Genomic DNA, 57671 nt, shown 5'->3' with positions numbered 1-57671 from the left:
TCATCCCCCTCCTCGTCGTCCTCGTCTTCGTCTTCGTCTTTGTCGGCGCCGTCGCGGGCTTCGGAGATGAAGTTCACGCGGCCGTCGCCGTTTTCCTCGGCGAGGGTCTGGGCCACGGCTTGGTAAGCGGCGGGAAGCTCGCCCTTTTCGAGGCCGCCGAGGCGCTGGGCCACCCACACGTCGAACGGAACGAAGCCGCTGACTTTGCCGCCGGCCTCCAAGGTGATGACCGGGTACTCGCCGCGATCGTCGGCGGCGCCGATGTACAGGAAGGAGTGCGCCTCACCATCGCTGGGAAGCGGGATGCAGTCCTCGCCGAGCATCTCGGCCGCCTCACCGAAAGCCGCCGCGGCCTCCTCGCCGAGTTCTTCCTCGACGAACTCCTCGAGCGACATGGGCTCGAACTCGGGCTCCTCGTCGTCGAAGGACCAGCCGATCCAGCTCGCGTCGAAGGTAAGAAGCTCCTTCATCGCCGGGGAGATCTTTTCGTCGTTCGGAAGACGCAGTTTCTTGAGGACCCCTGCCGGCACGGCCTCGGGGCTGTCGATCGCGCCGGACGCCTTCGCTGCCTCGATGGATTTTTTGATGAGCGCGGCGCCACGCGCCAAACCGTCGGACTTTTTGCTTGCCATGCGCGGCATGAGACGGCCGGCTGCGCCCGAAGGCAAGACGGAAACGGATCCATTCTGCGCAGAGCCCGCCCCCATGCCGGACGGCGCCTCAGAACGTCATTTTTTCACACAAGTGACTCTTGCCGCGGAGCGCAAAACAGGGCATGCGGCCGATTGCGCAATTCGACATCGGATTATCGAACTCGGATATGGCAGTATGCCGCCCATGAGCACCATGGATCGTAGGAAGTTCCTTACGGCGACGGCGGCTGCGCTTCCGCTGCTTCATTGCACCGCTAGTGGCGATTCTGCAGAAGAATTGGCAAAAACCGAACAAAACGAGCCAGAGGCCTCCGAGTTGAAATCATGGGGCTCTCGCGTCATTACCGGAGCGGATTGGCTGGCCGCCACGGACTGGCGTTCTTTGACCGGGAGGAAGGTGGGGGTCGTCACCAATCCAACCGGCGTCTTGTCCGATAAGCGCCATATCGTCGACGCGATGGTCGCCAGTGGACAGGTCAACGTGGTTGCCGTATTCGGACCCGAACACGGTTTTCGCGGCACGGCGCAAGCAGGAGGCTCGGAGGGAGAATACACCGACCCGCGCACCGGCCTTCGCGTGTACGACGCATATGGCATCAGCGCAGCCAAGCTCACCGAATTTTACCGCAAGGCCGGAGTCGACACCGTGGTGTTCGACATCGCCGACGTGGGCGCGCGTTTTTATACGTACATCTGGACGCTGTACACGGCGATGCATGCGGCCGTAGCCGCAGGCGCCTCGGTGGTGGTGCTCGACCGCCCGAATCCGGTGGGCGGACAGGCCTTTGGGCCGCAGCTCGATCCTCGGTTTTCTTCGGGTGTCGGTCGAAAGCCCATCGTGCAGCAACATGGAATGACGGCGGGTGAGTTGGCGCGATTGTACGATGCGGAGTTTCTCCCGGCCGACGCAGGGGGTCGCGTCTCCAACTTGGAAATCGTGCCCGTGCGCGGATGGCGCCGGCGTTCCACGTTCCACGACACAGGTTTGGACTGGGTTGCGCCGAGTCCCAACATGCCGACGGCCGATACCGCACTGGTGTACCCCGGAAATTGCCTCTTCGAAGGCACCGCGCTGTCGGAAGGCCGCGGGACCACGCGCCCCTTCGAAACGATTGGCGCTCCGGAAATCGATTGGCGCTGGGCAGAGCGGCTGAACGAATTGGGCCTTCGTGGAATCCAGTTTCGAGAAACCTATTTCGTGCCAACGTTTTCCAAGTTCCAAGGAACGCTCTGCGGTGGCGTGCAACTCCACGTAACCGATCGCGCCACGTTCGAGCCGATCAGGACGACCATGGCCATGCTGGTCAGCGTCAAACAGCTCTTTCCAAGCGTCTTTGCATGGCGATCCGACAAGTTCGTCGACAAGTTGTTCGGCTCCGATCGGCTGCGCACGATGGTCGATGCCGGCGCCAGCGCAAACGATGTGATTGACGCATGGCAGGCCGAGCTTTCCGCATTTCGTAAACAACGCGCGCCGTATTTGCTCTATGGATGATCCATGCGCTTAAACCACCTTCGCACCCTCGTCGGCCTGGCCGGCCTCCTCGCGATCAGCACCGTCAGCGGGCCTACGTCAGCAGACGGCTTCTTTGGTGCGAGTGGGCGGTTCGATCGGCCCCAGGGCGGATATGCATCGCCGTGGACCACCTTGCGCCGGGGCACTCCCGAGCAGGTGGGGCTGGATCCCGCGCCGATTCAAACGGCATTGCAGAAGGTGCACGCGTGGACGGAGGCGCAGGGCACGGCGCATCCCATGTTCGGCGGCGCGGTCACCATGCTCGTGCACGATGGGGTCGTGGTCACGCACGACGTCACCGGCCATGCGCTGCGCTACGCGGACAAGGCGGGAACTGAGCTGCCGCGTGAGCAGTGGGTGCCCATGCAGGCCGACACGCTCTTCGACATGGCCTCGGTGTCCAAGCTGTTCACCTCCATCTTGGTCATGCAACAGGTGGAGGCACGGCGGGTCGATCTGGATGCTCCGGTGAGCCGGTACGTGCCGGAGTTCGCGGCCAATGGCAAAGAGGCCATCAGCGTGCGGCGGCTTCTCACGCATACTTCGGGGCTGCCGTCGGGACTTCCGCTTTGGCGCGATTGGCCGGACAAGCCGTCGCGCATCAAGGCGGCGCTCGAGGCCAAGCTGCTGAACGAACCGGGCACCAAGTACCTCTATTCGGATCTGAACCTGATTGCGCTCGGCGTGCTCTGCGAGCGCGTGGCGGGGCGGCCGCTGGACGTGCTGGTGCGCGAGGGAATCACCGCACCGCTGGGCATGGTGGATACGGGGTACAACCCCTCCGCGCGCAATCGTGCCGCGGCCACGGAATACGAGAGCGTCCCCCCGCGGGGCATGGTGCGCGGCGAAGTGCACGACGAGAACACGTGGGCGCTCGGCGGTGTGGCCGGTCATGCGGGCATCTTCTCCACCGCGGCGGACATGGCCGTGTTGGGGCAAGCCTTGCTCAACGGCGGCACGTACCGAGGGCGCCGCATCTTGCGCGCGTCGACCATCGACCAGATGCTCACGGACAACAACGGCGCATTCCCTGGCAATGCGCACGGCCTGGGGTTCGAGCTCGATCAGATGTGGTACATGGATGGCCTGTCGAGCATGCGAACGGCGGGGCATACCGGATTTACCGGGACGTCGTTCGTGGTGGATTTCCAATCGCGATCCATCGCCATTCTGCTGACCAACCGCGTTCACCCCACGCGGGACTGGGGCTCGAACAATCCGTCACGGCGCGCGGTCGCGCAGGGGCTCGCGCAAGCGCTGGCCGTTCGACCGCTCCAAGGGCGCGATGCATGGTTCTCCGGCGTGGGCGAAGAGCGCACGGCCACCTTGGCCACCGCGGATCTTCGAACGCGCGGTAGCGGCCCGGCGCATGCGACCTTCCACGTCTTCGTGGACACCGAGCCGACGGACACGCTGCTCTTCGAATCCAGCGTCGATCACGGAGCGAGCTGGCAGGCCGTGTCGGCCCGCGCCTACGGCACCGGCGCCCCGGACAGCACGGTCACCGCCCTCTCGGGCGAAGGGCACCGCGCGTGGTGGTTCGTCGACGCCGCGCTTCCCGTGGCCGGTGCATCGCACGATGTCGCGCTCCGATGGCGCTACGTCACCGACAAGGTGTACTCCGGCCGCGGCGTCTACCTCGACGGCATCCGCGTTTGGGACGATGGCGGCATCCTCCTCGACGGCGAACGCGATCCGCAACGCTTCACCGCCGATGGCTGGCGCCCGGCGACGCGGTAGCTACTTGCATTTGGCACCCTCGTCTTCGATTTCGCACTTGCGGCTGCCTCCGGTCTTGCCGCAGGCTTTCTCGTTCGTCTCTCGGTCGCCGCAGTTCTTGCAGACGAAGTTCTGCTCGTTGAGGCGCAGGCAGACCATGTCGTCGCCGGGGCACTTCGACGGGTCGCCGGACGGGCTCTGTGGCACCGTGCTGCAGCTGCAGGCGGTGTACACGCCGTCGTAGCACTCCGTCTTGGAGTCTTCGCAGCTGGCGAAGGGCGCGCCGTCGTCGGGGCACTGGTAACAGAGCTTCTTCCCCGGGCCGCACGAGCCGCACCCTGAGACACACGCCTTGGTCGCCTCGCAAACGACCTTTTGCGCGCAATCCTTGTAACAATCGGGCACGCAAACCGCGCCGCAGCGGTACCACGTGCTGGGACACGCATCGCTGGAATCGGCGACCGTCGCGTCGGCGCCGGCATCGTCGCCAGCCCCGGCCTCTTCACCATCGCCCGGGCCAGAATCTCGATTATCCGAGTCGGGGGAGACCGCGCCGAAACCGCCACTCTCCAGTGCGCATGCGCCTACCGTTATGCCCATTGCAATCAGCATGGACAGCAGCGGCAAGGTTCCCGGATATCCAGAGATCCTCATACCCCAATGATGACACGATCATTCTATTTCGAAATACGATTTCGACGAATCAAGGCAGAATCCACCTTCGTCTCTTTGTTACCCATTCGGATGGTGTCGAAAGCAGTGGCAGTCGATCTCTTCGTTCAGCAACCCCAGTGCCAGTGTCCGCCTGGCCGCCAAAACCGCTAAAACATCGCAAATTCGTAAATACGGCGCATGATGATTCACGCGATCTGGATCGTGCGCGAGCCATCTGCCTCACACGATTGGGACACGATGGATCCAGGCGGTGCGTTGGGATCCAGCTGCCGCGAATACTCCATCCTCGTTACATTTACTGGATACGAAAAAGCATTTTCGTCAAATGGGACTTGAGGCAGAGTGTACCTCGACGGAGTATTCGGCATATGACCCAATTTGCGCAAAATGGACCGACGGCATTCGAAGATCGCACCGTGCATGTGCCGGGTGCGCCCGAAGAGCCGGCTCAAGACGCGCATGGGCGGGCGGCCCGTCCCAAATCGCCGCCCTCGTACGTCTTGCGCGTGATCAAAGGGCCCGATACGGGCAAGAGTCTGCTCCTCGATTGGAGCCGAACGCCCAAGGCGGTCGTGGGCCACGGACCTTCGTGCGAATTGAGAATCAACGATGCGCGCGTGGCTCGAAGGCACTTGTCGTTCAGCCCCGAGGGAAACGCTCTGCGCTTGGTCGATGGGCGCTCGAGCGAGGGGACTCGGGTGGGCGGCGTCCGCGTCGTCGAAGCCATCTTGGAAGGGGGCGAGACCATCGAGCTAGGCGGAACCGCGCTCCGTCTCATGCGCGCAGCCGAGCTGCAGCCGGGGGCGACGGAGGGCGATCGCTTCGGCCGTGTGCTCGGCCAGAGCAATGCCATGCGCAAGCTATTTTCGGCGTGCGAGGCGCTCAGCGCGTCGATGCTGCCGGTGATCCTCGAGGGCGAAACCGGCACGGGCAAAGATGCGCTGGCCGAGGCCATTCATGATGCCTCCACGCGTGCGTGGGGGCCGCTGGTCTTTTTCGACTGTGCCGCGCACGATGAGACCTCGGCGCTCGACGCGCTCTTTGGCAGCCCGCACGGCGCAGGCGCCCTCGAACGCGCGGTGGGCGGCACCCTGGTCATCGACGAAATTGGGCAACTCGGAAACGAGGCGCAGCGCCGGCTGACGGCAAGCCTCGAACGCGGGGAGCTCTGGCGCGCTGGGGAAAATGCCCCGGTGCGCGCCGACGTGCGCGTGATTGCGACCACGCGTTCCGATCTGGACCTCTTGGTGACGGCGCGCGCGTTCCGCGAGGAGCTTCTCTTTCGCCTGGCCGGTGCACGCATTCAGGTGCCGCCGCTGCGCCAGCGCCATGGCGATGTCGAGTTGCTCGCGCGTCACTTCTGGCGCACCCTCGGCGGGGAAGGCGAGTTGCCGAAGCACGTCCTCATCCGGTTGGCGCGCCACGATTGGCCGGGCAACGTGCACGAGCTGGAGCACGCCATCACGCGCGCCACGACGTTGGGCCATGACGACAACCTCGATCTTCACCTGGGCGAGCGCACGCGGCCCATCGATTTCATCGAGTACCTCATCACGCAAGGTTTACCCATGCGCCGCGCGCGGCAGCTTCTCATTCGCGAATTCGAAAAGCGCTTCGTCGACCGCGCGGTGCACGACCACGGCGGCAACGTGAGCCGGGCGGCCATGGCGTCGGGCATGACCCGGCGCTATTTTCATATGATCATGGCAAAGGATAAGCGCTAATGGCGACGCCATCGAGCACGCCGAGGCGCTCGGGGACTTTCTCCACCAGGAAATCGATGTAAGCACGCACCTTCGCGGCGCTGAACGGAGTCGGTGCATAGAGCGCATCGATGGCCACTTCGTGCGCCGCGTACTCTTCGAGCACGCCCACCAGCTCCCCTTTCGCCAGCTCCTCGATGAGCGCGAAGTGCGGGAGGTAGGCCAAGCCCAAGCCGCGGATCGCGGCCTCGCGAACGACCGTCACGTTGTTGCAAACGATGTTCGTCCCGGAATCGACCTCGAGCGAATGGCCGTCCACCCGAAAGGGCCACCGCGGGATGACGGTGTGCCGCAGAAGCGTGTGCCCTTCCAATTCCGCGGGCGTGCGCGGGGTGCCGCGGCGATCGAGGTACGCCGGGGCCGCGCAAACGACGGCGCGCTCGCGCGAGAGGCGCCGGCTCCGCAGGTTGGAGGCGCCCTCCCCTCCAATGCGAACGGCCACGTCGAAGCCTTCGGCGACCAGGTCGACGTATCGGTCCTCGAGAATGAGCTCCACCTTCAAGCCGGGATGCCGGTCGATGAACTCGGGCAGCAAGGGCCCGAGGTGCATGGCCCCAAAGGCCGTCGACGCACTGACGCGCAGGCTGCCGGCGGCCACGTTGTTCATCGTTTTGATGGATCGCTCGGCGTTCTCGACCGCCCGCAGAATCTCGCGCGCACGCTCGTAAAAGAGCCAGCCGGCCTCGGTGAGGGCAAAGTGTCGCGTCGTCCGATGAACGAGGTGCACCTCGAGGTGCTCCTCCAAACGCGACAATCGCCGGCTCACGGTGGCGGGGCTCGTGGCCAGCTCCTGCGCGGCGCGCGAAAACGAACCCGTCTCCACGAGACGCACGAAAACGAACAAGGATACCAACTCGGACGCGGCTGCAGGCCCGGAAATCCGAGACGATAGGGGGGAATCGTCCGACGTCATCAGGATGGCACGCCCTCTCGCGTTTCATGCTCGCTTTCGCTGCCCCGCCATGACAATAACCTGACGCGCCAAAAAAAAGAGGCCGTGGTACGCCAGTCCTATCGACCTGAAGGGGTACACGCCTCGAAGCGAACGCCCTACATGCCCCGGATCGGCATGAGCCCACGCCTCGACCCAGCCCGCTCCCAAGTGCACACGACGCAATCCTAAGGTGTGCCAGGTGCACTGGAGGGCATGTCGCCCGCAGCCTAGATTGAGGGTCCCCTTCCAACGAGCCACCCATGCGTTTCATCGATCGCACGTTCAAAATCGCGTTCATCGCCACCGTCACCGCACTTCCCGGCCTCCTCGGGGCATGCCAACCGGCGCAGCCCCCCTCGAGCGAGGTACGCACATCGGCGTCCTCGGCCGGCCGCCCGCAGGACCTCGTGGCCGAGGCCGAGCGCAATGGATTCCGTCGCACCGCGCGCTACGACGAGGTCGAGCGATTGTGCCCGGCCTTCGAGCGCGCGTATCCGCAGCGCGCGCGGTGCGTCACTTTCGGCACGACGCCGGAGGGCCGGCCCATGCTCGCCATCGTGGCCTCGTCCGACGGGGTGCTCACGGCGGAGCAGGCGCGCGCGAAGCATCGCCCCGTGATTCTGTTCCAGGGCGGTATTCACGCCGGGGAAATCGATGGGAAAGACGGCGGCTTCTGGGCGCTTCGCGAGCTGCTCGAGGACAAGCTGGTGCCAGGTGCACTGGCCAAGTCCACGGCGGTGTTCGTGCCCGTGCTCAACATCGATGGGCACGAGCGCTTCGCGCCGAATCAACGGCCCAACCAGCGCGGCCCCGAGGAGATGGGATTTCGCACGACGGCGCAGAATCTCAACTTGAACCGCGACTACCTCAAGGTGGAAGCGCCCGAGATGAAAGCGATTCTCGGGTTCTTCGAGACATGGGATCCCGTGGTGTACGTGGATTTGCACACGACGGATGGCGCCAAGTTCGAGCACGACGTGGCGGTGCTCGTGGAGCCGTCGGTTCCGGCCCCGGGCAATCTGCAGGAGCCTGCCACTGCGCTCTCGGATGCGATCCAAGCGCGGTTGACGGCGACGGGGCATCTTCCGGTGTCGTTCTATCCTGCGTTTCGTAAGTCGGAGGACCCGGCGTCCGGCTTTTCGAAAGCATCGGCCCCTCCCCGCTATTCGCAGTCGTATGCATCACTGCGAAATCGCATTGGCATTCTGGTGGAGACACATAGCTGGCGTCCCCATCCCCAACGTGTGCGCTCCGTTCATGATTTCCTATTGGGATTATTCGATCAGGCGCGCACGGATGCGGCCGGGTGGCGCAAGGCCGCAGATGCGGGGGATGCAGCGGGACAACGGCTTGGCGGCACGCGCGTGGCATTGACGTACAAGCCCAGTGAAGCGTCGCACACGATCGAGTTTCGCGGGTATGCGTACCAGAAGAGGGCGTCGGAGATTTCCGGCACCACCTGGGTATCGTACGACGAGTCGAAGCCGGAGATCTGGCGAGTCCCTCTGTTCGATACGGCGGAGCCGGCGTTGATGGTGGATGCACCGGCGGCGGGGTACGTGGTGCCGGCGGCGCACGCCGAATGGATTGGGGCCAAGCTTCGCACGCACGGCTTGCAGTACCAGGTGATGGGCGCGCCGCGGCCGCGGTTTTCCGTGGGCGCGTTTCGCGCAGACGAGGTGACGCCGGGCCACTCGTTCGAGGGGCGCACGCCAGTCACGGTGAAGGGCTCGTGGAAAACAGAGATGCGGGATCTGCCCAAGGGCTCCCTGTTCGTTCCCATTGCCCAGCCCCGCGCGCGCGTGCTGCTGCACTTGTTCGAGCCGCTCGCGCCGGATTCTCTCGTGGCGTGGGGCTTCTTCAACGGAGCCTTCGAGCGAAAAGAGTACATGGAAGACTACGTCGCCGAAGAAGAAGCGCGCAAAATGCTGGCGGCCAATCCCGCGTTGAAGTCCGAATTCGAGGCGCGGCTCAAAGATCCGAAGTTCGCCGCCGATTCCAAAGCGCGCCTGGACTTCTTCTACCAACGCCACCCCTCCTGGGACGAACGCGTCAACCTGATCCCCATTTACCGCGTGGCCACATCGCCGATGTAAACTCCGTGCACGAGCTGCACGCTAGGTGATTTTTACAGGGAGGTCGGGAGATCGGGAGATTTTTTAGTTCTCCCGATCTCTCGATCTCCCTGTTCATTTTTCTTCGGCGCCGAGTTGTCTCCGAGCTTCGGGCGGTCGCTCTGAACGATCGTCGCGACGTCGCGAGCATCATCGACCATGCCGTGCGCGTCGAATTCCGTGGAGAATTGACGGCGTCGGGGGAGCTGTGCGAGTTCACGGCCATCACGAGGGCTGAGACCAACTCGTACCTAGACCGCGTCCACCATTTCGTTCCAAAGCGCACTCTACGAAACGAAGGCAACGCATTCGAGGGGTGCGCAAACCAAGAGGCCATTCAAGCAATGAGACGAATCGTCCAATCCTTTGGATTCTTGCAGGGTTTGATGCTCGTAGTGGGTTCCGTAGCCGCCTGCTCTTCCGCCGATTCATCCACGGAGAACATTGCATCGAGCGAGCAAAGCATCATCAATGGTGCCATCCCGGCAGCCAGTGATGTGTTGGCGGCCCGTGTCGTGCTCGTGAATGGGGGTTGTTCGGGCACTCTGCTGAACAAGCACTGGGTGTTGACGGCCTCGCACTGCGTCGGAGCTACGGGGCCGGTGAGTTTTGGCGTATCCACGCGCACGGGAACCACGGCCACGGCCGATTGGGTGGAGCGTCACCCCGAGGCGCCTCCGTGCTGCCAAAGTCCCGTCGCATGGCACGCGATGGACGTGGCCATGGTCCATTTGAGGACCCCGCTCCAGGACTACACGACGGCGATCTCGGCGAACGAACCGACGGCGAATCAGCAGTTGAGTTGTTACGGCTACGGGAACAATGTTGCCTTTTATGACAACGACGGAGGCACGCACGGCGCAGGATTTGGCACGTTGAGGACGGCAAAACTCTCCGTCGAGTCGCCGAACGAGGTTGACCCCCGCCGCTACACGATAAAGCCGAACACCCAAGGTGACCAAGACCCCCGAAACGACCAGATCCAATGGACAGGCGATTCCGGAGGCCCGTGCTTCAACGCTGCAGGAGAGATAATCGGCGTGCATAGCGGTGCAGGTTTCACGGATTTCGACCCCCCCAACACCACGCTGACCGTGCTCAGAGGCATCCAAACGAAAGGCGCTCGCGTTCGCGACTGGGCAAACGAATTAATGAATCCACGGGTGTCACCCGTGAAAGGCATGTGCCGTACGGCGCCGACGCCTCCGCCGCCGCCTCCACCCGTGGGCCAGCCGCCGCCTCCTCCGGTGCGCAGCGATCTGGCATCGGCGTGGAACGACGTCGGCGTGGGCCAGGCAGCTCTCGCGGTCTATCCCTCGAACGGAGCGTCGTTCGACTACTGGTACCAAGGTCTTACCAGCGGAGGATGGGATGACCGTTCCAGGCACGTTGCAGGAGATTTCAACGGCGACGGACTCACCGACGTGGCCACGGTATGGCCGTATTATGGAATGAGCATGGTCGCAGTTCGGTTGTCCACGGGGAACAAGGTGACGGGAGGGGGATTCACGCTCGAAACCTGGGCCGATACCCATCGACTCTTCCGCGATGCCTACCAGTGGCTCCCGGGTGATTTCAACGGCGATGGGCGCGACGATTTGGCGCTGGCCTGGAACGATCGGGGATGGACCTCCGTGGGGGTCTTCTTATCGAACGGCTCTGGCTTCTCCCCGTACCAAGCTTGGGCGACGCAGGTCGGGGGATGGGGCGACGAGCACAAGTGGGTTGCGGGTGACTTCAACAAGGATGGGCGCACGGACCTTGCAACCGTCTGGCCCTGGAGGAGTCGGCCGGAGGACCCCCTGCAGAATGCCATCGCGATCCGCCAATCGACGGGCTCCTCGTTCGAGCTGCAAGAATCGGCGCTCGCGCAGGGCGGATGGCAGAGCTCGAGCAAGTGGCTCGCGGGTGACTTCAACGGCGATGGCTATTCGGACCTGGCGGTGGCATGGGAGCAGCCCTCGGGAACGACGAAGCTGGCACGCGTGGCGGTGTACCCTTCGACGGGGGGAACGAAGTTCAACGGATGGAACCAGTGGGACATGTCCGGCGGCGGCTGGGACGATCGACACGACTGGGCCGCGGGTGACTTCGACGGCGATGGCAAAACCGATCTCGTGACGTCGTGGCAGCAAGGGACCCCGCAAGGGACCCACAACGTGCTCACGGTACGCAGATCGACGGGCTCGCAATTCGTCGCTGGCAAGGAGTGGTTGAATCCGGCGGGCGGCTACAGCCCCACGGCGCAGTGGTGCGCGGGGAAGTTCGCGCGCTGAGCGCAGGCTGAATTGAATCGATCGGAATGCGGGGAGCTCCGGGTGCCGGACTCCCCGCATTTCTTTTGGCGACCTTTACGCGCCGAGGCGGTCGCCGAAGATGGCGCGGTCGCCTTTGGCGGCGCGACGGAAGGCGCGGGGGGAGACGCCGGCGGCGCGGTGGAAGGTGCGCACGAAGTTGGAGAGATCGCCGAAGCCGACGCCGTAGGCGATTTCGGTGATCGATTGGCCGTCGTCGGCGAGGAGGCGGGCGGCCCGACGCAGGCGGGAGCGAAGCAAATATTGGTGCGGTGTGACGCCGAGGACCTTGGAAAAGAGGCGCAGGAAGTGGAAGGAGCTGAGGCCCGCTTCCTTGGCGGCGGCCTCCAGGTCGATGGATTGGTGGGAGTTCTCGTCCAACCAGAGCGCCGCTTCGACGGCGCGGCGGCGATCGCGGGCCCAGGTGTCGGGCGGGCCGAAGACGGGGCGCTTTTTTCCGGTGGCGATTTCGACGAATCGGGTGGCCAGGAGCATGGCCGCTTCGTCGAGGCCCATGTCGCTCGTGCCGTCGGCGGCGGATTGCGCGAGCTCGCCGAGGACCATCAACTCGGGCAGCGGCGGGACGCAGGCGATGCGCCAGATTTCGCTGCGGTCGGTCAGGGTGTCGACCAGCGCGGGGGCGAGTTTGAACGAGAGGCACTCGTCGCCGCCCTGGGCGTGCTCGTGCGTGCACATGTATTCGTCGCCCTTGTGGCCGATGAGCAGAGAGCCCGCCACCAGCTCGAACGACTTACCCCCCGACTTGTAGCCAAAGCTTCCACGGCGCACGTAGTTGACGGAGTAGCCGGTGTGTACCTCGACGAAGGGCTTGTCACCCGGCGCAGCGTCGCACCGGCAGTCGACCACCGATGCGGGCACCATGGCCGAGGACGAACCTGTCGAGTTCGACGAATAGAGAACCGTGGCCTTCATCGCACATGAAGTCTAGGGCCATGTCGCCTCCAGGGCCCGCCATAAGTACCAGCTTGCCACCGAGCGGTACGGTTTCCAGCGATTTCCGTACGTTTCCAACGCCTTGCGCTCCGGCATTTCGCGCTTTCCGAACGCGAGCATGAAGCCTTTGCGGATGCCGTAATCGTCCACCGGCAAGACGTCGGGCCGGCCAAGGCGGAAGATGAGCAGCATTTCCACCGTCCACCGGCCGATGCCGCGCACCTCGGTGAGGTGCTCGATGATCGCTTCGTCGGACATGCCACGTACGTCGTCCAGGGTGGGGAGCTGGCCATCCTTCGCCCTTTGCGCGAGATCGCGCAGGGCCAAAAGCTTGGCACGAGACAAGCCCGCGCCACGCAGCTTTTCGTCGGACACACGTAGGACGTGCTCCGGCGCAAATCCTTCCGCCGCGTGCGGAAAGAGCGCGCATACCCGGGCGAAGATGGTCGCCGCGGCCTTCGTGGTGAGCTGCTGGTACACGATGGATTCGGCCAGCGCGAGGAAGATGCTCGGCGTCTCGTTGACGCGCATGCGAAAGGGCCCGACCTTGTCGAAAAGGCGGCCGAGTCGCGCATCCTTGGTGCGCAAATGCTCCATCGCTGCCTCGGCATCGAAGCTGTCCGCGCCGGCGTGGCGTGCACCCTCGATGGTGAGCAGACGCAATTTCGTGGTGATGCCGCCGTTCGCCGAAAAGCCGCCCATCTTGCCGCCGGCCGCGAGAACGCGATGGCACGGAACGACGATGGGAAATGGATTTCGCCCCAGCGCCTGCCCCACCGCGCGCGCCGATCCCGGCGAACCAAGTCGCGTGGCCACCTCGCCATACGAGAGCGTGGCGCCCGGTCCAATGGTGCGGGCCACCTCGTACACGCGGCGGTAAAACGGAGAGACGCCGTTCATGTCCAGCGGGATATCCGCGAGATCGGCCGCCTCACCGCGAAGGAGCGCGACGATGGCGTCCACCGCGCGCTGCACATCGGGGGAGGGCGGCAATTCCTGCGCGCCGGGGAATCGACGGAGCATGCGCGCCCGCGTGTCCGCGTCGCGCACCTCGGGAAGCGCCACCGACGCGACACCGCGTTCCCCCCACGCGATGCCGCATCGACCAATGGCCGTCTCGAACAGTGCAAACCCGTATGCGGTCATTTACCGCTTCAAACTAGCACCTGAGCCGGCCCCCAAACTTGGAGAATCTTGCTCCGCTTCTTCTACCTGCCGGAGACAGGAGTCCACTTGAAGGCTTCGAACGCAGGGTCGAGCTTCGCGTCGGTCATGCGGATGGCATAGGTGGTGAGGGTGAAAACCGAGACCCCCAACACGACGTCGAGCGCGCTCTGCTGGTTGAAGCCCGCATCGAAGAATGCCCCGAGCGCCGTTTCGCCGGTGTGGCCGCGCGTCTCGAGAACGCGACGGGTAAACTCCGCCAAGGCCTGCAGCTTGGGGTTGCCAATGCGCGTGCCATCGCGCAGGGCATTGATGAGGTCCTCCGGCGCATCCATGCGCTTGAGGATCGCGGTGTGCATGGGCACGCAGTAATGACAGCCGTTGTAGACGGAGACCGCCATGACCACCACTTCGCGCTCGATGGGCGACAGACTGCTCTTCTCGAAGATGGGGAGGTTGGACAGGAACGACTCCAACACGGTGGGCGAGCTGGCCATTTTGGCCATCGGGGCGGGAACGAATCCGAACTGCTCTTTGGCGCCCACCAAAAAGGGGCGTGACCCCTCGGGGGCTGTTTCTGCGGTGTGAACGACGAAGCCGGTCTGGATAGGCATCCTTCTCTCCCTCACTATTTGTTGCCTTGACAACAGATCTCGACGCCAAGATAACTACCAGGGTGATGAAGTCAAACGGGAAGACGAAGAAAGCGACGGCCGCCGGCGTAACCTTCGAGTGGCAGATCCACGGTAACACTCTCCAAGGTCGGATGACCGCCCCCACGTTGGGCTGGGTCACCGTCGGCTTCAATCGTGCGCGCGACCTACGCGGTACGCGCCTGATCATGGGCTACGTCAAAGATGGTCGCACGGTGGTCGAAGAGCACCTCGCCGACCCGCCGAACCATCGTCCGATGACCGCCCTCGGCGGACGCAACGCCGTGCGCTCGAGCCACGGCGCGGAATCAGGCCGCACGACGACCATCGACTTCGAAATCGACCTCGACACCGGCGACAAATTCAGTGTGCCCCTCGCCGAGGGCCAACGCTATTACGTCACATTCGCGTGGAGCCACGAAGACGACCTGTACCACCACTCCGCGCAACGTTCGGCGATCGAACTCATTCTCTAAGAGAGAGATTCACATGAAGGCGGGAAGGCGGGAAGGCGGAACCTGCGTGCACGGCACGCAGCGCTATTTCTGGGTTTCAGTTCGCCCACTGGGCCGATTGAAACACAAAAAAACCTTCCCGCCTTCCCGCCTTCATGTGAATTCTCTCAGGAAGGGTCTAGCTGGCGATGGAGACGTCGCGGGTGGCGAGCAGTTGTTGTTGGTGGGTGAAGTGTTCGCGCAATGTAATGGGTGCGTAGCGGGGCGGGGTTCTTGCGTCGGTGCAGGTGGGGACGCAGTGGAGTTTGACGTCGAGGGCGGGTTGGTGGAAGAAGACCAGGGATTGGCGGCGTTCGCGCAAGGGGGCGCCGGGGCCGCCTACGCGGTGGACGGTCGAGCGCCAGCGGTCGTTCGTCCAGCGGGCCAGGAGGTCGCCGCAGTTGACCACGAAGCTGCCCTCCGGCGGCATCGGTACGCGCCATTGGCCGTCGATTTGCACTTCGAGGCCGCCGCGCGTGTTCGGCTGGTACACGAAGGTCATGGTGCCCGTGTCCGTGTGCGCTCCGCAGCGCGATTGGCCGGGCTGGGCCACGCCATTGAAGGGCGGGGAGTGCGTGGCCATCATGACGCTGAAGTGGCGCTGGAAGTACTCATCGAAGTACCAATCGGACAAGCCGAGTGAGGCGGCTGCAAGGCGCATGACGCGCGCGCCCACGTGCTCCATCAATTTGTAATATTCGGTCCACGTTTCTCGAACCTCGGGCAAGGATTGGGGCCACTGGTTCGGGCCCACCTTTTGGCGGACTTCGTCGCAATTGGAAATCACTGCGCGGAAGCGCTCGCGGAGGTCTGCGGGTGTATCGGATTTGGCGCCATAGACGCGCGAGGCGGCGTCCGCCGCGAAAGGCACCCAGCCGCAGAATTGCCCTTCGGCCACGCGCGACGAGATCTCGGCCTTCTCCGTGAGCGGCAGGTCGAACAATCCGCGGGTGACGTCGAGTACGCGCTGAAAGAGTCCGGCAGGCAGGCCGTGGCCGGTGATGACGCCAAAACCGATTTCGCGCATGCCCTTGTCGAAGGCCGCGGCCATGTGCGCGCGCTCCTCCCCTTCCGCCGCCTCGAACTTCGCCAGGTCGACGACCGCGAGGTCCAATGCGATGGTTCCAGCACTGCGCTCTTCATTCAACACTTCGACCGATTTCATGAATTAGGCTCCTCGAAAGTGGAAACGAATGTTTCTTCGAATACCTTTTGCGGCTTTTTGGGACTTCTCCCCTGGAGGAGTGCCACACCCGCAAAAATCGCACAGACGCCCGCTAACATCGGAAGGGTGACCGTCTCGTCGGCGATGATGACGCCCCCTGCCGCCGCCACGATGGGCACGACGTAATCGATGGCCGCGGCGTCCGTCGCTCCGAACGTGCGCAGCACGTGAAAGCGCGATGAAAACGCCAAGAACGTGCCGACGATGCCGCCGAATAGAACGCTGAACCAAGCCATGCCCGGATCGCGCACGCGCTCGAGATCCAATCCGCGGATGACGAACGGAACCAGCACCGCGGTGGCCGCGAGACTCTGAATGCGGACCACGTCGGAAAGCGCATAGTCACGCAAGTATTTGCGGGTGAGCACCAGCGAGGCATGGCTCGCGGCGAGCGCGATCGCCAAAAGCCCATAGCCGAGCAAGTTGCCCTGCGAAGGCGCCGTGCCCAAACCCGTTTCACGTTGGAGCGCCAGGCTCGCAGCGCCCACCACGGCCACCGCGATGCCCAGCACCTTTCGTGCGGTAAGCTTCTCGTCCGGGAGCGCGATGTGCGCAAAGACCACCGCAAACGCGGGGCCGCACGTGGCAATGATGGCCGCCACGCCGCTCGACACCACCTGCAGCGCGGACACGATGCTGAGCATCGGCAGCGCGGTGCCAGTGATGCCCAAACAGAGCGCCGGAATCCAAAGGCGCGCATCGCGCGGTGGAACGCGCCTTCCTTGCGCGAGCGATAGGACGATGAAGGCACCGAGGGCGACGAGAAGCCGCAGCCCCGTGTAGACCAGCGGCGAAAACGCCGCCAGCCCAAGCCGCGAAACGGTCAGCCCGGTGCCGAAGCACACCGCGGATGCGATGATCCAGAAAGAGCGGTGCATGGCCTCAGCCGAGGTATCCGCCCTTGCGCATGGTCAAGACGCTGTCTTTCACGGCATCCTCGAACGATGCGAGGTCCGCGTCGGAGTGGGCCGGCGAAAGGAAGAAGACCATGCCTTCCCACGTGAAGATGCCGCGCATGTGCAAATGCTGAATGAGCAACGTCGCATGCGGCGGTGTGACGAACTTGAACATCGACCCATAACGGGCGATGCGAATGGGGAAGCCTTCGGTCTCGAGCCACGCGCCAAGGCGCTCGGTGAGGGCCGCGGCCCGTCGGTTCAGGCCCTCTTGCAGGGCGGGGCCCTCGGCGGTGAGGCGCTCGACCATCGCTTGGGTGGTGGCCATGGTCAGCGGGTTCTTGTTGAAGGTGCCGGCGAACCAGATCTTGTCGACCTTGGGATATTCGTCGCCGTCGAAGCGCCAAGGCCCTCCGTCGATGAGGTTCATGTATTCCGTTTTGCCGGCGATGATGCCAATGGGCATGCCGCCGCCAATGACTTTGCCGTAGGTGGCCAGGTCGGCACGGATATCGAAATAAGCCTGGCTGCCGCCCTGATGGACGCGGAAGCCGAGGAGCACGTCGTCGAAGACCAGCACGATTCCGCGGCGTGCGGTGATGGCCCGCAGCTCGTGCAAAAATGCAGCAGGCTGTAGCTCGGGATGGCGTGCTTGCACGGGCTCGACGAGCACCGCGGCAATCTCGTCGGCGCGCTGCTCGATGGTTTCGAGGCTCTTGGGGTCTCCATATTTGAGAACGATGGAGTCGGCCAGATGATTCGGGGCAATGCCCAACGTGAAGTCGATGGCGCCCACCACGTCGTCGTGCGAGCCGTGGTAGGAGTCGGAAAAGACGACGATTTTGGAGCGCCCGGTGGCGGCGCGCGCCAGCCGGGTGGCGGTCATCACCGCCTCGGTGCCCGTGTTGGAGAAGGCCACCCGCTCGTCGCCCGTGAGGTTGGAAATGGCGGCGGCAACCTCCGCAGCGGTCTCCGATTGGAAGCCCATGGGCGTTCCCTTCGCCACGCGCTCGGTGATCGCATCGACGAGGAACTTCGGACGGTGACCGAAGAGATGAACGCCGAAGCCGAATGCGAAATCCGTATAACGATTTCCGTCGAGATCCCACACGTACGCGCCCTCGCAGCGCACGCCCACGAGCGGGTAGCGCAGACGCTTGGAGGCCAGCCAAAAGTCGCGAACGACGGGCGGGAGTCGCGAGGAAAAACCGCTGGAAGACCGCGGGTCGGCCAGCTTGGGCCAGCCTTGCTCGCGGCGGTCGCGCGAGGCGCGGCTTTTGGCGACATAGGCGTCGACGAAGTGGTTCAGGTATTTCTTCTGGGCGTCGCTGAGGCTCATTGGATTTCCTTCCGAAGCTCGGTCGCAATGGTGTCGATGAAGGGCGCGCGGACGATGCCGTAGTGGTCGCAGGCGAGATCGATGACGCGTCCACCCTGCGTGATTTGGAGCCACGCCTGCGCAACCTCGGCGCGGGCCCCCCCGGGGTTCGAACCTCGGAAAAAGAGGATGCGGCCGTCGTAGGGTTTCGATGGGTAGGTGAGAAGAGCTTTCGAGTTTCGTTTGAAAAGCGAGAAGAGAGAAGGGGTTTCATCGACGGCGGCGCCGGCGAGATCGGTTTCGAACCAGGTGCGGAGGGCGCCCTCGTCGACGGGGGGGTGCTTCGCATCGGACGAGGGCGATTCGGTGACGTCGAGAAGCGTCAGGAGAGCGATGGCTTCGCCGGCGGCGCGGAGTTGTTGGGCCATTTCGAAGGCGAGGACACCGCCCATCGACCAGCCGCCGAGGCGATAGGGGCCATGCGGCTGCACCTGGCGGATCTCGGCGATGTAGTGCCGGGCCATCTCTTCGAGCGTGTCGCCTTGGTCGGGCAGCGCTTGGAGCCCGTAGAACGGCTGCTCGCGGCCAAGGGCGCGGGCGAGCTCCGCGTAACAGAGGACATTGCCCCCCACGGGGTGCATGAAGAAGAACGGTGTACCCGTGCCCTGCGGTTGAATGGCCACCAGGGCCCTGCGATGGGCACCGGTCTCGATGGATTGGGCGAGCTGCTCGATGGTGGGGTGCTCGAACAAGGTGGAGAGCGGAAGCTCGATGTCGAAACGCTGGTGGATGCGGCTCATGAGACGAACGGCGGTAACCGAGCTTCCCCCCGCATCGAAGAAGCTTTGCCGAATACCGATTTCCTCGCATGCCAGAAGCTGGCGCCAGATGTCCACGAGCGCGCGTTCCGTCTCCGTCCTGGGCGCGACGGGCGCTCCTTGGTCGCCGGCGGAGTGCGATGCCATTTGAACGAGCGCGGCGCGGTCGACTTTGCCGTTCGCACTGAGCGGCAGGTTCGGGACGACGGTGATGGCTTGGGGGACCGCATACTCGGGGATTTTCCCGAGGAGCCATGCGCGGAGGTCTTCACCCGAGACGGAGGAATCGTCCAATTGGGCAAAGCCGACGAGGCGCTTGTTGTTCGCACGTGCCTCGCCCACCGCAGTGGCAGCAACGGCCCGCACGGCAGGGTGTTGCGCGAGGGCGGCCTCGATTTCGCCGAGTTCGATGCGGTATCCCTGAATCTTGACTTGGCCGTCCTCGCGCCCGAGAAACTCGATGTTCCCGTCGGGCCAATAGCGGCCCAAATCGCCCGTGCGGTAAAGGCGCTCGCCCGAAACCGGGTGGCGAAGGAAGCTTCGACGGGTTTTCACCTCGTCGCGCCAATAGCCGCGGGCAATCCCTTCGCCACCGATGTAAAGCTGCCCCGGCACCCAGGTGGGGCACGGCTGCATGGCGTCGTTGAAGACGTACATGCGCTGATTGCGCAACGGTTTGCCGTACGGCACGCTCGCCCAACCGAGCTTGGTTTCCGTAATGGGGTAATAGATGGACCAAATCGCCGCTTCGGTGGCGCCGCCCAGGCTGTAGACGTCGGCCTCCGGGAGCCACTCGCGAATGCGATCGGGAAGCGTGACGGGGATCCAGTCGCCGCTCATCATGATGGTGCGGAGCGGCAGCGGCTCCTTGCGCGGCGATCCATAGCCTACGAGCATTTCCATGAGCGCCGGCACGGTGTTCCAGATGGTGACGCCGTGTTGCACCACGAGGCTCGCCCAGTGGGCAGGCTCGCGGAGCTCGCGTGGATCGGGAAGGACGATGGTGCCCCCCACGGCGAGCAGGCCGAAGATGTCGTAAACGGAGAGGTCGAAATTGAGCGCCGAGAGCGATAAGACGCGATCGGACGCGGTCACGTGGAAGCGCTCGTTCAAATCGACGATGGTGTTGAGCGCCGCGCGGTGCTCGATCATGACGCCCTTGGGAATGCCGGTGGAGCCCGAGGTGTAGATGACATACGCGAGATCGCTCGGGCGCTGGATGGGCGCCGGCGGACGGGTGTCGTCGTGGGTGGTGGCGGCCTGCAGCTCGGGATCCACGCAGCGGGTGGCGATGCCATCGACGGGGACGGGCTCGAGCCACGATTGCGTCAAAACGAGGCTCACTTGCGCATCGACGAGCAAGGTGCGCACGCGATCCTCGGGAAGGCGGGCGTCGATGGGGACGTAGGCAGCGCCCGATTTGAGGACGGCGAGGACGGCAACGACCTGCTCCCAGCCTTTTTCCATGCGCACGGCCACGAGCTGGTTGGGGCGCGCACCGTTTCGGCGCAGCCAATGCGCGAGGCGGTTGGAGAGGCGGTCCACCTCGCCGTAGCTCAGGGTGCGCGTGGCGGTGGCGACGGCGATGCGCGCGGGCGCTTCCGCGGCGCGGCGGCCGAAGGCGTCGTGGAGCAGACCGTCGGGCACGGAGGCCGCTGTGTCGTTGGCCTTGCGGCGCGTCTCCAGGTCTTCGTCGGGCGTGAGCAGGCGCGCGGTTTCCCAGGCTTGCGGATCGTCGGCGAGGCGAACGAGGAGGTCACGGTAGGCCGCGAACATGGCGGAAATCATGCCCTCGGGCATGAGCTCCTCGACGACGTCCCAATTGACCACGAGCTCTCCGCCATCTTGGACGACTTGATGATCGAGCCACACTTGCGGGGTGCGGATCGAGCTGCCGACCTCGCGCGCAGAAGTGCCCATGGCGGACAGATGCTGCCCGAGGCCGAGGGGGACGGGTTCATCGTCCGTGCGAAAGTTAATGGTGCTGGCAAAGACGACGGGCATGCCCGCGCGGGCGCGGTTTCCGTGGAGGCGATTGAATTCGCGCAGGACGCGGACCCCGCTCATTTCCGAGTGTTCGAGGTCGCTCCAGAGTTGGCGCTGGAGTTTGCGCGCGCGGTTGGTGAAGCCTTCGCGCGGATCGCTGTCGACTTCGAGCAGCGAGGTCGCGCTGAAGTTGCCGACGAGTTGGCTGACCTGCGGGTGCAGCGGGCGTCGGTTGAAGAAGAGGACATTGAGGGTGAACCGACTCGATTTGCTCCACGCCGCGAGCACCTCGGCGTACGCGGTGCAAATGGCCGCGGAGGTGGTGACGCCGAAACGCTTCGCGTGCTCTTGCAGGCGTTGCCATCGTTCGGCGCCGAGGCGCGTGGAGCGATGGACGAAACGGCCCTTCTTGACCAACGCGGGTGATTTGGCGAGGGGGAGCTCCGGAGGAGGAGGAAGGGTCGGGATGCGTTCCATCCAGTACGCGCGGGCGGTGCGGTAGGAATCGGTATCCTCGAGACGCTCGAGGCCGCGCACGTAGTCGCGAAACGTGATTTCCAATTTGGGAAGTGAGGCGCCGGCGCCCCGGTAAATGGTGGCCCACTCGCGGAGGAGGAGCGAGGTGCTCCAGGCATCGACGATGAGCGCGTCGAATCCAAGGTGGATGCGGGTGACGCCGTTGTCGAGCAAGGTGGCGCGCACGTCGAAGAGGGGAAAGCGGTCCGTGGGGAGGACCTGCTCGGACATTTGGGCGCGGATCGCCAGAAGCGCGGCCTCGACGTCGGCAGGTTCTCGACCGCGCAGGTCGAGGGTGTCGATGACGTAGTCGGGAACCTCGGGGAGGACGCGTTGCTCGCCGTCGGGCGAGACGACGGCGCGAAGCATGTCGTGGCGGCGGATGACGGCGCGGAAGCTCGATTCGAAGCGCGGGAGGTCGAGATCGGTGATGTCCACCTCGAGGAAGAAGTAGGTCGAGGTGTCGCCCAGCTCGAAAAGGCCGCTGCGGCCGAGAAGATAAGCCTGTTGGAGATCGGTGAGGTTGAAGGGGGCGTGGCGGGAGGGGGCGTCGTGGGTGAGGACGTCGTGGCTCCCCCTCCCCGGCCCTCCCGCTGCGTTGAAAGTCGGCCGCGGCAAGCCGCGGACCTCCGAGGGGGAGGGAGCCGTTAACAGGGCGATCACGGTCTCGAGCGAAGCGCCGTCGGCGACGAGGGTCAGGGGCAAGGTGATGCCGAAATCGCGCTTGGTGACGTTGGCCAATTCGACGGTCATCAAGGAGTCGAAGCCAAGGGTGTGCAATGGCACCTTGGGATCGATATCCGCGACGTCCATCCGCAGAATGGCCGCTACCCGCTGCGTGATGTCGCGTGCCGTCCCGGCTCCCTCCCCCCCCGGGGGAGGGCTGGGGTGGGGGTGGGCATGCGCAGCAGCCACCCGAATCCCCTCCGCCACGGCGTTGCGGCTCGCCAACCGAAGGTGCGCCCCTTCGAGGCGCGCAAACACATTTCCACGCGCATCGGCAAGCGCCACATCCGCCACCAGCGAACGCCCATCGCCCTTCACCTCGCGCAACTTCGCGTGGCACAGCGTCTCGCCACCGGGGTACGCCGCGAACGATGCGCGGTCGATGCTGACCAGCATGTACGTCGCGTCGCGCGATTGCTCCTTGCCGAAGCACGCAAATAGAAGCTGCAACGCCGCATCGATCAACCCTGGGTGCAACAGATAGGGCTCCGCCTCGCCGACCCGCGGCGCCCGCATCCGCGCAAGCGCTTCGCCATCGATCCGCCACGCGTGCTCGATCCATCGCGCCGACGGGCCGAGGTGCAATCGGCGCTGGGCCATCAAGTAATAGAATGTCGCCGCGTCGATTTCCTCGCGAAGGCGGACCTGGAGCTCGTCGATGGGGAGGCTTTCCCCGAGCGGCGATGCGCCCGGCTCGAGCTGCGCCTGCACGTGCAGGGTCCATCGATCCGCCTGGCTGAAGTACTCGAACCGATGCCCCTCCCCCTCCGGATGGAGGATCACATGAACCGGACGCTCCTCGTCGTCCCGCAGTACGAAGGGACTGACCACCACCAAATCGCGCAGGACACTCGGCTTCCCCGCGGCACGGCGAGCAGCCTCGATGTAGACACCGATGTTGACGACCTTCAAGTCGTCGAGCACGCAGTCCCCCAAACAGGGGTGCGCTGCAATGGAATACGTATTTTGAAACTGAATCCCCTCGAGGGGCGATACGATTTTTTCACCGAGCAGAGAAGGCGTTTGGCGTGCTCTCCCCCTCCCCAGCGCTGGAGCGGAGGGAGCCGATACGGCGTTCGTCGAGAACCAAAAGCGCTTTCGCTGGAAGGGGTACGTCGGAAGCGCCACGCGTTCGCGTTCGTAGTCGCGATCGAACCCGTCCCAATCGATGTCGGCGCCCGCTTGATACAGCGCCGCGAGCGATGGGAGCAGGGTCTGCCAATCCGAGCGCCCCTTGCGGAGCGACGGCAGAAACTGGGCGCCCTCCGAGGGCGCGCTCGACTTGGCCATGGCCAGCAATACGGGCGCAGGCCCCATTTCGACGAAGGCGTCCACACCTTGCGCGTGCAAATGCTGCAAGCCTGCGAGGAAGTCGACGGGTTGCCGCGCGTGGTCGGCGAAGTATTGCCCATCCATCGGCAGCATCGCGCTGAGCGGCTGCCCGGTCAGGTTCGAAATGACCGGTATCTCTGGGCGCTCGAACTCGATCTCCGCCGCGACCACGGCGAGAGGGTCCACCACCGCATCCATGTGTGGCGAGTGAAAGGCATGCGAGACCGTAAGGCGCTTGCACTTGATCCCCTCCCCGCCGAATTGCGCCATCAATGCCTCGACCCGCGCTTCGTCCCCGGAGATCACGGTGCTCTCGGCGCCATTGATCGCGGCCAGCGAGACCTCGCGTGCGTGCGGCCGCAACGCAGCCTCCACCTTTTCACGCGGCGCCGCCACCGAGGCCATGGCCCCACGCAACGTCACGCGCTGCATCATGGCCGCGCGGGCCGCAATCAGCTTGAGCGCATCCTCGAGCGAAAAGATCCCCGCGATGCAAGCCGCGACGTACTCCCCCACGCTATGACCGAGCAACGCCGCCGGCTGCACGCCCCAGGACATCCACAGCTTGGCCAGCGCATATTCGACCGCGAAGAGCGCCGGCTGCGTGTACCGCGTCAGGTCGATCCAGGCGTCCGACTCGCCGAAAAGGACATCCTTCAACCGGCGGTCCATGTGCGGCACCAAGAACGCATCGCACTCGTCGATGATGCTGCGGAACGTGGGATGCGCGGCATAGAGACCGCGCGCCATGCCCGCATACTGAGCCCCCTGCCCGGTGAAGAGAAAGGCCACCCGCGGCCGTGCGCGCGATGGCGCGCGGGTACAGTGGCCACTCTGCGCAAACCCATCCAGCTCGGCGATGGCCGACGCATGATCGCTCGCCACCACGGCAAATCGATGGGCAAAGTGCGCGCGGCCCGTGTTGCGCGTAAAGGCGATGTTCGCCAAAGGGACATGGGGGTGGCGCGCCAGGTACTCGCGCAGATCGGCCACCGCCTCGATCAACGAGGCCTCGCTCTTGGCCGACACGGTCAAAACGTGAAGCGACCGCTCGATGCTCGCGGATGGCCGCGTCCACGACCGTGGCCCCTCCTCCACCACCATGTGAACATTGGTGCCGCTCGCGCCGAACGAACTCAGCCCCGCGATGCGCGCCTCGGTTCCCCGGGGCCATGGAACGATCTCCTTGGGAATGCGCACGCCAAGCTCGTCGACATCGATGTTCGGATTGAGTTCGCCCAGGTGAATCTGCGGAGGAATCGCCCCATGCTCCAAGGTCAATGCGACCTTCAGCAGCCCCGTGACGCCTGCCGCCGGCTCCAGATGGCCCACATTCGCCTTAATCGCGCCCACGTTGACCCAGCGATCGCGCGACCTTCCCTCGCTGAGCACCGCACTAAGTGCGCGCAGCTCGATGGGATCGCCCAGCGGCGTCCCGGTGCCGTGGGCCTCGACGTAGCCAATCGCCGAGGGGGACACGCGCGCCCGCCTCAAGGCCTCGCGGATGACCGCCTGCTGCGCGGCGGGGTTCGGCACGGTGATCCCGCCGCTCTGGCCGTCCTGGTTCATCGCCGAACCGCGAATGACACCGTAGATGTGGTCGCGGTGCGCGGTCGCATCGGAGAGCCGTTTCAGCACCACGACGGCCCCCCCCTCCGCGCGTGCGTATCCATCGGCGTCGCGCGAAAACGTCTTGCAGCGGCCATCGGGCGCGAGCATGCGGGCGCGCGAAAGCACCACGAACCACTCGGGTGCGAGCAGCGCGTTCACTCCGCCAGCAATGGCCGTGGCACACTCGCCCGAACGCAAACTCTGACAGGCCAGGTGCACGGCCACGAGCGACGACGAACACGCGGTGTCCACCGATAGGCTCGGCCCGCGCAGATTGAGCCAATAGGAAAGACGCCCCGCGGCAAACGTCGATGCATTGCTGGTGAGGCAATAGGCATCGAGCTCGGACGGCTCCGTCTTTTGCATCATCACTTGGCAGTAGTCGTAATTCGTAATTCCCACGAACACGCCCGTCGCCGTTTCCGCCAACTCGTCCGGCGACTGCCCCGCGTTCTCAAGCGCCTCCCAGCTCATCTCGAGAAAGAGCCGCTGCTGCGGATCGAGCGATACGGCTTCGCGCGGCGAAATGCCGAAAAACTGCGCATCGAAGGCATCGAGATCGCGCACGAACCCACCGGAGCGCGTGCAGGAACCCTGAAACTCGGCCTCGCCCCAGCGATCGTCGGGCGCATGCCCGATGGCATCGCCGCCCGCGACGAGCAATTGCCAGAGGCCATCGGGATCCGAAATGCCACCCGGCAAGCGACAGGCCATGCCCACGATGGCAATCGGTTCGTTCTGCGCCGCTTCGAGGACGGCCACACGGGATCGGTATTCGCGAATCTCGCGCAGGGCCCGAGAGAGGACGCTCTTCGGGTCTTGATTCGGACGCGTGTCGACGGCGCTGGTCATGTCGATGAGATCTCCGAAATTTCCAATTGGGGCGATAACTCGCCGGCGAGCAAGGCGAGGAGCTCCTCCTCCGAGGCCTCGGGGGGCTCCGCGGGCTCCGTCTTTTGATCGGGACCCTTGGGACCCAGAATGCGAAGTTCGAGGTGGCGCGCCAAGGCGGCTACCCGCGGATTCTCGATGATCGTCGTCACGGGCACCTTTTCGCCCAATTCCACCGAGAGCCGCGCGGCAACCTGCGCGGCCATGCGCGAGTCCATTCCAATTTGGAAAAAGCCGTCGCGCCGGTCGAGCCGATCGGTATCCATCCCGAGCACACCGGCCACACACTCGGCAATGAGCTGCTCGATGCGGGCCGCCGCCTCGGCACGTCCCAGGGAGGCCACCGGCGCGGCGTGCTCCACGAGCGTGACGGGCGCGCCCGCACTCGGTCCCTGGCGGAACCAGAATCGCTCCCGGTCGAAGGGATAAAGCGGCAGAGCGACGTGCCCGGCAGCCCCGAAAAGGGCTTCGAAATCGACCTCGACGCCGCGCGCATGCACCGCCCCCAGCGACGAGAGAAAGACACCGACTTCGTTCTCGTCGCGTCCCATCGAGGCCAACGTGAGGGCGCGCTCGGGGCTCGAGAAGGTTTGCTCGATGGCCGTGAGAAGGATCGGGTGCGGGCTAAGCTCGATGAAAATGCGGTCTTCGTCGCAGGCCAATGCCTGCACCGCCTCCGTGAACAGCACCGGATCGCGCAAGTTCTTGACCCAGTACGACGGGCCGCACTCCGGCCCTTGGGCCTCGACCCCGAGCACCGTCGACACGAGCGGCACCTGGGCCTCGCGGGGCGCGATGCCCGAGAGCGCGCGCAGAAGTTCCTCGCGCAACGGATCCATGTAGCGGCTGTGCGACGCCACATCGACCTTTACCGCACGGCAGAATACGTTGCGCCCCCGCAACTCGCCCAAAAGATACTCCAGCGCCTCGGGCTCCCCCGAGAGCACTGTGGACTGCGGGCTGTTGCTCGCCGCCACCTCGATGCGATGTCCATACGGGGCCAACACCGTGCGCGCGTCCGCCGCCGAGAGTGCGACCAGGGCCATCGCCCCGCGGCCGGCCACCGTTCGCAGGAGCGCGCTTCTTCGACAGATGATCGCGGCGGCGTCCTCCAGCTGCAAGATGCCTGCGACGTGCGCCGCGGCCACCTCGCCCATGCTGTGCCCCACCACGGCATCGGGCTCGACCCCGAACGAACGCCAGGCCGCGGCGAGCGAAACCTGCAGCGCAAACAAGATGGGCTGGATGACGTGCACGCCCTCCAGGCACGCCGAACCGTCCCCCTCGAAGAGGCGCTCGGTGACGGACCATCCCGTCTCGGACCGGATGGCGCGATCGCACTCTTCGAGCTTCGTGCGAAAGGCTTTCGAGAACGCGAACAGCCCGCGCGCCATGCCCGGCCATTGCGATCCCTGCCCGGGGAAGACGAAAACGACGCTTTTTCCTTCGGCGCGGGCCGTCGCCATCGGTGCCAGCGCGCGCAACTTGAACGCCGCCTCGGCCCGTGTGGACGCCACGACGCACGCACGCCGCGGGTGGTGCGTGCGACGCAGGGCCGCCGACGCGCAGACTACGTTGAAAGTCGGGCGCGGGCGCACCTCCGGCGGAAGCGACACCGGGCTTTCCTCGTCGAGCATGCCGGCGTAGCGCGCGGCCAGCCCGACGAGGGCCCGCTCGCTCCGTGCCGAAAGCACCAGGAGACGCGGCTCCTCCGCGGCCGACTCGGCACGAGGCTCCGATTGGACCGATGGTCCACCCAAAATGACATGCGCGTTCGTTCCCCCGGCACCGAACGAGCTCACGGCCGCGTAGCGATCGGCCATGGCCGTATCCCACGGCGTGCGCACCGTGGGCACGAAGAAGCGCGTCCCCTCCAGGCCGATGTGTTCGTTCAGTCGCTCGAAATGCAGGTTCCGCGGAATCGCCCCATGATGAATGGCCAGCGCCGCCTTGATGAGCCCCGCGATGCCCGCCCCCGCCTCCAGGTGGCCGATGTTCGTCTTCAAGGAGCCCAGCGCGCACGGCCGCGCGCCAGAGAGGCCATATTCCTCCCGGAGCGCCTCGACCTCGATGGGATCGCCCAATTCGGTGCCCGTACCGTGGGCCTCGATCAAGCCGATTCGATCGGGCGACACCCGCGCGCCCGCCAGTGCCCTTTGGATGACGGCGCGCTGAGCGTCGCCATTCGGTGCGGTGAGGCCGTTGCTCAGGCCATCCTGATTCACCGCCCAACCGCGGACCACGGCCCAAATGCGATCGCCATCGCGGGTCGCATCCGAGATGCGCTTCAAGATCACACAGCCGCAGCCTTCCCCGCGCACGTAGCCATCGGCGCGCGCGTCGAACGTCTTGCAGCGACCGTCGGCCGCCAGAGGAAGACCTTTGGAATGGGCCGTGCTGACCTGCGGCGAGAGCACCATGTTCATCCCCGCCACGATGGCGGTGTCGCATTCGCGCGCGCGCAGGCTCTGGGCCGCCAAGGCCACGGCCACGAGGGACGACGAACACGCCGTATCCACGGTCATGCTCGGCCCGCGAAGGTCCAGGCAGTACGAAAGGCGATTGGCAATGATGCAATTGCTCGCGCCGATCACCGTGTACGTGTCGATTCCGGACGACTCGGAAAGCTGCAATTGCCAATAGTCCGTCGAATTGGCCCCCACGAACACGCCGGTGGCGCTGCCCGCGAGCTTCTCCGCGGTGAGCCCGGCGTCCTCGATGGCATGCCAGGCCACCTCGAGCAAGAGGCGCTGCTGCGGGTCCATGCGCGCGGCCTCGCGCGGCGATATTCCGAAGAACGCGGCATCGAAGAGATCCGGCGACTCGAGAAAGGCGCCGTACCGCATGGAGCACTCGCTGGGCTTCCACCTCGTGCGCGGCACCTCCGTGATCGCGTCCACGCCGTTTTCCAGCAAGCTCCAGAATGCCCCCGGCGAGTCGGCACCGCCGGGGTAACGACAGCCCATACCGACGATGGCCATGGGCTCGTGCTTCGCTTGTTCGTACGCTTCGAGTTTGGCCCGCAATTCGCGAATGGCCATCAAACTATGACGCAGGAGCGACGCGGTTTCGTCGCTTCCGCCAGGAGGACTCACTGTCATATCGCCTCTTTCAACAGGTCAGCCACGAGCGCGAGCTCACGTGCCAAATGGTGCCGCGCGTCCTTGCTTTCCGGTGGCAGGTCGGCCGCGGCCTTTCGGACCGAGGGCGGCGGCTTGGTGACCTCGTCGGGCACCGAGTCCGTCGCGAGTTTCATCTCTTTGATCAGAAACGACGCCAAGTCGACGATCGTGGGGTGGTTCCAGATGGCCGTCGCCGACAGGCGGACGTCGAACTTCCGCTCGAGCCGATTGCGCAGCTCGAGGGACATCACCGAATCGAGCCCCAAGGTGCGCAGCGGGGCATCCAAGGGCATTTTGGCGGAGGGGATGCGCACCACCAAGGCGGCCGAATCGCGCACTTCGTTTTCGACGGCGCGACGGCGCTTGGCCGGGGCGAGCGTATCGAGCATGGCCCGCACGCCCTCGTGCACCCCCTGGCTCCGCACGCTCTGTGGCGGCGCCTCCTCCGCGCGCAGGATCGCGGTGCGTGTGGGAAGGAGTCGCAAATGCAGCCCCGTTGCATTCATGGTCAGGTTGCCACGGTCATCGAAGAGAAAGACGTCCGCGCGCACGGCACCGCCATCGCAGTGCAGGCAGCGCGCGTACGCGTACCCCGACGCCCCCGGCCTCGCGTGGATCTGGAAGGTATCCATGCCCACGGTGATGCAGCTTTGCTCACCCAGCGCCTCCGGCGGAACGGCCGACAGCATCACTTGAAACGCGGCATCGACGAGCGCCGGGTGGGCCATGTAGCGATCCACGTGCTCGAGCGGTGCCTCCTCGAAGGCGATGCGTGCGAGCGCCTCGCGCGCGCCGATGCTGACATGCTGGATGCCGCGCAGGCGCGCACCGTAGGCGAGCCCCTTCGTGTTCATCCACGCGTAAACGTCGGGGCGAACGTGCATTCTTCCCGACGTGCGGGCGCGCAGCTCGTCGAGCGTGGGACAGGCGGCCGGCGATCCGGTGCGTGCGCGAACCATGGCCCGCGCGTGCACGGTCCACGAGGGGTTCCCTCCCTCGCCCCGCGACAGGATGTGCAGCGACGCGGCGCCGTCGAATTGCTTCAACGCGACCTGCACGCGCCTCCCGCCCTCGGCCGGGATGGGCAAGGCGCGGTCGAAGCGCAGATCGTAGAGCATCCCTTCCGAGCCCGTGGCCACGGCCGCCGCCGCCAAGGCCATCTCGGCGAAGACGGAGCCCGGCGCCACCATGTCGCCGTCGATCACGTGATCGCGCAAGTACGGAATCGACTCGCAATCGAGTTGCGTTTGCCAATAATGTGTACCTGGCTCCAGCGCCGACTCGATATGGGTCCCCGTCAAAGGGTGCCCTTCGCGAGGCAGCGCCGAGGCGACCGGCGCCGGCAACCAATACGAGGCACGCTGCCAGGGATAGGACGGCAACGACACGACCTTGCCTCCCCCGTGAACCGCGTCCCAATCGGGATCGTGCCCCGCCGCATAGATCCGCGCGAGCGATCCGAACAGGGTGCGCTTCTCCGACTCATGCCGCCGGAGGGAGGGGACGACGAGGGCGGAGGCCTCGAGCTCGGTGAGGCCCTGCTCGATGGCTGGGACCAAGATGGGGTGCGGACTGAGCTCGACGAACACGGTAATGCCATCCGCGACGGCGGCTCGCACGGCATCGCCGAAGAACACGGGATCGCGCAGGTTTTTGACCCAATATTCGCCCGTGAGCTCGGCCCCGGCTACGCGGGCATTCACCACCGTCGAGTGCATCGCGATGCGCGCTTCGTGGGGGCGAATGGGCGCGACGGCGGCGAGGATGTCGTCGCGCAAAGGGTCCATCTGCGGGCTGTGCGAGGCGATGTCGACCTTCACCCACCGCCAGAAAATGTCGCGGCCGGTGAGCTCCTGGCCGATGCGTTCCAAGGTCGGCGGGTGCCCCGAGAGAACCGTCGAGCGCCGGCTGTTGCTCACGGCGATCGAAACGTCTTCCCGTCCGCGAAGGAGCTCTTTGGCCTCCTCCACGGTGAGCTCCGTCGCCATCATCGCCCCGAGGCCGCTCAAGGTGCGCATCAACCGGCTGCGAAGGCAGATGATCCGCGCAGCGTCCTCGAGCGACAGCGCCCCCGCCACGTGGGCCGCCGCCACCTCGCCCATGCTATGGCCGATGACCGCGTCCGGCGCGATGCCCCAGGCCGTCCATTGCGCAGCGAGCGCCACCTCGATGGAGAAAAGCAGCGGCTGCACCACGTCCAGCCGCCCCAGGTTGGACACGTCCTCGGACGCATGCAGCTCGTCCACGATGGACCAGCCCACGATGCCCTGCACCGCGCGATCGCAGGCGAGCATCGCCTCGCGGAAGGCGCGCTCCTGTGCGAAAAGCTCGCGGCCCATGCCCAGCCACTGCGCCCCCTGCCCCGGGAAAACGAAGGCCACCTTGGGCCTTCGCGAAGCGCCATACCCCTCCACCTCGTCGCACGCCGCACGCAAGGCCGTCGCGAGCTCCTCGCGCGTGCCGCCCACCGCGGCCCATCGAACGGGGTGATGGGTCCTTCGCGCACCCGCCGTGTGGCAAATGTCCTCCAGGCCGCGGTCCGGATGCTCCTCGAGGCTGCGCGCCATTCGCTCGGCGAAGGTCCGCAGCGCGTCGGGCGACTTGGCCGATACGGGAAGCACGTGCACGGGTGCGGGGCGCTCCGCCGGCAGGCAGCGCGATGCGATCCGCGCGCGCGCCTCGTACAGGACCGAGCGCTCGTCCATCTCGCGGCGGATGCCCGGCAACACTTCCGCGTCTCCCCAGCCGGAGCGACACTGCTCCAGCGCGTGCTGCAACACCGGCGCGAGGCTCATCTCGAGAAAGACGTCGTGGCCTTCGCGCAACAGCGCGTCGATGCCCTGGCAGAATCGAACCGGTTGCCGCAGGTTGGCGGCGAAATACGCCCCATCCAACTCGGCCCCTTCGACGAAGCGCGCGTGGAGCGTGGACATCATGGGCACGGCCGGCGTCTTCGGACGGATGCCCGAAAGAACGCGCGCAATCTCCGGCGCGATGGGATCCATCGCCGCGCTGTGGGCGGCCACGGCGACCCGCACGAGGCTCGCGCGAATGCCCAGCAACTTCAGCTCCGTGACCAGCCGGCTCAGCGCCGAGGCCTCACCCGACACCACCGTGGACGACGGCCCGTTGTAGGCGCCAATCACGATGCGACCGCCGTACGCGCCGAGCCACTCCTCGACGGCGTCCGCGTCCAAGTCGACCAAGGCCATGCCCGTGTCGGCCGCGGTCGTCTTCTGCAGCCGGCTGTAGTGGCACACGGTTTCGACGGCATCCTCCAGCGACAGGGCACCGGCGATGTACGCCGCGGCAATTTCACCGAGGCTATGGCCAATGACCGCGTCGGGCTCCACGCCCGCCGCACGCCACCACTCGGACAACGCCACCTGAATGGCAAATAGGACCGGCTGGATCACGCTCACGTCGTCGAACCGCGCATCTCCGGCACTTGGCGAGGCGCGAAGAAGCTCCGTCCGCACCGACCACCCTACGCGCTTCACGAGATGCCGGTCGATCCGCTCGAGCGCCGCGCGGAAGACCGGCTCCGAGGCGAGCATCGCGCGCCCCATGCCCACCCATTGTCCACCCTGCGGGGCGCACACGAAGACGATGCGCGGTTTGCTGCGAATGCCGCTGTCTCGCTTGTTCTCGCCCCCCGCGAAGGCAGGAGCACGCGGCGCCAAGTAGGGTACGCGCACCGTTTCGGGCGGGGGAACCTCCTCGACCAAGACGTGCACGTTGGTGCCGCCCCAGCCGAAGGCGCTGACGCCGGCCAGCGCCGCGTGCGCTTCGTCCGGCCAGCGCTGCACGGTTCGCGGAACCTCGAGGTGCAGGTCCTCGAACGCGATCAGCGGATTCGGCTCGTGAAAGTGCAGGCTCGGATACACCGTCCGCGCATTCACGGAGAGCACCGCTTTGATCAACCCGGCGATTCCCGCGGCCCCTTCGAGGTGCCCGATGTTCGTCTTGATAGAGCCAATGCGCAGCGGGCTGCCTTCGGGCCGCACCTGGCCGAACACCGCGCCGAGCGCGCCCGCCTCGATGGGATCGCCCAGGGCGGTGCCCGTCCCATGCGCCTCGACGTACCCTACCCGCGCGGGATCGACCCCACCGCGGCGGCAGGCGTCCAAAAGCACATCCTGCTGCGCACGCGGATTCGGCGCGGTCAGGCCGTTGCTCGGCCCGTCGTTGTTGGATGCACTTCCGCGGACGATGCAATAGATGCGATCTCCGTCGGCCATCGCCTTGGAAAGTCGTTTGAGCACCACCAGGCCGCCGCCCTCGCCCCGGCCAAAGCCGTTGGCCGCGGCATCGAAGGCCTTGCACCGACCGTCGGGCGCGAGACCGCCGAACCGTTGTAGGGCGACCATCGTGCGCAAGGCCAGGATCAAATTGATGCCGCCGGCCAAGGCGACGGCCGTTTCGCCGTGAATCAGGCTCTGACACGCGAGGTGCACGGCCATGAGCGACGAGGAGCACGCGGTGTCGACCACCAAACTGGGTCCGGTCAGCCCGAAGGCAAAGGAAACCCGATTGGCAATCATGTTGAGCGATTGCCCGACGGCACTATGCGGGGTGACACGCCTGGTATCCAGACTTGCCAGTTCGCCGTAATCCCGCCAAATGGCACCAATGAACACGCCCACGCGGCTTTGACGCAAGCTGTCCGAGGAAAGGCCGGCATCGTCGAAGGCTTCGGCCGCCAATTCGAGGGCGAGCCTTTGTTGCGGGTCGATCTCCAGCGCTTCCCGCGGCGAGATGCCAAAGGCCAGCGGATCGAATCCATCGACGTTTTCCAGCAAACCGGCCCGCGGAGGCAATTGCTCGTCCGGACCGGATGGTTGGGAATGCCAGCGATGCGCCGGGATCTCCCGCACCGCATCGATACCGTCTTTCAACAACGTGCGTAACGCATCCAAACCGTCCGCACCTGGAAAGCGGCATGCCATGCCCACGATCGCCAAAGGCTCGAAATCGTTCGATTCCACTTCGGCCGACTGCCACTTTGGCGTTTGGACATCTGTTCCATTTGCCAAGTACGCGGCGAGGGCCGTGATGTTGGGATGTGACCAAAACACCATCGGGACGATGGATCGTTTCAATAGGCTGGAGAGAGTCCCCGCCATCGCGAGGGCGCCGGCCGAGTCCAAACCGTAACGGTGAAAGGGCTCGTTGGGGTCGATGCTCGCCGGCGGAATGCGCAGCCGCACCGAGAGCTCGGCCACGAGCCATTCTTTCGCGGATTCGACGGTAAAGTCGCGTTGACCGGTCACGCTGTCCCTCCTTAAAGGCGCGCTGCAAGTACCCGATACCCGATGCAGCTAGAAGAACCTGCGCCGTCACGAAGAGGCGCTCACGACGCTCGCTGGGCAAAACGCGGCAGTCAATCTCGAACGTACACGTTAGGAACGAATCGGGCCCCGCGCAAGACACATAGCTGCCTAGGCAACATTTTTAGATTCGTAGACACACCTTCGTTACAACGAAGCACGGAACCGCCTAAAAATGTGCTTTCTCGGCCGTGCGCACGATATCAACTTTGATTAACGTCCTTGTGAACCGTTTTGACGACTTGCATTTGGACTGGTCCAAGGCAAGTTCACCATTCCATGTCCAGTGGGGCCCCTCCGCGGTCCGCGCGGGAGACCCCGAAGAAGAGATTCACAGGAAGACGGGAAGACGGGAAGATCAGAGAATTTTTTGTTTTCAATCGAGGCAGTGGGCTGAGTTGAAACAAAAAAATGGCGTTCCGCGACGCTTCGTGCCGGAACTCCTTCCTGTCTTCCCGTCTTCCTGTGAATTCTCCGGGAGAGGAACATGACACTCTTTTATGAGCAACTTCTCGAGCCATTCGTTCGATCGATGAAGCCCGAGCCATCGTGGCGAATCGGTATCGAAAGTGAGAAATTCGGGATCGATGCCGAGACGCTCGCGCCGCTCCCTTACGAAGGAGAACGGGGCGTGCTCGCCGTTCTTTCAGGGATGGCCCGGCACTTCGGTTTTTTGCCGGTGCGCGAGCGCCCGGACGGGCCCTTGCTCGGGCTCTCCCGCGATGGGGAGTCCATCACACTGGAACCCGGGGGCCAGTTGGAACTCTCCGGTGCGCCCGCAGCGGATCTCCATCGCGTGGCCGACGAGGTCGAGCGCCATGGGCGGGAGCTCCGCACGGTTTCGGAGGAGCTCGGAATACGGTGGCTCGGCGTCGGGTTTCACCCGCTGGCGAGCACCACAGAGTTGCCGTGGGTTCCCAAGTCACGCTACCCGATCATGCGTGACTACTTACCGCAGCGCGGCGCGCGGGCGCTCGACATGATGCGCCGCACGTGCACCGTGCAGGCGAACTTCGACTACGCATCGGACGAGGACGCAATGCGGAAGCTCCGGGTTGCCCTGAAGCTGTCGCCCATCGTCACGGCCATGTTCGCCAACTCGCCCTTCGTCGAGGGCCGGAAGCAAGGCATACGTAGCGAGCGGGCGCGTGTCTGGCTGTCGGTCGACCCCGATCGGCAAGGGCTCTTGCCGGCGCTATGGGACGAGAAATCCCGCATTCGTGACTACGTCGAGTGGGCCCTCGATGTGCCCATGTTCCTCTTCAAACGCGACGGCAAGGTCATCGCCAACACGGGGCAGACGTTTCGGAGCTTCTGGCGCGAGGGCCATCATATCTACGGGGCGACGCTGGAGGACTGGGAAATGCACTTGAACACGCTCTTTCCCGAAGTCCGATTGAAACGTACCATCGAGGTCCGCGGGGCCGACTCCGTATCGTCGCGCGAGGTCTGTGCACTGCCTGCGCTCTGGACCGGCATTCTCTACGATGAAAAGGCCCTTGGCCAGGCCGAGGAGGTCTCCGCCGACTGGACGTACGCGCGGATGGAGGCTCTCCGCGCGGTCATCGCGCGCGACGGGCTCGGGGCCACGTTTTTCGGCAGGCATAAGGTGCGCGATGTCGCACTGCACTTGCTCGCCATCGCGGAAGGCGGCCTCCGGAGGCGCGCCCGCCCTCGAGAAAATGGCGTAAAAACCGGGGCGGACGAGACCATCTACCTGGCCCCCCTCGTCGATCTCGTCGGAAGCGGCCGCAGCCCGGCGGATCGTATGCTGGAAGGCTTCGACGAGGGAAGTCCCGTCGAACTTGGTCAAACCGTTTCGCGCCAGATCGCACTTCGTGCCGAGTATTGATGTCAATAATGCACTGGTAGTGTGTATTCTTGGGCAATGCCGAAGCACTCGCGTAACACCGTGCGCCTGGAAGACTCGTTCGCTTACCACATCTATCGGTGCGCCCGCCTGCTCCGCTATCGATTCACGCAGTACACGGCGAGCCTCGGTGTGGAAGTGAGCCAGGAGCAATTCTTCATCCTGCACAAACTCGGACAGCGGCCAGGACAGTCGCAGATCGAACTGGGCGACGAGCTCTTCTCCGACCGACCCAATTTGACGCGCATGATTGCCACCATGGAACGTAACGGCTGGCTGCGCCGCGAGGCGGACCCGAACGACGCACGCAAGCTGCGCGTCTCGCTCACGTCCCAAGGTGCCGCCATCCTCGGCCGTATCGAGGCCGGCGTCATGGACGAGCGCAAACGCCTCTTCACCAAGTTGACCAAAGGCGACCTCGCGGAGCTCATTCGCATCGTCTCTCAAATCGAGGAGAACATCTCCGCGGAGTCCTGATACGCGAAGAGTCCAGCTACAGAGACGGCGCGTCCGCCGTCATCAAGTCTCTCGAGTCTGTTGCCTTGACAACAAGTTGAGCGAGACGTACGCCGTTTGTGTATTGGCGCGCGCGTCTCGTGCGCACTTAGGACTCGAAGGGGACAATCATGAAGATGGAACGATCCCGCGTTGCACAGATCTGCGCGGTGTTCACGGCCTTGGCATCGGCCGGCTCGTTTGGGCTCGCCAGCGGTGGCTGCAGCCAGTCGGACGACGGGGGCGCGGATCATCACGACGATGGCCCGCATGCGAGCGACGCCTCGCATCAGCATACCCACGGTAAGCCGGTTTGCTTCAATGGGCAGCAACTGGACCTCGGCGAGGAGGAAGCGACCATCCTCGTCAATCACGGCGGCTCCCGCGGCCAATGCGAGCGCGTGGAAAACCGCACCTCGCTGGGCCAGGGCTACCTCCAGAGCGTGTATCAACTGAACGACGATGGGTCGCCGAAGATGATCGGCATCACCCTCGACGAAAAAGGTCTACAGACGCTGCCGACGAACGAAGTCAACGACGGGGCCACCTGTTGGGACAACAACAACGACGGCGTCATCAACCGCATGACCGAGTGCAGCGGCGGGCACGAGCGCGTCCTTTGGTTTCCGGACATCAAAGATTTACCCATCAAATGGATGATGTTCAATTGGCAAGGCCATGGCCATGCGCCGGAAGGCGTCTTCAGCGTGCCGCATTTCGATTTGCACTATTTCATTATGGACTACGTCGAGCGCAATTACATGCGGACGGGCCCGTGTGACCAATTCATTCCGTGCCCGGAATGGGCCAAGGCGGCCAAGGACATCGGGCTGGAGTTCTGGCCGCCGGGCTACCTGAATGCCAAGGGCATTCAAGGCCGGATGGGCAACCACATGATCAACAAGAACAGTCCCGAATGGCAAGGCAAAGGGCTCGCCCAGGCCTTCGCCTATGGCCTGTACGACGGGCACATGTCCTTCTGGGAGCCGGTCGTCTCGGTGGACTGGTTGAAGGGCAAGCCCGTCGAGTGCAAGCCGGTCATCCAGCAGCCCGCCGTGGAGATCCGCGGATGGTACGCCAAGACGTACTGCACGCGTCACCGCCCGGATCGCCATGACTACCTCATGTCGCTCGAGGACTTCGCCTTCCGTGAGACGCCGTCCGGCTACGACGCCGGGACCCCGCCTCCCCCACCCCCGCCTGGAGATGCGGGCCCGACCGACAGCGGCATGCACGATCACGATATGTGACGAACCCGTGGTAAACACGGGAGCTCGATGCACGAAAATTTGCTCCCTCTCGGTTCGATCGTCGAGAAAAACGGCACGCGCTTTCGCGCGTGGGTGACCACGTCGGATGCGTGCGCGGTGCGCCTTTACGGCGAGGACGGGCAGACCGTCGCCACGCACGCCATGACGCGCTCACGAGAGGCGAGCTACTTCGAAGCGTTCGTCGACGGGGTCGGGCCCGGGGCGCTGTACAAATTCGTCGTCGGCGGGCGCGAGCTTCCCGATCCGTATGCACGCTTTCTACCGCGGGGCGTGCACGGGCCTGCGATGGTCACGGCGCCGAACCATGCGTGGAAGCATGGGGAGGGCATCGCGCGCCCGCTCGAGGAGCAGGTTCTCTACGAGGTGCACGTGGGAACCTTTACCGCCGAGGGCACCTACGATGCGGCGCGCGCGCGTCTGCCGGAGCTCGTGGAGCTGGGCGTGACCACCGTGGAGCTCATGCCGCTGGCCGCCTTTCCGGGGGCGCGCAATTGGGGATACGACGGCGTCGCGCTCTACGCGCCGTTCGCGGGATACGGCACGCCGGACGATCTGCGCCGGTTCGTCGACGAAGCGCACGGCCTGGGGCTCGGTGTGTTTCTCGACGTCGTTTACAATCATTTTGGACCGTCGGGGAATTATCTCGCGCAATACTGCCCGAAATACTTCACCAAAGATGCCGACACGCCTTGGGGCGAGGCGCCCAATTTCGCCTTCGAGCCGATGCGGCGCTACGTCGTGGACAATGCGCGCTATTGGTTGAGCGAATTCCGCTTCGACGGCCTCCGGCTGGACGCCACGCAAGCGATTCACGATCCGAGCGCGTACCCCATCTTGCGCGAGCTCTCCGATCGGGTCGCCGAGCTCGCGCCGCGCAAGGTCCTGATTGGCGAGGACGACCGGAACGACCCCGCTTTGATGCGCGAACTCGGGCTCGATGCCGTTTGGACCGACGATTTTCACCACCAGGTGCATGCTTCATTGACGGGCGAGCGCGATGGCTATTACCGCGCCTACGAACCGGGCCTGCGCGGCATCGCCGACACCATTTCGGGGGGATGGCTCTACCAGGGTGCGGTCTACCAGCCCACGGGCAAGCCGCGCGGCAAAAGCGACGATGGGCTGCCCGGGCGGTCCTTCGTTTATTATCTTCAGAACCACGACCAAGTCGGGAATCGAGGATTGGGCGATCGCTTGTCCGATACGATGCCGCTCGATACCTATTGTGCCGTGTCCATGCTGTTTCTGCTCTTGCCGATGACGCCGCTCCTCTTCATGGGGCAAGAGTGGGCGGCATCGACGCCGTTCCTATATTTTACCGATCACGAGGCTGCGCTCGGGCGAGCCATCACCAAGGGGCGCCGGGAGGAGTTCAAGACGTTCGAGGCCTTCTCCCATCCCGCCGCCACCGCGGCCATTCCGGATCCGCAAAAGGTCGAGACCTTCGAGCGATCGCGGCTTCGATGGGAGGAACGCGGCGAGGTGCACCATGCGCGCGTGCAACGGCTTTACCGGGAGCTCATCGCGATGCGCCGGAGCGATGCCGTTTTTCGCCGAGGCACGCGCGAGCGGCTGACCGCCACTGTGCAGGGCGAGCTGCTCGTGGTGCGGCAATGGCTCGATGCCGAGGTGCGGGTGCTGCTGGTGAACTTCGCCGACGAGGCGAAAATCGCGGACGCGTCGATCACGGGGCTTCGTCCCATGGCGAGCAGCGGCGCGGCGCTCACCGAAGGACGCGTGCCCGCGCGGACGGCTATTTTGTTCGGCTCTTCATGAGACGGGCACGAGCGGCCTCGAGGAAGGCCGCCGTCAGCGGGTGCGGCTCCACGTGGCGGTCGCGCACCTGAAAGACGTAGAGCGTGGCGAGGAAGAAGGGGTGCCCGGCAAGCTCGATGATGCGCGGGCGCCCCATCTCGTCACGGCCACTCACCGCGAGCCCCGCGTCGGCGAGGCGGGGCTCGAACTCGGGATTGATTCCGTAGTTGCAAAAGAACGGTTCGATCACGCGCTCCTGTCGATAGGCCGACGCCGCGCGCGTCCCCGGAAGGACGTGCACGGGATGGGACTCCCCAGCAAGCGAGCAAACCAACGGTGTGACCGCGAGCTTCTCGGAATCGGGGTGGGTCTCGGCATGGTTGGCACCGGCAACGCCGAGGACGCTGCGCACGAATTCGACCGTGACGTACTGAAAGCCGGCGCACATCCCCACCAGCGGAACTTCATTCTCGCGGGCATAGCGGACGCTTGCGATCACGGCTTCCTCGTCGACGTAGGGGCTGCCGGGTGAAATGATGATGCCATCGAAATCGCGCAGCGACTTCGCGGGATCGCCGATGGAATCCGTGGGAATCCACGCCACGTCGGCACCGGCCGCGGGAAATTCGGCGTTCGTGCCCTGGTGCACGACCTTGCGTTCGTCATAATCGCCAATGATGGCAATGCGGGGGGATGCGCTGTTCATGCCCTGACGCTAGGCTCGAGGAAGTGTTAGGTCCATCTACATTTTTTGCATGAAACCCCTAAGCGAAACCTTCATCGATGTGCGCCGGCTGGCCATCCTTCGCGAGCTCCACGAGCGCCGCACGGTGGTGGCCACGGCGACGGCGGTTCACCTCACGCCGTCCGCGGTCTCGCAACAGATTGCGACCTTGTCGCGCGAGCTCGGGGTACCGTTGCTCGCGCGACGGGGCCGCGGGGTTCACCTCACGCCGCAGGCGATGCTTCTTTTGGATCACGCGGCGGTGCTGCTCCGGCAAATGGAGCGCGCCCGCTCGGAGCTCGAAGCGTTCGACGGTACCGAGCCGGGACCCATCACCATCGGGGCGTTCGGGACCGCGATCGTCAACCTCGTGGCACCCGCGATCGCCCGCGCGCGACGGCTACCTCGATGCGTGGTCCGCGAGGTGGAGGCGCCCGAATGCTTCGGCGAGCTCGATACGGGCGGGCTCGATATCGTCATTACCGTGGATTATCGTGAGGGGCCTTGCTACAAAACTCCGCGATACGTCCGGCGGGACCTTTTGCGTGATCCCTTCTTCGCCGTGGTGCCCAAATCGCACGCGCTGGCGAAGCGGCGGGCGATTCCGCTTCGCAAGCTCGCCTCGGAGCCGTGGGTGATGGGCGCGGACGATGGCCCCTGCGGCGAGGTGGCGTTGGCGGCATGCACGGCATCCGGGTTTCGCCCGGACATCCAGCATCGCGTCAACGACTACCAAGCCGCCGTCGCCTTGGTCGCGGCGGGCGCCGGCGTCTCCATCGTCCCCGGCTTAGCCCTCGCGGGCAACGCCCTTGCAAACGTCGCCGTCCGCCCCATCGCCGGCACGGCCCCGAGCCGCAGCATCTACGCGGCCGTGCGCGATGGCAGCGAACGCTCACCTGCACTCGCGGCCATTCTGGATGCGCTCACCGCGGCCGCCATGCGGTAAGGTGCGGCTGGGCATGATCTCCGTCCGCGGCCTTCGAAAGATCTACCGGGTGCACAAGCGTGCGGCGGGCCTCAAGGCTGCGGCGATTTCGCTCTTTCGAAGGCAGTACACGGAAGTGGCGGCGGTGGACGGCATCTCGTTCGAGATCGCGCCTGGCGAGCGCGTCGGTTTTCTGGGCCCCAACGGGGCGGGAAAAACGACGACCCTCAAGGTGCTCTCGGGGCTCCTGCACCCGAGCGAAGGCCAGGTCTCCGTCGACGGGCGCGAGCCGCGCAAGCGCGAGGATGCATTCCTCAAGAGCATCATGCTCGTGCTCGGGCAGAAGCAGCAGCTGCTCTGGGACCTCCCGCCGTCGGAGACGTTCGAGCTCAATCGCGCCATCTACCAGGTGCCGCGCGACGAGTATGCGCGCACCCTGGCCGAGTTGGTCGAGCTGCTCGAAATTGGCGACTTGATTGGACGCCCCACGCGCCAGCTCTCCCTCGGCGAGCGCATGAAGTGCGAGCTGGCGGCGGCGCTGATCCACCATCCCAAAGTGCTCTTCTTGGACGAGCCCACCATCGGCCTCGACGTGTCGATGCAGATCACGATTCGGCGCTTCATCAAAGACTACAACGAGCGCTATGGCGCCACGCTCATCCTGACCAGCCACTACATGGACGACGTCGCGGCGCTCTGTCCACGGGTCATCGTCATCGACAAGGGACGCATCTCCTTCGACGGCAAACTGGAAGAGTTGGTGCGCCGCATCCGCCCGGACAAGCGCGTGGTGCTTCGGCTCGGCGGCCACGTCGACGTTGGCGCGCTGGCCGCGGTGGGCACGGTGGTGCGGCATGGTGCGGGCGAAGCGGTGTTGCAGGTGGGGCACGAGGACGTGAGCCGCACCGTGGCGCATGCACTGTCGGCGTTGCCGGTGAAGGACTTGACCGTCGAGGATGCGCCGCTCGAGGAGGTGATGCGCGAGCTCTTCGAGCAGAATCGCACCGCGGCCGCCCGGCAGGACGAAGGGGAACCTTTGTCGTGAGCGTCCGAAGCACCGTCCTCGCGCTGCCGACGCTGCTGCGTATCGGCTTCGCGGATGCGGTGGCCTACCGCGCGGAGATGATCGTGTGGACGCTCTCCGCCACGATGCCGCTCATCATGCTGGCCCTCTGGCTCGCCGTGGCGAGCGAAGCGCCCATGGGGCGGCTGGGGCAGCCCGAGTTGATTGCCTATTTTCTCGCCACCTTCGTGGTGCGTCAACTCACCGCCTCGTGGGTCTGTTGGAAGATCAACACCGAGGTGCGCGATGGCACGCTGGCCATGCGACTCCTTCGTCCGGTGCATCCGCTGGTGGCGTACGGCGCCGAAAACCTGGCCGCGATTCCGCTGCGAGGCATCCTCTCGCTGCCCGCAGCCATCGTCGCGCTGGCGCTGGTCGGCACGACACCGCTTCCGCGCGATCCGGTCCTCTGGATTCTATGGGCGTTCTCCATGGTGGGTGCGTGGCTCATCACCTTGCTGGCCAACTTTGCCATTGGGTGCCTGGCGCTATTCCTGGAGAGCAGCATCAAGCTCATGGACGTGTGGTTTACGCTGTTTCTCGTGTTCAGCGGCTACCTCATTCCGGTGGAGTTGTTCCCGCCGCTGGTGCGCACCATCGGCGATTGGCTCCCGTTTCGGTACCAATTGGGCCTGCCCGTGGAAATCATGACCAGCGCGCACGATCGCGCGTCGGCCTTGACCCTGGTCGGCCAGCAATGGGCCATCGTCGTGCTGCACCTCGGCTTCACGGCCTTCGTGTGGCGGCGCGGGCTCGGTCGCTTCGCGGCGTACGGCGGGTGACTTCTTGATTCGATATCTGCGCCTCCTGGGGGTTCAATTGCGTGCGTCGGCGCTGCTGGGCATGCAATACCGCATCGACTTCGCGCTCGACGGCCTGATCGAGGTCTTCTGGGCCATCACCTCCATCATTCCGCTCTTCGTGGTGTATTCCGCACGCGCGACCGTCGCGGGGTGGAGCTTCGGCGAATCACTCCTCGTGGTCGGATGGTTCACGTTGCTCGCCGCCGTGCTCGAAGGTGCGATCAGCCCCAGCTTGACCAATGTGGTGGAGCACATTCGCAAAGGGACACTCGATTTCGTACTCATCAAACCCGCCGATGCTCAGTTTCTCGTGTGCACCGCACGCATTCAACCGTGGCGGGCCATCAACGTCGTCACGGCGGTGATCATCTTCGGATACGCATTTCGCCTGCTCGGGCACAGCCCCACCTTTGGCGGCATCGCCATGTCGCTGGCATTGCTTTGGGCCTCCACTGCGGTGCTCTTCTCGCTCGGCATCCTCACGGTGAGTGCGGCCTTCTACGTGGTACGCATCGACAATTTGATGCACCTCTTCATTGCCATTTTCGATGCCGCGCGCTGGCCGTCGGCCGTATTTCGCGGGGTGATTCGCTTCATTTTCACCTTCGTCATCCCGCTCGCGCTCATGACGACGTACCCCGCGCAGGCGCTTTTGGGCACCCTGCCCGTGTCCACCTTCGTTCTTTCGCTCTTGGGGGCCTGCGTGTTCGTCGGGCTTTCGCGGCTCGTCTGGCTGCGCGCCCTCGGCAAGTACACGTCCGCGAGTTAGCTACTCGCGCACCACCACGCGTGTGCCGGGCCGTTCGGCCGTGGCCATGACGCCGTGCCATCCCTCGGGAAGTTGCGGCTCGCTCCACATGAAAAGTGCTTTCGCATCCTGCGGTGCCATGTTCACGCAGCCGTGGCTGCGCATGCGCCCGAAGGCATTGTGCCAAAATGCCGTGTGCGTCGCGTAGCTGCCCTGAAAATACATGATCCAGGGCACATCCTGGAGCGAATAGGGCCCCACGCCCGCAACGTCAGCATCCATCGTGGCCGAAATGTGCTTCTCGCGAACGCGAAAGGAGCCGAGCACGGTGTGGTGGTCGCGCGTCTTGTCCTTCTTGTCGATCACCCCGCTCGACACCGCCGTCGCGAAGACCGGTTTGTCCCCCTCGTAGGCCACGAGCATCTGCGTGGTCACGTCGATGTCGATCCATTTCTCGCCGGGCCCGAGATCCTTCGGCGGCTCGGCGGCGCGGGTCTTCGTGCCCTCGGAGGCTTTGGTCCAAAAGCCCTCCGAGGTCTCGTCGTAGCGCACACCGTCGAGGGTCACGCTCGCGCCGGTCAGCCGCAGCACCGTGTGGTATCCCAGGGCACTTCCCGCAGCGACGCTCTTCTTGTTGGCCGACACGGTGTACTTCTTGGCCTTGTGCGAGAGGATCACGCCCACCGTCGCGGGGCCCTCCTCGAGCCACGTGCCATGGAAGTCGGTGGCCGGCTTGTACGCGATCAGCCGCTCGAAGGGCGCGTAGAGACCATCCTGCGTTTGCCACCAATGCCCGCCATCGGTGGTGACATCCTTGTCGAGCGACACGAAGAAGCCTTTCACCATGCGGCTCGCGATGGGACCTTTGCCTCCGCGTAGCTCGTCCAAGGTGACCTGCGGTTTCGCCCCGCCGTAGTCGCGGAGGTACCACGGCGTGCCACCGTCGCCGCCATTCGACGGAGCCCCCGCGTCCGGCGTCTCGGCTTGCGCTTCCTCTTCCGCGACTTCCGGCTTGGGCTGAAGCCAAGGCTCGGACTCGAGTCGCGTTTCGCGCGACGGGGGCCTGCGGTAGAGCGGCGTCCCGTTCGTGAGGTTGTACGCGTAGTCGTAGGGCAGCGACGCTTGCATGTCCGGCGGGTGCCCCGCTTTTTGAAAGCTCGGTTGATTCAGATCCAGCGAGGCATATTTCCCGCAGACGAATCCGCCCTGAACGAGCTCGTACCAACCTGCTTTGCAATTCTCTTGCGGGTGCGCCGCCGCAATGACCGGCACCTTCTGCCCCTGGCGAATGTAGCCAATGCGAACGCCGCCCTCTTTTTGCCACGCCATCTCGCTCATGATGGGCGTCTGCATGTAGAGCGCACCGATGAGCGCGGTACCGGCATCCGCCACCTCGGCGACGGGAGGCGGAGGAGCGGCGTCCGGTTCCTCGGAGGAGGGTGCCGGCGCGGCATCGTCCTTCGTGCCCGCGCAGGCTACGAACGAAGCGGAGGCCACCAACACGAGCACGAAGCAAGCTTGACGAGACATGGCGCCGGGACGAAGTGCAAGAGCGCATGCCAAGCGCGCGCATGTGTTTCCCGGCGGAATGCCGCATCTTGCCGCACACGCCGTGTCCCGCCTTCCCACATGGCGTGGGCCGGGAGACACCACCGATCCGAAACGGCCCCTGCGACGTTAGTTGCAGGTGCCCGTGCCGCCGTTGTTGCGGATTTCGATCGTGCCCGTGTAGCCGCCGGCTTTGAGTCGATCGGCGAGCTTCGTGGGCTGGCACATGGGCAGCGTCTGGTTCTCCCTCATGGAGAAGTTGCCCCCGAGTTGCGAAAGGCCCGAGAGGCCATCGACGCTGTCGAGCAACCTATTGCGAAAAAGCGTGAGGTTCCCACCGATCGACTGGAGTGCCTCGAGGCCGGCCAGGTTCGCAAGCTCGCCGCAGTTGGAGATGTCCAGCTCTCCGCCCACGAAGGCCAGGGAGTGAAAGCCCGAGAACCCAGCGAAGTGGGGGTTACGCTCGAGCACCACCCCACCCGCGACATGGGTGAGTGCATCGAGGCCCCCGATCTCCGTGAGCGCGTAGTTGTCGCGCATGTAGATCGAAAGAGCGATGCTGAGCCCGTCGAGTCTCGTCAACCTGTCCAGTCCGCGCAGGCTCTGAAGCGAGCTCTCGATGATGTAAATGGCCTCGGCCGTGGTCAGGTTCTCGAGGCCGACCAAATCGACCAGCCCGGTCGTGTCTTTTACCCAGAAGGCATGGTCGATCGTCGTCAGGTGCTCGAGTCCCTTCAGGTTCGCGAAACCGAACCCGAACTCCACGTACAGGTCCCCAACGCGATTCAACTTGGGAAAGCCCTGAAGCGATGTCAATGCGGGTAGGTCGGCCAGGTCAAGAGCACCCCGGATGGTTTCCAAACTCGCAAAATTCAACTCCGTCAACGTTCTCTCGAACGCGACGAACAGGCTCCCGCCGATGGTGGTGAGGTTCGGAAATGCCACGAATCGCGTGGGGTTCCAGAGGGCGGAGCCCACGAAGAAATCGCCCCCCACTTCACGCACATTCTCGAACCCTGAAATGCTTGCGAGCTCGCTGTTGCCTCGAAACGAGACGTGGGCCCCAATCCTGGTCAATGCGGGCATACCGGTGAACTCCGTCAGATTGGTACTGGCAATCTCAAAATCCTCTCGAATCTCCTTGAGGCCAGCAAAGCCAGTGAGATGCCGAAGTTTCAACCCATGGATCCTCAACGCGCCTACGGTGGTCAGCGTTGCAGGCGCGTTCCATTCCAAGACGGAATCTGCTGAAACGATGAACACCCGACCGACGGTCTGCAGTGCGGACAAACCATCGAGGCTCTCGAGTGCCCGATTGTCCGTGATCCAGAACGTACCATCGACCTCGGTCAGAGCCTCGAGGCCGTGCAGGGAACGCAAGTTTGTGTTCCTTCCCACGTACATGGTTCCGCGTACGAGTGCCAGGTGGCTCAGCGGCGCCAAATCGCTCACGTCCTCGGTTTTGATGTCCAGATTCCCGGTGATCTCCGTGCAACGAGACAGGGCCTCGAGTTCGGTTCGGTTGGTCACGTCAAAGTTGCCGACGCAGATCGCCCCCAAGTATTTCATCGTGACGACGTCACTCTCGGCATAGTTCCCTTTGCAGGCAATCGCCCGAACCGTGGTATCAGCCTTGAATGCGGGGATCGTCCCCTTCTCGGGAAAGCTCGGGGTGCCACCGCAATATGGTGTGGTTCCGTCCGTCGTATAGTGAATTTGACCGCCCTGCGTGGTGGTCGCCAATGTCACCGGGACCGGATGCGAGGGGTCGTACGTTTCCGGTCGCGGCTCGAACGTCGGCTTTGCCGCGGTCAACGTATAGTCGGCCTGGGTCGGCGTGGCGTCGAGCATGCCGCTCTTGCACGCGATCGCGCGAATCCGCGTGGCCGTCTTGGTGACCGGAACCGGTGAGCCATCCGCTGGTGTGCCTGAGGTGCATCGCGCCTCCACGGAGCATGCAGGCACGGAGTCATCGAGGGTGTAACAGATGGTTGCGTTGGGTGTGCCACTGGCCAGCGTCACCGCAACGTCGTTCGAGTGGTTGCCCGCATTGGGCTCGAACTGGACGGGCGCGACCGTGTTCGACGGAATCTGGATGGTGAATGTGCCCGTCCGAACCTGCGAATCGGACAATCCGGGCTTGAGAGCGATCGCCTTCAGCGTCGTCGTGGACGCAAGAACGAGCGGTACCGTGTACACCACCGACGTGGCGTCGGGTGGGCTTCCATCCAATGTATAATGGATGGTTGCCCCCTCGGTGGCCGTCATGATGGTCACGTTCTGCGGTGCTTCGAACGTGCCCTCGCCCGGCTGGTACTCCGGTGTGAGCACCACATCCCGCGGCAGGTCCGCATCCGGCCGCCTCGTGTCCATGCCCGACGAATTCGTCTCATCCGCGCAGCCGATGAGGCCCACGGACGTCATGGCCATCGTCATCGCCATCGCGATGGTTCCTACGTTAAGCCTAAGCATAAGTTCGCTCCCTATTTTCGTTGGGAGTTCGTCCCAGATTCCGTCACGAAAGTCGAGCGACCGCCGACGATCCGCGTCGCCCCGGGGAAAAATGCCCCAGCAGACTTCGCGAGTCGCGACGTCACGACTGACTACGCCGTGACGATGGCCAGCACCGCGGCATAGTTCGGCACGACCTCGCCGATGGCGCCGCGGGCGCGGAGCAGACGATGCAGCTTGGGCAATCGGTAGTAGGGCACCGCGACCAAGAGATGGTGCTCGATATGGTAATTCACATGGCACGGTGCCACGGTGAGGCGCGCGAGAAAGCCCGCCTGCGTCGTTCGGGTATTGCGGAACGGATCGGCCCCGCGCTCGGTGCATGCGTGCTCGGCGAGCGAACGAATGCGCACGAAAAGGCTGAACGTCGTGAAGTACGCGACCACCCACGCCGAATAGAGCCAGAGGTGCCCCGTTGCGGCGAGCACGCCCGCGAGCGCGCCATTGGTGAGCAGCATGCCCCCGCCGTTGCGCAAACCCGCCTTCGCGTAGTCGAAAAAACGCCGGCCATTGCGCGGGCGGCGTGTCACGTTCGCGGCCACCGTGTACTCGAGCACCTCGAGATCCATCAGCACCAGGCCGATGACACGTTTGACCGCGGTGATGCCCACCAGATCGCGCGCGAATTTGCGCACGAGCGAGCGGCGCGACACCGGAAAGGGATCCGCGAGGCTACGGTCCGGATCGAGATCCGTACCCGTGTGGGCATGGTGCATCGCGTGGTGCTTGCGGTAGCGCGCCACATCGTTCCACACGGGGCGGGCGCAGAGCCAATCCGTGAGCACGTCGTTCCCCGCGCGCCGGGCGAACAGCGAACGATGCGCCGCCTCGTGCATCAAGATGGACAGCGCGAGCTGGCGGCCACCCAATACGACCACCGCGAGCACGAAGGTCATCGGGTGCGGCCAGCGCGCGAGGACCGCGAACGCCAGTGCGATGATGGCCCACGTGGAGCCAACGGCCCAAAAGCCCGCGGCATCGGACCGCGCCGTGAGCGCGCGGATCTCGTCGTGCGAAAGGACGTCTTTGACCTTGAACATCACTGGATCCATCCGCCGGGCGGTGGGTTTTCGTCCGTGAGCTGCACGGTGGAGGGGACGGCCGAGCCCAGGCCGAGGCCCAAGAAGCGCTTCCAAATCGCCCTTCCCGCCTTATCCATCTTGCGCACGGATTCCACGAACGCGCGGCGCTCGTCGACATCCACGAGCGGTGCGGGCAAAAGGGGATCGTACACCAGCTGGCGAATGGCGCTGCCGCCGAGCAGAAAGGCTTCGCGCGCCTGCACGTCGAGCTCGAGCCCGGGGGCGCGCTCGAGCCATGCGGCAAGGCGGGCGCGCGAGCGCTTGTACGAGGCCGCCAGCTCCTTTCCGTCCCATAGGTCGCGGGCGTGCGCCTCGAGCGCGGGGTCGAACGCCGAGGCCCGAAAGACGCTGGCCTCCGACTCGAGCCCCAACGTATGCAAACGCGCGCGCACCGATTCGACGCCGCCCTCCAGATTGTCCGGACGGACGGACAGCCCGCGGGTGAGCTCCCGAAAGCCCAGCATTTGCAATGCGCGCTGCCCGCGTTTTCGCCCGACGCGATCGCTTACGGGGGCGCCGCCGTGCACGGCCACGTAATCGCCATTCCATGGACGCACGCGTGTTTCGGCTGTGCGCCAGGATGATACCTCCGAGGCAAATTCCACGGCACTTTCGCCCAAGCGGTAGGCACCGCGACCGGCCGCCTCGATGAGCCCTGCGGCGGAAAGGCGCACCAAGGTGACGCGCACACTGTTTTCGCTGATGTCGAACAGCGCGCAGGCCACGGTGAGCTTTCGCACGGGAAAGGCCAGGCCGCCCGCAACCGACAACAAATCAAGGATGAGACTTTTCGCCGTCGGCCGCATGAGCAAACATTACATCCACGAGCACCATTCGTCAACTATGGTAATGTTCGTCCATGAACGACTGGAAGACCCTGACGTACTCGACCGCGGAGCGCATCGCGCGCATTACGCTCAATCGCCCCGCGCGCGGCAATGGCATTACGCCGGATATGCCGCGCGAATTGGCCCTCGCCGTCGAGCGAGCCAACCTCGACCCGAATGTGCACGTGATTGCACTGGCGGGCAACGGCAAAGGCTTCTGCGGCGGTTACGATCTGGTGATGAGCGCCGAGGCACGCATGGGCGATCTCGAGCCCGCGGGTGAATCCATCCCCGGCTCGCCGCTGGACCCGTTCACCGTCTTCGAGAACCACGACCCGAGCAAAACGTGGGACCCGATGCTCGACTATCAAATGATGCACCGCAACGTGCGCGGCTTCATGAGCCTCTTTCACAGCGACAAGCCGGTCGTCTGCAAAGTGCACGGTTTTTGCGTCGCCGGCGGGACGGACATGGCCCTCTGTTCCGATTTGCTGGTCATCGAAGATACGGCCAAAATCGGCTATCCGCCGGCGCGCGTATGGGGTGTGCCCACCACGGCGGTGTGGGCGCACCGCATTGGCATCGAAAAGGCGAAACGGCTCCTCTTCACCGGCGACTGCCTGTCCGGCACCGAGGCCGTGGCCTGGGGTCTGGCTTGCGAGGCAGCCCCGCGCGAGCAGCTCGATGCGCGCTTCGAGGTGCTGCTCGAGCGCATTGCCCGCATGCCGGTGAACCAACTGGTCATGATGAAGCTTTTGATCAACCAAACCGTGATGGGCGCGGGGCTCTCCACGACCCAGGTGCTCGGCACCGTGTTCGACGGGATTGCCCGCCACACGCGCGAGGGCTACGCCTTCCAACGACGCGCCGCGGAGGCGGGCTTCAAAGAAGCGGTGCGCGAGCGCGACGAGCCGTTCGGCGACTTCGGAGCGTCGACCTTCAAGGGGTAGTCCGAACGACGAGTCGGTGGAGCGCCATGCCGCCGAGCATGGCCACCACGAAGGCCACTGTTTTCGCGGAGAGGGAGACCACCGACACCAGCGCCGGGCCGGGGCAAAATCCGCTGACACCCCACCCGATGCCGAAGAGCGCCGCGCCGGCGAGGAGGCGCGCGTCGATGGCCTTGGCCTCGGGCCAGGCGAAGGCCGCGGCGAAACGCGGTCGCTCGGCCTTCGTTGCGCGCCGGACGAACAGGGCATGCACGCCGATGGCCCCCACCATGACGAAGGCCAGGCTGGGATCCCACGCACCCGCAACGTCGAGAAAGCCGAGGACCTTGGCCGGCTGGGTCATTTGGGCCACGCCGAGGCCCACGGCAAAGAGAAGCCCCGATGCGAATGCCACGGCATCGCGACCGCTCATGGCTGACCGCCTCGTGCAACATGTCGAACGAGGTACGTGGCCAGTGCGCCCGTCGCCATGAAGGTGAGCGTCGCCACCAGCGATCGCACCGAAAGACGGCTCAAACCGCACACACCGTGGCCGCTGGTGCATCCATTGCCCAGGCGCGTCCCGAATCCCACGAGCAATCCACCGGCCACCGCCCATGCCATGGGCACCGGCGTCGCGCCAAGTGCCGCCGGGTGAAGGAGCGACAGCGCCAAGCCGCCGGTGAGTAACCCCACCAGGAACCACACCCTCCAGGATGTCTCATCGTGCACGGGTCGGAGAAGCCCGCCGACGATTCCGCTGATTCCCGCAATTCTGCCATTCAACAGAAGAAGTATTGACGCACTGAGTCCAATCAGCGCGCCGCCGACCAATGCCGTCCAAGGAGTGAAATTCGTCATGTTGGCTATTCCAAAGGGTAGCCGGGCCTGACCCCTTGTATGCCAATGAATCGAGATTGTGCGGTTGTGTTGGAATAGTTAGGAAACTTTCTTAATTATTAACATTGACCTTCGCCCAATGGTGCTGCACCGTCCTTCGCTCAGGAAGGGAGGCTTTCCAATGTATCCTCTGGTCCGAAGGCGGTTTCGACCCGCCGCGACGTCATTGGCAATCCTAGGTCTATCGTGCAGCATCGCGTGCAGTGACAATGCGGGCGAAAAAGCCGCTGCGGCGGAACAATCCCTGGCCACCGATTACGAGGCCGAAAATGCGACAATTTCGCAAGGAGTCGTGGAATCGAACCACGGTGGTTACAGCGGTTCGGGGTTCGTCAATTATGACAATGTAACGGGAAGCTCCGTTCAATTTTCGGTCAATGCGTCTGCTGCCGGCGCAACGAACCTGACATTCCGATTCGCCAATGGCACGACGGCCAATCGGCCGATGGATATCGCGGTCAATGGCACGGTGGTGAGCAGCGGCCTGGCGTTCAACGGCACCGGCGCCTGGACCACGTGGAGCGAGGCGACCATCAGCGCCAACCTCGTCGCCGGCACGAACACCATCCGTGCCACGGCCACCACGGCAAACGGAGGTCCGAATCTTGATAAGCTGTCGGTGGGGACCAGCACGCAGCCATCGGGCACTCCGGTGCAGGCCAACGGACAATTGAAGGTCTGTGGGACGAAGCTTTGCAATCAGAACGGCAAGGCCATTCAATTGCGCGGAATGAGCACGCACGGCCTGCAATGGTATCGCCAATGCGTCAATTCGGCATCACTCGATGCGCTGGCCAATGATTGGAAGGCCGACGTCGTGCGTCTGTCGATGTACATTCAGGAGGGCGGCTACGAGACCAATCCGCGGCAGTACACCGATCTGGTGCACTCGCTCATCGAGCAGGTGAGCCAGCGCGGAATGTACGTCATCGTCGATTGGCACATGCTCGAGCCGGGCGATCCGCATTACAACTTGTCGCGCGCGAAGACGTTCTTCAACGAGATCGCCGAGCGGCATGCCTCGCGCAACAACATCCTCTACGAGGTGGCCAACGAGCCGAGCGGCGTGGATTGGTCGCGCATCAAGAGCTACCACGAGCAGATCATTCCGACGATCCGCGCCAAGGATCCCGACTCGGTGATCTTGCTGGGCACGCGGGCGTGGTCGTCCCTGGGTATCTCCGATGACGCCAACGAGACGGAGGTGATCAACAACCCCGTCAACGCGTCCAACGTGCTCTACACGTTCCACTTCTATGCGGCGTCGCACGGAACCGAGTACATCAACGCGCTGTCGCGCGCGGCCGACCGTATTCCCATGTTCGTGACCGAGTTCGGAACGCAGACGGCGTCCGGAGACGGTGGGAACAACTTTTCGCGGTCGCAGCAGTACATCGACTTGATGGCCAGCAAGAAGATCAGCTGGGTGAACTGGAACTACTCCGATGACGAGCGCACCGGGGCCGTCTTCAAGTCGGGCACCTGCCCGAATGGACCGTATTCCGGTACCGGGTCACTGAAAGAGGCTGGCGTCTGGGTCCGCGATCGGACCCGAACACCCGACGATTTCTAGAAAACGTGCCCTTGCCCCTGTCCGTGCCCCTGTCCGTTGTCGATCGGGCAGGGGCAGGGGCACGGGCACGGGGGGTGGGAGGGAAGATCTGGCATGATTTGGTGGTATAAGCTCTCGGCAATAAGCAATGAGAGCGCGTTGGGCTTCGGTTGGTCTTTGTTTCTTACTTTCCAGCTTCGGTTGCGCAGGCCTGCGCGGACGTGCAGATAGCGCGTTCGAGCGCGGCGACTACGAGGCGGCTGCGCGCGACTACGCGCAACTCGTGGCGAAAGAGCCGGGCGATCAGGAGCTGAGGGGGCGCCTCTCCCAGGCGCGGGAGCGCGTTTTTCTGGGGATCCTCGCGTCCGTCGCCGAGTCGCGCCGCATCGGCAACAAGGACCGGGCGATCGAGGGGGTGGGCAACCTCCTCCAGCACGCGCGCGAGTGGAACGACCGGGGCAGCCCGGCCATCCAGCAGCGCACGCGCGAAGAGATGACCTGGGTGGAAAACGAGATCACCACCGAGTGCGGGGTGATGCTCGACAAAGATGCGCCGCTTCTCGCGGACGCGCACCTGTCCACGCGGGAACGGCAGGTGCTGCGGCACCCGGATTTCGCGCCGATCAAGAGCACGATTCACGACGCCATCATGGCGGCGGGCGCCGCACGCTGCGGGAAGCTCGCGCCGGCCACACCGGGGACGAATCCGTACCTGTCCGATCTGGTCGGGAAGTACTGCGCGCACTTCAACGTGCAAACGTCGCGGGTTCCCGTTCTGCCGTTCCACGTTTCGCAGGTGGTGCTTGCGGGCGAGGTAGAGGGCATGTCCCTCGAAGGGCGCGATGCCTTCGCCGCGGCGCTGCGCAAAGGGCTGGAAACGTCGGTCTTCTGGGATCCGCGCGCGGAGACGTCCGCGGTGGCCACGGTGCAAGGCAAGAACCGCGCATCGTTCCGTTCGCAATCGAGAACGATGTCCCGCCCCTGGGTCGAACAGGTGGCCTACCAGGCCACGGAAGAGTACCAAGAGGCGTACACCGAATATTATCAGGACACCGAGACGTACTTCGAGAGCGAGCCGTATACGGATCACGAGACGTACTCGCACCCGTGCTCGGATGGCAAAAGCACGTGCACGGACTCGCGCCCGGTCACCAAGTATCGTCAGGTGTCGAAAACGCGGCCGGTGACCCGCAACCGCACGGCCTACCGCACCAAGACGCGGCCGGTGACGAAATACCGTGAGGAAAATCGGGTTTTCACCTTCGAGGCGGTGGAGCGCTCGGCCAACTACGAGGTCGACGTGGGCGCGACCATCGACTTCAAACAGGGCGTCTCTCCCTTCGCGGTGCATCTGTCCACGTCGGACAGGAAGAGCGGACTCGATCACGATTCCTCGTTCCCGCCGGCCGGGGTCGAGCCCTCGCGGGCGAATCTGCCCAGCCGCGATGCCTTTTGGACAGCGCAACTTCCCACGATCGTGCAGCGCACGTCCTCGTCGGCCAATATGCATTGGGCCGCGTCGTTCTGTTCGCAAGCCGCCTACAGCGCCGAAGAGGCCGCACGCTGCTACTACGTGCCGGCCGCCGAACACCCGAAGACGGCGCACGAAGCGCTGCTCGCGGCCATCGGGCCGGACATCGATGCGATGGGGCGACCCTAGCCGTTCGGTGGGTGTAGCGGCGCCCTAGGTTAGATGGCGCACGATGACCTTCTGGACCTCCTTCTCGCGCTCGATGGCGTGCGGCAGCCGTTGCGCTACCATCCCGAAGAGGACGCCCTTTATCACTCGCTACAGGTGTTCGAGCTCGCCCGGCGGGAGTCGGACGATCCCGTTTTGTGGGCTGCGGCCCTTTTTCACGACGTGGGAAAAGCCATCGATGGACGGACGCACGACGAGGTAGGCGCAGACCTGCTCGACGGGCTCCTTGCACCGCGGGCCGTGTGGCTCGTGCGTCATCATTTGGACCTTTTGCGCGAGCCGCGGCGTACGCGTCGGAAATACCGCGGCACACGCGAGCTCGTGGAGCTCGAGCGCCTCCGCCGATGGGACCTCGGTGGCCGGCGCATCGGGGTTCGTGTTCCCTCGCCCGAGGAGGCTGTCGACCTCCTCGCGACTTCCAACGACGACGACCATGAAAGGAATCGATTCGGACGATGAAAGAAAGGAACGACTCGAGGATGCCGTAAGGCACGCAGTCGAGACGGCGCTCACGGACAAGCAGCGTGAGGCCGTGGAGCTTCATTTTTTCGAGGGGCTGTCGCAGTCGGAAATTGCGCGGCGCCTGGGCATTTCGCAACAGGTCGTCCAAAAACGGCTCTACGGGGCCGTACGCCACGGGACGACCGTGGGCGGCGCCATCGCACGGTTGCGCGAGGTGCTCTCCCCGCTCTGCCGCGTGGAGCACGGACCATGAGCTGGGAACGCTATGGCGGTCTGCGGGCCGCGATTGCGCAGCTTGCCGCGCAGATCATGTACGGCGAAGGTGTAAAGCAGTACTTCACGGCCAAGCGCATCGCGGCAAAGCGATTGCTCGGCCAAACGGGTGCGCGCGGATTGCGCTATCGGCCGCGGGATCTTCCGTCCAATGGCGAGATCAAGGAGGCGTTGTTGACGCTCGCCGAGGAGATCGAGGGGGAGGCGCGCACGCGAAAGCTTTTTGCCATGCGCATCGAGGCCTTGGAGGCGATGCAGGAGCTCGAGCCCTTTTTTCCGCGGTTGATTGGCTCGGTGGCCACCGGCCACGTGCGCAGCGGCAGCGACATCGACCTGCACGTGTTTGCCCACGACGAGGAGGACGTGGTGACCCACGTGCGCACGCTGGGCTGGACGCACGACGTGCAACGCGTGAGCATCATGAAGCACGGGCGCGCGATGGACTTCACGCACATTCTGGTGCCCGACGTCTTCCCCATCGAGCTCACCGTCTACGCCCCGCGCGAACTGGGCATCCGCCCGCGCAGCAGCACCGACGGCAAGCCGATCACCCGATTGAAGTCGTCCGTGCTGCGCACGCTCATCGCGCGCGAACACCCCGACGAGTGGACGCGTTACCTCGCCGACGGCGAAGTCCCAGGGTTGGAAGAATATCTCGACTTGGAGGACGAAGAATCGTGATGGACGGCCCGGGGTGGGCTCTCAATTGTGATTGACCCTCAGTGCGTAGAAGTGCACCAAGGAGCCGACGGTGGAGCTACTCCCGGACGATTGAATGTAATTGCCCGCCTTGAAGTACATGTTCTCTTTGTCGAAGGACGACGCCATCGTGTACTTCTTCGCCGAACCGCCGTTGATGGTGATGGAAATGGAGTGCCCGGATAGGCCGATCACGTAGCTCCATTTCGTACCGAGGGACACATGACCGATCGTGTGCGTGTCCTGCCCACCGGACGGTGAGCGTTCGATGCCCACGACGATGTCGCCGTTGCTATGGTAATAAAGCTCGACGAGGGGCTTGGTCGACGCGGGGGTGCCCGTGCCCAAGTGAATCTGACCGACGCACACGTTCGACGGAACCTTCGACACCTTGACCGTCGCACTCAAGGTGTGATTGCCCGACAACGGGTTCCAATTGGCGGCCGATCCATTGGAGTTCATCTCCCGAAGCTCGGAGCGGGAGTAATGGGAATTAGGAGTGGTGACTCCATTTTCCGGATCCCAGAAGGTCATCGACCCGTCGCTGGAATCCGTGTAGAAGTATTTATCCTGAAATCCATTGGGGCCGCGAAGTTGGGACGACTTGATCGTGGTCGGGTGCCCGGGTGAGCCGACCGGCTCCTGCAGGTCCCACACCGAAAGATCGAAATTTCCACCTGGGGCAACAGTGGCGCTGAGATCCGCAGTCGATTCAGCCGATTGCTCGAGGTCCTCTTCGTCGGTCGGGGATGCACATCCCACGGTTCCAAACAAAGAAATGGCAACCATCGCCGTGAGCGTGGAAAGATATTTCATTTCGTCGACTCCTTG

At 64.6% G+C, this 57671-nt stretch carries 40 protein-coding genes (1 of these 40 cut by a window edge); 20 read left to right on the top strand and 20 right to left on the bottom strand.

Annotated elements, in window-relative coordinates; genetic code table 11:
* Positions 1-632 carry the 5' portion of a hypothetical protein gene (locus LVJ94_07435; GenBank protein ID WXB07065.1) on the bottom strand. It extends 49 nt beyond the left edge of the window, so 632 of the gene's 681 nt are visible here — the first part of the coding sequence; its start codon is at positions 630-632; its stop codon lies beyond the left edge, outside the window.
* 478 nt (positions 633-1110) lie between these two features.
* On the opposite strand from LVJ94_07435, the gene LVJ94_07430 reads away from it, so the two are divergent.
* Entirely contained in the window at positions 1111-2148 is a 1038-nt protein-coding gene (locus LVJ94_07430) for a DUF1343 domain-containing protein (protein ID WXB07064.1), read from the top strand.
* A gap of 3 nt (positions 2149-2151) precedes the next feature.
* A complete protein-coding gene (locus LVJ94_07425) occupies positions 2152-3909 on the top strand; it encodes a serine hydrolase (GenBank protein ID WXB07063.1) in 1758 nt (585 codons plus the stop codon).
* On the opposite strand, the gene LVJ94_07420 is transcribed toward LVJ94_07425, so the two are convergent.
* On the bottom strand, positions 3910-4542 hold the full coding sequence (locus tag LVJ94_07420) for a hypothetical protein (protein ID WXB07062.1): 633 nt from the start codon (positions 4540-4542) through the stop codon (positions 3910-3912).
* Positions 4543-4931: 389 nt separating this feature from the next.
* Here LVJ94_07420 and LVJ94_07415 point away from each other — a divergent pair, with 389 nt between their 5' ends.
* Positions 4932-6287: a sigma 54-interacting transcriptional regulator gene (locus LVJ94_07415; protein ID WXB07061.1), complete on the top strand. Its 1356-nt coding sequence runs from the start codon at positions 4932-4934 to the stop codon at positions 6285-6287.
* On the opposite strand, the gene LVJ94_07410 is transcribed toward LVJ94_07415, so the two are convergent.
* Positions 6265-7149, bottom strand: a complete 885-nt coding sequence (locus LVJ94_07410; protein WXB07060.1) for a LysR substrate-binding domain-containing protein — start codon at positions 7147-7149, stop codon at positions 6265-6267. The genes LVJ94_07415 and LVJ94_07410 overlap by 23 nt on opposite strands.
* Before the next feature lie 371 nt (positions 7150-7520).
* On the opposite strand from LVJ94_07410, the gene LVJ94_07405 reads away from it, so the two are divergent.
* Together LVJ94_07405 and LVJ94_07400 are read left to right on the top strand one after the other, a co-directional pair.
* Positions 7521-9356 (top strand): peptidase M14, encoded by a 1836-nt coding sequence (locus LVJ94_07405; protein WXB07059.1) that lies wholly within the window; start codon positions 7521-7523, stop codon positions 9354-9356.
* A gap of 362 nt (positions 9357-9718) precedes the next feature.
* The gene (locus LVJ94_07400; protein WXB07058.1) at positions 9719-11650 is read left to right on the top strand and encodes an FG-GAP-like repeat-containing protein; all 1932 of its coding nucleotides are present in this window, start codon (positions 9719-9721) and stop codon (positions 11648-11650) included.
* Between the two features lie 75 nt (positions 11651-11725).
* Here LVJ94_07400 and LVJ94_07395 read toward each other — a convergent pair whose 3' ends face one another.
* The 3 genes from LVJ94_07395 to LVJ94_07385 all read right to left on the bottom strand — a co-directional run bounded on the left by LVJ94_07395 (position 11726) and on the right by LVJ94_07385 (position 14400).
* Positions 11726-12601: an AraC family transcriptional regulator gene (locus tag LVJ94_07395; GenBank protein ID WXB07057.1), complete on the bottom strand. Its 876-nt coding sequence runs from the start codon at positions 12599-12601 to the stop codon at positions 11726-11728.
* 12 nt (positions 12602-12613) lie between these two features.
* Positions 12614-13768 (bottom strand): methylated-DNA--[protein]-cysteine S-methyltransferase, encoded by a 1155-nt coding sequence (locus tag LVJ94_07390; protein WXB07056.1) that lies wholly within the window; start codon positions 13766-13768, stop codon positions 12614-12616.
* 62 nt (positions 13769-13830) lie between these two features.
* Positions 13831-14400: a carboxymuconolactone decarboxylase family protein gene (locus tag LVJ94_07385; GenBank protein WXB07055.1), complete on the bottom strand. Its 570-nt coding sequence runs from the start codon at positions 14398-14400 to the stop codon at positions 13831-13833.
* A gap of 65 nt (positions 14401-14465) precedes the next feature.
* Between LVJ94_07385 and LVJ94_07380 the strand changes: the two genes are divergently transcribed.
* The gene (locus LVJ94_07380; protein ID WXB07054.1) at positions 14466-14915 is read left to right on the top strand and encodes a DOMON domain-containing protein; all 450 of its coding nucleotides are present in this window, start codon (positions 14466-14468) and stop codon (positions 14913-14915) included.
* Positions 14916-15072: 157 nt separating this feature from the next.
* Here LVJ94_07380 and LVJ94_07375 read toward each other — a convergent pair whose 3' ends face one another.
* The 6 genes from LVJ94_07375 to LVJ94_07350 are packed head-to-tail and all read right to left on the bottom strand — an operon-like array spanning position 15073 to position 34647.
* Positions 15073-16098 (bottom strand): hypothetical protein, encoded by a 1026-nt coding sequence (locus LVJ94_07375; GenBank protein ID WXB07053.1) that lies wholly within the window; start codon positions 16096-16098, stop codon positions 15073-15075.
* Entirely contained in the window at positions 16095-17036 is a 942-nt protein-coding gene (locus LVJ94_07370) for a DMT family transporter (GenBank protein ID WXB07052.1), read from the bottom strand. Before LVJ94_07370 ends, LVJ94_07375 begins: the two co-directional genes overlap by 4 nt.
* 4 nt (positions 17037-17040) lie before the next feature.
* On the bottom strand, positions 17041-18393 hold the full coding sequence (locus tag LVJ94_07365; protein ID WXB07051.1) for an aminotransferase class III-fold pyridoxal phosphate-dependent enzyme: 1353 nt from the start codon (positions 18391-18393) through the stop codon (positions 17041-17043).
* A complete protein-coding gene (locus tag LVJ94_07360) occupies positions 18390-26213 on the bottom strand; it encodes an amino acid adenylation domain-containing protein (protein WXB07050.1) in 7824 nt (2607 codons plus the stop codon). Before LVJ94_07360 ends, LVJ94_07365 begins: the two co-directional genes overlap by 4 nt.
* Positions 26210-29353 carry a type I polyketide synthase gene (locus tag LVJ94_07355; protein ID WXB07049.1) on the bottom strand — a complete coding sequence of 1048 codons (3144 nt, stop codon included), beginning with the start codon at positions 29351-29353 and terminating at the stop codon, positions 26210-26212. The genes LVJ94_07360 and LVJ94_07355 overlap by 4 nt, the downstream gene beginning before the upstream one ends.
* Positions 29350-34647, bottom strand: coding sequence for an acyltransferase domain-containing protein (locus tag LVJ94_07350; protein ID WXB07048.1), 5298 nt, complete (start codon positions 34645-34647; stop codon positions 29350-29352). Before LVJ94_07350 ends, LVJ94_07355 begins: the two co-directional genes overlap by 4 nt.
* 544 nt (positions 34648-35191) lie before the next feature.
* On the opposite strand from LVJ94_07350, the gene LVJ94_07345 reads away from it, so the two are divergent.
* The 4 genes from LVJ94_07345 (at position 35192) to treZ (ending at position 40116) form a co-directional block, all read left to right on the top strand.
* The gene (locus LVJ94_07345; GenBank protein WXB07047.1) at positions 35192-36556 is read left to right on the top strand and encodes a glutamate-cysteine ligase family protein; all 1365 of its coding nucleotides are present in this window, start codon (positions 35192-35194) and stop codon (positions 36554-36556) included.
* 36 nt (positions 36557-36592) lie between these two features.
* The gene (locus LVJ94_07340; GenBank protein WXB07046.1) at positions 36593-37051 is read left to right on the top strand and encodes a MarR family transcriptional regulator; all 459 of its coding nucleotides are present in this window, start codon (positions 36593-36595) and stop codon (positions 37049-37051) included.
* 149 nt (positions 37052-37200) lie between these two features.
* Positions 37201-38319 (top strand): hypothetical protein, encoded by a 1119-nt coding sequence (locus LVJ94_07335; protein WXB07045.1) that lies wholly within the window; start codon positions 37201-37203, stop codon positions 38317-38319.
* Positions 38320-38346: 27 nt separating this feature from the next.
* Positions 38347-40116, top strand: a complete 1770-nt coding sequence (treZ, locus tag LVJ94_07330) for a malto-oligosyltrehalose trehalohydrolase (GenBank protein ID WXB07044.1) — start codon at positions 38347-38349, stop codon at positions 40114-40116.
* Here treZ and LVJ94_07325 read toward each other — a convergent pair.
* Positions 40094-40801, bottom strand: a complete 708-nt coding sequence (locus LVJ94_07325) for a hypothetical protein (GenBank protein ID WXB07043.1) — start codon at positions 40799-40801, stop codon at positions 40094-40096. The two genes, treZ and LVJ94_07325, sit on opposite strands and share 23 nt — an antisense overlap.
* Before the next feature lie 49 nt (positions 40802-40850).
* On the opposite strand from LVJ94_07325, the gene LVJ94_07320 reads away from it, so the two are divergent.
* The 4 genes from LVJ94_07320 to LVJ94_07305 are packed head-to-tail and all read left to right on the top strand — an operon-like array spanning position 40851 to position 44379.
* Positions 40851-41765, top strand: a complete 915-nt coding sequence (locus LVJ94_07320) for a LysR family transcriptional regulator (protein WXB07042.1) — start codon at positions 40851-40853, stop codon at positions 41763-41765.
* A gap of 13 nt (positions 41766-41778) precedes the next feature.
* Positions 41779-42789 carry an ATP-binding cassette domain-containing protein gene (locus LVJ94_07315; protein WXB07041.1) on the top strand — a complete coding sequence of 337 codons (1011 nt, stop codon included), beginning with the start codon at positions 41779-41781 and terminating at the stop codon, positions 42787-42789.
* Positions 42786-43589, top strand: coding sequence for an ABC-2 family transporter protein (locus LVJ94_07310; GenBank protein ID WXB07040.1), 804 nt, complete (start codon positions 42786-42788; stop codon positions 43587-43589). The genes LVJ94_07315 and LVJ94_07310 overlap by 4 nt, the downstream gene beginning before the upstream one ends.
* Positions 43590-43593: 4 nt before the next feature.
* The gene (locus LVJ94_07305) at positions 43594-44379 is read left to right on the top strand and encodes an ABC-2 family transporter protein (GenBank protein ID WXB07039.1); all 786 of its coding nucleotides are present in this window, start codon (positions 43594-43596) and stop codon (positions 44377-44379) included.
* On the opposite strand, the gene LVJ94_07300 is transcribed toward LVJ94_07305, so the two are convergent.
* The 4 genes from LVJ94_07300 to LVJ94_07285 all read right to left on the bottom strand — a co-directional run bounded on the left by LVJ94_07300 (position 44380) and on the right by LVJ94_07285 (position 50272).
* Positions 44380-45888 carry a L,D-transpeptidase gene (locus LVJ94_07300; protein ID WXB07038.1) on the bottom strand — a complete coding sequence of 503 codons (1509 nt, stop codon included), beginning with the start codon at positions 45886-45888 and terminating at the stop codon, positions 44380-44382. It lies immediately after the preceding gene.
* A 147-nt stretch (positions 45889-46035) separates the two neighbouring features.
* Complete coding sequence (locus tag LVJ94_07295) at positions 46036-48378, bottom strand: chitobiase/beta-hexosaminidase C-terminal domain-containing protein (protein ID WXB07037.1); 2343 nt, start codon at positions 48376-48378, stop codon at positions 46036-46038.
* 131 nt (positions 48379-48509) lie between these two features.
* Positions 48510-49457: a fatty acid desaturase family protein gene (locus LVJ94_07290; GenBank protein WXB07036.1), complete on the bottom strand. Its 948-nt coding sequence runs from the start codon at positions 49455-49457 to the stop codon at positions 48510-48512.
* Positions 49457-50272, bottom strand: coding sequence for a hypothetical protein (locus tag LVJ94_07285; GenBank protein ID WXB07035.1), 816 nt, complete (start codon positions 50270-50272; stop codon positions 49457-49459). The genes LVJ94_07290 and LVJ94_07285 overlap by 1 nt, the downstream gene beginning before the upstream one ends.
* 86 nt (positions 50273-50358) lie before the next feature.
* Here LVJ94_07285 and LVJ94_07280 point away from each other — a divergent pair, with 86 nt between their 5' ends.
* On the top strand, positions 50359-51276 hold the full coding sequence (locus tag LVJ94_07280) for a crotonase/enoyl-CoA hydratase family protein (protein ID WXB07034.1): 918 nt from the start codon (positions 50359-50361) through the stop codon (positions 51274-51276).
* On the opposite strand, the gene LVJ94_07275 is transcribed toward LVJ94_07280, so the two are convergent.
* Complete coding sequence (locus LVJ94_07275) at positions 51266-51688, bottom strand: YeeE/YedE family protein (protein ID WXB07033.1); 423 nt, start codon at positions 51686-51688, stop codon at positions 51266-51268. The genes LVJ94_07280 and LVJ94_07275 overlap by 11 nt on opposite strands.
* A complete protein-coding gene (locus LVJ94_07270) occupies positions 51685-52116 on the bottom strand; it encodes a YeeE/YedE family protein (GenBank protein ID WXB07032.1) in 432 nt (143 codons plus the stop codon). The genes LVJ94_07275 and LVJ94_07270 overlap by 4 nt, the downstream gene beginning before the upstream one ends.
* Positions 52117-52447: 331 nt before the next feature.
* On the opposite strand from LVJ94_07270, the gene LVJ94_07265 reads away from it, so the two are divergent.
* From LVJ94_07265 to LVJ94_07245, 5 genes are all read left to right on the top strand, one after another.
* On the top strand, positions 52448-53728 hold the full coding sequence (locus tag LVJ94_07265; GenBank protein ID WXB07031.1) for a cellulase family glycosylhydrolase: 1281 nt from the start codon (positions 52448-52450) through the stop codon (positions 53726-53728).
* Between the two features lie 127 nt (positions 53729-53855).
* Positions 53856-55367 (top strand): hypothetical protein, encoded by a 1512-nt coding sequence (locus LVJ94_07260; protein WXB07030.1) that lies wholly within the window; start codon positions 53856-53858, stop codon positions 55365-55367.
* Positions 55368-55400: 33 nt separating this feature from the next.
* Positions 55401-55865 carry an HD domain-containing protein gene (locus tag LVJ94_07255; protein ID WXB07029.1) on the top strand — a complete coding sequence of 155 codons (465 nt, stop codon included), beginning with the start codon at positions 55401-55403 and terminating at the stop codon, positions 55863-55865.
* On the top strand, positions 55840-56121 hold the full coding sequence (locus tag LVJ94_07250) for a sigma-70 family RNA polymerase sigma factor (GenBank protein ID WXB07028.1): 282 nt from the start codon (positions 55840-55842) through the stop codon (positions 56119-56121). The genes LVJ94_07255 and LVJ94_07250 overlap by 26 nt, the downstream gene beginning before the upstream one ends.
* The gene (locus LVJ94_07245) at positions 56118-56822 is read left to right on the top strand and encodes a nucleotide-binding enzyme (protein ID WXB07027.1); all 705 of its coding nucleotides are present in this window, start codon (positions 56118-56120) and stop codon (positions 56820-56822) included. The genes LVJ94_07250 and LVJ94_07245 overlap by 4 nt, the downstream gene beginning before the upstream one ends.
* A gap of 21 nt (positions 56823-56843) precedes the next feature.
* On the opposite strand, the gene LVJ94_07240 is transcribed toward LVJ94_07245, so the two are convergent.
* Positions 56844-57656: a polysaccharide lyase family 7 protein gene (locus tag LVJ94_07240; protein WXB07026.1), complete on the bottom strand. Its 813-nt coding sequence runs from the start codon at positions 57654-57656 to the stop codon at positions 56844-56846.
* Positions 57657-57671 lie beyond the last annotated feature (15 nt).

This window comes from Sorangiineae bacterium MSr11367, assembly GCA_037157805.1.
GTDB lineage: Bacteria > Myxococcota_A > Polyangia > Polyangiales > Polyangiaceae > Pendulispora > Pendulispora rubella.
This window is presented reverse-complemented; position numbering and strand designations above follow the sequence as displayed.

Excerpts from the sequence above, each read along its gene's own strand:
- LVJ94_07430 (WXB07064.1), top strand. The coding sequence starts at position 1,111 with ATGGTCGCCAGTGGACAGGTCAACGTGGTTGCCGTATTCGGACCCGAA.
- LVJ94_07425 (WXB07063.1), top strand. The coding sequence starts at position 2,152 with ATGCGCTTAAACCACCTTCGCACCCTCGTCGGCCTGGCCGGCCTCCTC.
- LVJ94_07420 (WXB07062.1), bottom strand. The coding sequence starts at position 4,542 with ATGAGGATCTCTGGATATCCGGGAACCTTGCCGCTGCTGTCCATGCTG.
- LVJ94_07415 (WXB07061.1), top strand. The coding sequence starts at position 4,932 with ATGACCCAATTTGCGCAAAATGGACCGACGGCATTCGAAGATCGCACC.
- LVJ94_07405 (WXB07059.1), top strand. The coding sequence starts at position 7,521 with ATGCGTTTCATCGATCGCACGTTCAAAATCGCGTTCATCGCCACCGTC.
- LVJ94_07400 (WXB07058.1), top strand. The coding sequence starts at position 9,719 with ATGAGACGAATCGTCCAATCCTTTGGATTCTTGCAGGGTTTGATGCTC.
- LVJ94_07395 (WXB07057.1), bottom strand. The coding sequence starts at position 12,601 with ATGAAGGCCACGGTTCTCTATTCGTCGAACTCGACAGGTTCGTCCTCG.
- LVJ94_07390 (WXB07056.1), bottom strand. The coding sequence starts at position 13,768 with ATGACCGCATACGGGTTTGCACTGTTCGAGACGGCCATTGGTCGATGC.
- LVJ94_07385 (WXB07055.1), bottom strand. The coding sequence starts at position 14,400 with ATGCCTATCCAGACCGGCTTCGTCGTTCACACCGCAGAAACAGCCCCC.
- LVJ94_07380 (WXB07054.1), top strand. The coding sequence starts at position 14,466 with ATGAAGTCAAACGGGAAGACGAAGAAAGCGACGGCCGCCGGCGTAACC.
- LVJ94_07375 (WXB07053.1), bottom strand. The coding sequence starts at position 16,098 with ATGAAATCGGTCGAAGTGTTGAATGAAGAGCGCAGTGCTGGAACCATC.
- LVJ94_07370 (WXB07052.1), bottom strand. The coding sequence starts at position 17,036 with ATGCACCGCTCTTTCTGGATCATCGCATCCGCGGTGTGCTTCGGCACC.
- LVJ94_07365 (WXB07051.1), bottom strand. The coding sequence starts at position 18,393 with ATGAGCCTCAGCGACGCCCAGAAGAAATACCTGAACCACTTCGTCGAC.
- LVJ94_07360 (WXB07050.1), bottom strand. The coding sequence starts at position 26,213 with ATGACCAGCGCCGTCGACACGCGTCCGAATCAAGACCCGAAGAGCGTC.
- LVJ94_07355 (WXB07049.1), bottom strand. The coding sequence starts at position 29,353 with ATGACAGTGAGTCCTCCTGGCGGAAGCGACGAAACCGCGTCGCTCCTG.
- LVJ94_07345 (WXB07047.1), top strand. The coding sequence starts at position 35,192 with ATGACACTCTTTTATGAGCAACTTCTCGAGCCATTCGTTCGATCGATG.
- LVJ94_07340 (WXB07046.1), top strand. The coding sequence starts at position 36,593 with ATGCCGAAGCACTCGCGTAACACCGTGCGCCTGGAAGACTCGTTCGCT.
- LVJ94_07335 (WXB07045.1), top strand. The coding sequence starts at position 37,201 with ATGAAGATGGAACGATCCCGCGTTGCACAGATCTGCGCGGTGTTCACG.
- treZ (WXB07044.1), top strand. The coding sequence starts at position 38,347 with ATGCACGAAAATTTGCTCCCTCTCGGTTCGATCGTCGAGAAAAACGGC.
- LVJ94_07325 (WXB07043.1), bottom strand. The coding sequence starts at position 40,801 with ATGAACAGCGCATCCCCCCGCATTGCCATCATTGGCGATTATGACGAA.
- LVJ94_07320 (WXB07042.1), top strand. The coding sequence starts at position 40,851 with ATGAAACCCCTAAGCGAAACCTTCATCGATGTGCGCCGGCTGGCCATC.
- LVJ94_07315 (WXB07041.1), top strand. The coding sequence starts at position 41,779 with ATGATCTCCGTCCGCGGCCTTCGAAAGATCTACCGGGTGCACAAGCGT.
- LVJ94_07300 (WXB07038.1), bottom strand. The coding sequence starts at position 45,888 with ATGTCTCGTCAAGCTTGCTTCGTGCTCGTGTTGGTGGCCTCCGCTTCG.
- LVJ94_07295 (WXB07037.1), bottom strand. The coding sequence starts at position 48,378 with ATGCTTAGGCTTAACGTAGGAACCATCGCGATGGCGATGACGATGGCC.
- LVJ94_07290 (WXB07036.1), bottom strand. The coding sequence starts at position 49,457 with ATGTTCAAGGTCAAAGACGTCCTTTCGCACGACGAGATCCGCGCGCTC.
- LVJ94_07280 (WXB07034.1), top strand. The coding sequence starts at position 50,359 with ATGAACGACTGGAAGACCCTGACGTACTCGACCGCGGAGCGCATCGCG.
- LVJ94_07275 (WXB07033.1), bottom strand. The coding sequence starts at position 51,688 with ATGAGCGGTCGCGATGCCGTGGCATTCGCATCGGGGCTTCTCTTTGCC.
- LVJ94_07270 (WXB07032.1), bottom strand. The coding sequence starts at position 52,116 with ATGACGAATTTCACTCCTTGGACGGCATTGGTCGGCGGCGCGCTGATT.
- LVJ94_07260 (WXB07030.1), top strand. The coding sequence starts at position 53,856 with ATGAGAGCGCGTTGGGCTTCGGTTGGTCTTTGTTTCTTACTTTCCAGC.
- LVJ94_07255 (WXB07029.1), top strand. The coding sequence starts at position 55,401 with ATGGCGCACGATGACCTTCTGGACCTCCTTCTCGCGCTCGATGGCGTG.
- LVJ94_07250 (WXB07028.1), top strand. The coding sequence starts at position 55,840 with ATGAAAGGAATCGATTCGGACGATGAAAGAAAGGAACGACTCGAGGAT.
- LVJ94_07245 (WXB07027.1), top strand. The coding sequence starts at position 56,118 with ATGAGCTGGGAACGCTATGGCGGTCTGCGGGCCGCGATTGCGCAGCTT.
- LVJ94_07240 (WXB07026.1), bottom strand. The coding sequence starts at position 57,656 with ATGAAATATCTTTCCACGCTCACGGCGATGGTTGCCATTTCTTTGTTT.